This window comes from Metapseudomonas cellulosilytica (assembly GCF_049334135.1).
Lineage (GTDB): Bacteria > Pseudomonadota > Gammaproteobacteria > Pseudomonadales > Pseudomonadaceae > Metapseudomonas.
Genome location: NZ_JBHZGN010000028.1, coordinates 1 through 56,744, shown reverse-complemented (window position 1 = coordinate 56,744; position 56,744 = coordinate 1). Strand labels below are relative to the sequence as shown.

Annotated in this window: 51 protein-coding genes, 2 tRNA genes and 1 pseudogene (1 of these 54 running past the window's edge); 28 read left to right on the top strand and 26 right to left on the bottom strand. The window is 61.0% G+C overall.

The window, feature by feature from the left end; genetic code table 11:
* The 4 genes in view from dctP to nhaA are tightly spaced (at most 60 nt apart) and all read left to right on the top strand, a layout consistent with a single transcriptional unit that may run on beyond the window.
* Positions 1-974 carry the 3' portion of a C4-dicarboxylate TRAP substrate-binding protein DctP gene (dctP, locus tag ACFW0H_RS26005; RefSeq protein WP_422916727.1) on the top strand. 22 nt of this gene lie to the left of the window's left edge, so the window shows 974 of its 996 coding nt (coding positions 23-996); its start codon lies beyond the left edge, outside the window; the stop codon is at positions 972-974.
* A 60-nt stretch (positions 975-1,034) separates the two neighbouring features.
* On the top strand, positions 1,035-1,682 hold the full coding sequence (locus tag ACFW0H_RS26000) for a TRAP transporter small permease (protein ID WP_422916726.1): 648 nt from the start codon (positions 1,035-1,037) through the stop codon (positions 1,680-1,682).
* Complete coding sequence (gene dctM / locus ACFW0H_RS25995) at positions 1,679-2,962, top strand: C4-dicarboxylate TRAP transporter large permease protein DctM (RefSeq protein ID WP_422916725.1); 1,284 nt, start codon at positions 1,679-1,681, stop codon at positions 2,960-2,962. The genes ACFW0H_RS26000 and dctM overlap by 4 nt, the downstream gene beginning before the upstream one ends.
* Positions 2,963-3,011: 49 nt before the next feature.
* Positions 3,012-4,391, top strand: a complete 1,380-nt coding sequence (gene nhaA, locus ACFW0H_RS25990; RefSeq protein ID WP_422916724.1) for a Na+/H+ antiporter NhaA — start codon at positions 3,012-3,014, stop codon at positions 4,389-4,391.
* Positions 4,392-4,427: 36 nt separating this feature from the next.
* Here the strand turns inward: nhaA and ACFW0H_RS25985 are convergent, their stop codons facing one another.
* From ACFW0H_RS25985 to ACFW0H_RS25965, 5 genes are all read right to left on the bottom strand, one after another.
* Entirely contained in the window at positions 4,428-4,862 is a 435-nt protein-coding gene (locus tag ACFW0H_RS25985) for an FCD domain-containing protein (protein WP_422916723.1), read from the bottom strand.
* Between the two features lie 77 nt (positions 4,863-4,939).
* Complete coding sequence (locus ACFW0H_RS25980; RefSeq protein WP_422916722.1) at positions 4,940-5,692, bottom strand: 5-oxoprolinase subunit PxpA; 753 nt, start codon at positions 5,690-5,692, stop codon at positions 4,940-4,942.
* Positions 5,693-5,758: 66 nt separating this feature from the next.
* Positions 5,759-6,610, bottom strand: a complete 852-nt coding sequence (locus ACFW0H_RS25975) for an urea carboxylase-associated family protein (RefSeq protein ID WP_422916721.1) — start codon at positions 6,608-6,610, stop codon at positions 5,759-5,761.
* A 112-nt stretch (positions 6,611-6,722) separates the two neighbouring features.
* Positions 6,723-8,231 carry an amino acid ABC transporter permease/ATP-binding protein gene (locus ACFW0H_RS25970; protein ID WP_422916720.1) on the bottom strand — a complete coding sequence of 503 codons (1,509 nt, stop codon included), beginning with the start codon at positions 8,229-8,231 and terminating at the stop codon, positions 6,723-6,725.
* A gap of 48 nt (positions 8,232-8,279) precedes the next feature.
* Positions 8,280-9,131, bottom strand: a complete 852-nt coding sequence (locus ACFW0H_RS25965; protein WP_422916719.1) for a transporter substrate-binding domain-containing protein — start codon at positions 9,129-9,131, stop codon at positions 8,280-8,282.
* 1,642 nt (positions 9,132-10,773) lie between these two features.
* On the opposite strand from ACFW0H_RS25965, the gene ACFW0H_RS25960 reads away from it, so the two are divergent.
* The 4 genes and pseudogenes from ACFW0H_RS25960 (at position 10,774) to ACFW0H_RS25945 (ending at position 13,122) form a co-directional block, all read left to right on the top strand.
* Positions 10,774-11,196: a hypothetical protein gene (locus ACFW0H_RS25960; protein WP_422916718.1), complete on the top strand. Its 423-nt coding sequence runs from the start codon at positions 10,774-10,776 to the stop codon at positions 11,194-11,196.
* 557 nt (positions 11,197-11,753) lie between these two features.
* Entirely contained in the window at positions 11,754-12,050 is a 297-nt protein-coding gene (locus tag ACFW0H_RS25955; RefSeq protein ID WP_422916717.1) for an IS1096 element passenger TnpR family protein, read from the top strand.
* A 48-nt stretch (positions 12,051-12,098) separates the two neighbouring features.
* Positions 12,099-12,389, top strand: a complete 291-nt coding sequence (locus ACFW0H_RS25950; RefSeq protein ID WP_422916716.1) for a hypothetical protein — start codon at positions 12,099-12,101, stop codon at positions 12,387-12,389.
* A pseudogene (locus ACFW0H_RS25945) lies at positions 12,386-13,122 on the top strand (Fic family protein). The gene ACFW0H_RS25950 and the pseudogene ACFW0H_RS25945 overlap by 4 nt, the downstream one beginning before the upstream one ends.
* A 135-nt stretch (positions 13,123-13,257) precedes the next feature.
* Here the strand turns inward: ACFW0H_RS25945 and ACFW0H_RS25940 are convergent.
* Entirely contained in the window at positions 13,258-13,563 is a 306-nt protein-coding gene (locus ACFW0H_RS25940) for a hypothetical protein (protein ID WP_422916715.1), read from the bottom strand.
* Between the two features lie 93 nt (positions 13,564-13,656).
* Positions 13,657-14,472 carry a helix-turn-helix transcriptional regulator gene (locus tag ACFW0H_RS25935; protein ID WP_422916714.1) on the bottom strand — a complete coding sequence of 272 codons (816 nt, stop codon included), beginning with the start codon at positions 14,470-14,472 and terminating at the stop codon, positions 13,657-13,659.
* A 100-nt stretch (positions 14,473-14,572) separates the two neighbouring features.
* Here ACFW0H_RS25935 and ACFW0H_RS25930 point away from each other — a divergent pair, with 100 nt between their 5' ends.
* The 7 genes from ACFW0H_RS25930 (at position 14,573) to ACFW0H_RS25900 (ending at position 20,901) form a co-directional block, all read left to right on the top strand.
* Positions 14,573-15,256 (top strand): S24 family peptidase, encoded by a 684-nt coding sequence (locus ACFW0H_RS25930; protein WP_422916713.1) that lies wholly within the window; start codon positions 14,573-14,575, stop codon positions 15,254-15,256.
* Positions 15,257-15,465: 209 nt separating this feature from the next.
* Entirely contained in the window at positions 15,466-15,771 is a 306-nt protein-coding gene (hxsD, locus tag ACFW0H_RS25925) for a His-Xaa-Ser system protein HxsD (protein ID WP_422916712.1), read from the top strand.
* 2 nt (positions 15,772-15,773) lie between these two features.
* A complete protein-coding gene (gene hxsB, locus ACFW0H_RS25920; protein ID WP_422916758.1) occupies positions 15,774-17,264 on the top strand; it encodes a His-Xaa-Ser system radical SAM maturase HxsB in 1,491 nt (496 codons plus the stop codon).
* 2 nt (positions 17,265-17,266) lie between these two features.
* Complete coding sequence (hxsC, locus tag ACFW0H_RS25915; protein ID WP_422916711.1) at positions 17,267-18,496, top strand: His-Xaa-Ser system radical SAM maturase HxsC; 1,230 nt, start codon at positions 17,267-17,269, stop codon at positions 18,494-18,496.
* The gene (hxsA, locus tag ACFW0H_RS25910) at positions 18,493-19,140 is read left to right on the top strand and encodes a His-Xaa-Ser repeat protein HxsA (RefSeq protein WP_422916710.1); all 648 of its coding nucleotides are present in this window, start codon (positions 18,493-18,495) and stop codon (positions 19,138-19,140) included. Before hxsC ends, hxsA begins: the two co-directional genes overlap by 4 nt.
* 72 nt (positions 19,141-19,212) lie before the next feature.
* The gene (locus ACFW0H_RS25905; RefSeq protein ID WP_422916709.1) at positions 19,213-20,058 is read left to right on the top strand and encodes a TIGR02391 family protein; all 846 of its coding nucleotides are present in this window, start codon (positions 19,213-19,215) and stop codon (positions 20,056-20,058) included.
* A 498-nt stretch (positions 20,059-20,556) separates the two neighbouring features.
* The gene (locus ACFW0H_RS25900; protein ID WP_422916708.1) at positions 20,557-20,901 is read left to right on the top strand and encodes a hypothetical protein; all 345 of its coding nucleotides are present in this window, start codon (positions 20,557-20,559) and stop codon (positions 20,899-20,901) included.
* 252 nt (positions 20,902-21,153) lie between these two features.
* Here the strand turns inward: ACFW0H_RS25900 and ACFW0H_RS25895 are convergent, their stop codons facing one another.
* The 3 genes from ACFW0H_RS25895 to ACFW0H_RS25885 all read right to left on the bottom strand — a co-directional run bounded on the left by ACFW0H_RS25895 (position 21,154) and on the right by ACFW0H_RS25885 (position 26,009).
* Positions 21,154-22,476, bottom strand: coding sequence for a DUF6602 domain-containing protein (locus ACFW0H_RS25895; protein WP_422916707.1), 1,323 nt, complete (start codon positions 22,474-22,476; stop codon positions 21,154-21,156).
* A 345-nt stretch (positions 22,477-22,821) separates the two neighbouring features.
* Positions 22,822-24,543 (bottom strand): hypothetical protein, encoded by a 1,722-nt coding sequence (locus tag ACFW0H_RS25890; RefSeq protein ID WP_422916706.1) that lies wholly within the window; start codon positions 24,541-24,543, stop codon positions 22,822-22,824.
* A gap of 323 nt (positions 24,544-24,866) precedes the next feature.
* A complete protein-coding gene (locus ACFW0H_RS25885) occupies positions 24,867-26,009 on the bottom strand; it encodes a protein NO VEIN domain-containing protein (protein ID WP_422916705.1) in 1,143 nt (380 codons plus the stop codon).
* 309 nt (positions 26,010-26,318) lie between these two features.
* Here ACFW0H_RS25885 and ACFW0H_RS25880 point away from each other — a divergent pair, with 309 nt between their 5' ends.
* Together ACFW0H_RS25880 and ACFW0H_RS25875 are read left to right on the top strand one after the other, a co-directional pair.
* Entirely contained in the window at positions 26,319-26,702 is a 384-nt protein-coding gene (locus tag ACFW0H_RS25880) for a nucleotide pyrophosphohydrolase (RefSeq protein ID WP_459077333.1), read from the top strand.
* Between the two features lie 28 nt (positions 26,703-26,730).
* Positions 26,731-28,587 (top strand): DNA/RNA helicase domain-containing protein, encoded by a 1,857-nt coding sequence (locus tag ACFW0H_RS25875; RefSeq protein ID WP_422916704.1) that lies wholly within the window; start codon positions 26,731-26,733, stop codon positions 28,585-28,587.
* Positions 28,588-28,631: 44 nt separating this feature from the next.
* Here ACFW0H_RS25875 and ACFW0H_RS25870 read toward each other — a convergent pair whose 3' ends face one another.
* The 11 genes from ACFW0H_RS25870 to ACFW0H_RS25820 form a co-directional block, all read right to left on the bottom strand.
* On the bottom strand, positions 28,632-29,408 hold the full coding sequence (locus tag ACFW0H_RS25870; RefSeq protein WP_422916703.1) for a hypothetical protein: 777 nt from the start codon (positions 29,406-29,408) through the stop codon (positions 28,632-28,634).
* 182 nt (positions 29,409-29,590) lie between these two features.
* Positions 29,591-29,667, bottom strand: a tRNA-Pro gene (locus tag ACFW0H_RS25865).
* An 87-nt stretch (positions 29,668-29,754) separates the two neighbouring features.
* Positions 29,755-30,111, bottom strand: a complete 357-nt coding sequence (locus ACFW0H_RS25860) for a MerR family transcriptional regulator (protein WP_422916702.1) — start codon at positions 30,109-30,111, stop codon at positions 29,755-29,757.
* Positions 30,092-30,394, bottom strand: a complete 303-nt coding sequence (ihfA, locus tag ACFW0H_RS25855; RefSeq protein ID WP_044874623.1) for an integration host factor subunit alpha — start codon at positions 30,392-30,394, stop codon at positions 30,092-30,094. Before ihfA ends, ACFW0H_RS25860 begins: the two co-directional genes overlap by 20 nt.
* A 3-nt stretch (positions 30,395-30,397) precedes the next feature.
* On the bottom strand, positions 30,398-32,776 hold the full coding sequence (gene pheT / locus ACFW0H_RS25850; protein WP_422916701.1) for a phenylalanine--tRNA ligase subunit beta: 2,379 nt from the start codon (positions 32,774-32,776) through the stop codon (positions 30,398-30,400).
* Positions 32,777-32,812: 36 nt separating this feature from the next.
* Positions 32,813-33,829, bottom strand: a complete 1,017-nt coding sequence (gene pheS, locus ACFW0H_RS25845; protein ID WP_422916700.1) for a phenylalanine--tRNA ligase subunit alpha — start codon at positions 33,827-33,829, stop codon at positions 32,813-32,815.
* A gap of 94 nt (positions 33,830-33,923) precedes the next feature.
* Positions 33,924-34,280 carry a 50S ribosomal protein L20 gene (rplT, locus tag ACFW0H_RS25840; RefSeq protein WP_280326531.1) on the bottom strand — a complete coding sequence of 119 codons (357 nt, stop codon included), beginning with the start codon at positions 34,278-34,280 and terminating at the stop codon, positions 33,924-33,926.
* A gap of 28 nt (positions 34,281-34,308) precedes the next feature.
* Entirely contained in the window at positions 34,309-34,503 is a 195-nt protein-coding gene (gene rpmI / locus ACFW0H_RS25835; protein WP_021701550.1) for a 50S ribosomal protein L35, read from the bottom strand.
* Between the two features lie 60 nt (positions 34,504-34,563).
* Positions 34,564-35,115 (bottom strand): translation initiation factor IF-3, encoded by a 552-nt coding sequence (gene infC, locus ACFW0H_RS25830; RefSeq protein WP_422916756.1) that lies wholly within the window; start codon positions 35,113-35,115, stop codon positions 34,564-34,566.
* Entirely contained in the window at positions 35,115-37,037 is a 1,923-nt protein-coding gene (gene thrS, locus ACFW0H_RS25825; protein ID WP_422916699.1) for a threonine--tRNA ligase, read from the bottom strand. Before thrS ends, infC begins: the two co-directional genes overlap by 1 nt.
* Positions 37,038-37,265: 228 nt before the next feature.
* Positions 37,266-37,342: transfer RNA gene (locus ACFW0H_RS25820), tRNA-Val, on the bottom strand.
* A 184-nt stretch (positions 37,343-37,526) separates the two neighbouring features.
* Here ACFW0H_RS25820 and ACFW0H_RS25815 point away from each other — a divergent pair.
* Entirely contained in the window at positions 37,527-38,810 is a 1,284-nt protein-coding gene (locus ACFW0H_RS25815) for an NAD(P)/FAD-dependent oxidoreductase (protein ID WP_422916698.1), read from the top strand.
* 289 nt (positions 38,811-39,099) lie between these two features.
* Here ACFW0H_RS25815 and ACFW0H_RS25810 read toward each other — a convergent pair whose 3' ends face one another.
* Positions 39,100-39,768: a PA2778 family cysteine peptidase gene (locus tag ACFW0H_RS25810; RefSeq protein ID WP_422916697.1), complete on the bottom strand. Its 669-nt coding sequence runs from the start codon at positions 39,766-39,768 to the stop codon at positions 39,100-39,102.
* Positions 39,769-40,082: 314 nt separating this feature from the next.
* Between ACFW0H_RS25810 and ACFW0H_RS25805 the strand changes: the two genes are divergently transcribed.
* From ACFW0H_RS25805 to ACFW0H_RS25790, 4 genes are all read left to right on the top strand, one after another.
* Positions 40,083-40,352 (top strand): hypothetical protein, encoded by a 270-nt coding sequence (locus tag ACFW0H_RS25805; protein ID WP_016493514.1) that lies wholly within the window; start codon positions 40,083-40,085, stop codon positions 40,350-40,352.
* 216 nt (positions 40,353-40,568) lie between these two features.
* A complete protein-coding gene (locus tag ACFW0H_RS25800; RefSeq protein ID WP_422916696.1) occupies positions 40,569-41,582 on the top strand; it encodes a GlxA family transcriptional regulator in 1,014 nt (337 codons plus the stop codon).
* A 4-nt stretch (positions 41,583-41,586) separates the two neighbouring features.
* Entirely contained in the window at positions 41,587-41,829 is a 243-nt protein-coding gene (locus tag ACFW0H_RS25795; protein ID WP_422916695.1) for a DUF1272 domain-containing protein, read from the top strand.
* Between the two features lie 22 nt (positions 41,830-41,851).
* Positions 41,852-43,018: an MFS transporter gene (locus ACFW0H_RS25790; protein ID WP_422916694.1), complete on the top strand. Its 1,167-nt coding sequence runs from the start codon at positions 41,852-41,854 to the stop codon at positions 43,016-43,018.
* Positions 43,019-43,177: 159 nt separating this feature from the next.
* Here the strand turns inward: ACFW0H_RS25790 and nfuA are convergent, their stop codons facing one another.
* A complete protein-coding gene (gene nfuA / locus ACFW0H_RS25785) occupies positions 43,178-43,762 on the bottom strand; it encodes a Fe-S biogenesis protein NfuA (RefSeq protein ID WP_422916693.1) in 585 nt (194 codons plus the stop codon).
* Between the two features lie 135 nt (positions 43,763-43,897).
* A complete protein-coding gene (locus tag ACFW0H_RS25780; RefSeq protein WP_422916692.1) occupies positions 43,898-46,183 on the bottom strand; it encodes a fatty acid cis/trans isomerase in 2,286 nt (761 codons plus the stop codon).
* Between the two features lie 173 nt (positions 46,184-46,356).
* Here ACFW0H_RS25780 and metH point away from each other — a divergent pair, with 173 nt between their 5' ends.
* Entirely contained in the window at positions 46,357-50,049 is a 3,693-nt protein-coding gene (gene metH / locus ACFW0H_RS25775) for a methionine synthase (protein ID WP_422916691.1), read from the top strand.
* Between the two features lie 393 nt (positions 50,050-50,442).
* Here the strand turns inward: metH and ACFW0H_RS25770 are convergent, their stop codons facing one another.
* A complete protein-coding gene (locus ACFW0H_RS25770) occupies positions 50,443-50,736 on the bottom strand; it encodes a DUF1883 domain-containing protein (RefSeq protein ID WP_377695540.1) in 294 nt (97 codons plus the stop codon).
* A gap of 178 nt (positions 50,737-50,914) precedes the next feature.
* On the opposite strand from ACFW0H_RS25770, the gene ACFW0H_RS25765 reads away from it, so the two are divergent.
* The 3 genes from ACFW0H_RS25765 to ACFW0H_RS25755 all read left to right on the top strand — a co-directional run bounded on the left by ACFW0H_RS25765 (position 50,915) and on the right by ACFW0H_RS25755 (position 52,908).
* The gene (locus tag ACFW0H_RS25765; RefSeq protein ID WP_422916690.1) at positions 50,915-51,523 is read left to right on the top strand and encodes a hypothetical protein; all 609 of its coding nucleotides are present in this window, start codon (positions 50,915-50,917) and stop codon (positions 51,521-51,523) included.
* Between the two features lie 70 nt (positions 51,524-51,593).
* On the top strand, positions 51,594-52,634 hold the full coding sequence (locus tag ACFW0H_RS25760; RefSeq protein ID WP_422916689.1) for an RNA methyltransferase: 1,041 nt from the start codon (positions 51,594-51,596) through the stop codon (positions 52,632-52,634).
* A gap of 55 nt (positions 52,635-52,689) precedes the next feature.
* Positions 52,690-52,908 (top strand): DUF2970 domain-containing protein, encoded by a 219-nt coding sequence (locus ACFW0H_RS25755; protein WP_422916688.1) that lies wholly within the window; start codon positions 52,690-52,692, stop codon positions 52,906-52,908.
* 3 nt (positions 52,909-52,911) lie between these two features.
* Here the strand turns inward: ACFW0H_RS25755 and ACFW0H_RS25750 are convergent, their stop codons facing one another.
* Entirely contained in the window at positions 52,912-53,997 is a 1,086-nt protein-coding gene (locus ACFW0H_RS25750; protein WP_422916687.1) for an ABC transporter substrate-binding protein, read from the bottom strand.
* A gap of 449 nt (positions 53,998-54,446) precedes the next feature.
* Between ACFW0H_RS25750 and ACFW0H_RS25745 the strand changes: the two genes are divergently transcribed.
* Together ACFW0H_RS25745 and ACFW0H_RS25740 are read left to right on the top strand one after the other, a co-directional pair.
* On the top strand, positions 54,447-56,105 hold the full coding sequence (locus tag ACFW0H_RS25745) for a nitrite/sulfite reductase (RefSeq protein ID WP_422916686.1): 1,659 nt from the start codon (positions 54,447-54,449) through the stop codon (positions 56,103-56,105).
* The gene (locus tag ACFW0H_RS25740; protein ID WP_422916685.1) at positions 56,089-56,589 is read left to right on the top strand and encodes a DUF934 domain-containing protein; all 501 of its coding nucleotides are present in this window, start codon (positions 56,089-56,091) and stop codon (positions 56,587-56,589) included. Before ACFW0H_RS25745 ends, ACFW0H_RS25740 begins: the two co-directional genes overlap by 17 nt.
* Positions 56,590-56,744 lie beyond the last annotated feature (155 nt).

Below are 56,744 nucleotides of genomic sequence, written 5' to 3'. Positions count from 1 at the left end.
CACTCGCTTTTGCGTTCGCCCTGGGCGTCGCCGGACTGGTCCAGGCCGCCGATCCCATCGTGATCAAGTTTTCCCACGTGGTGGCCGAGCACACGCCCAAGGGACAAGGTGCATTGCTGTTCAAGAAGCTCGTGGAAGAGCGACTGCCCGGCAAGGTGAAGGTCGAGGTCTACCCCAACTCCTCACTCTTCGGTGACGGCAAGGAAATGGAGGCCCTGTTGCTGGGCGATGTTCAGCTCATCGCACCGTCCCTGGCCAAGTTCGAGCAATACACCAAGCAGCTTCAATTGTTCGACCTGCCCTTCCTGTTCAACGACATCCAGGCCGTTGACCGCTTCCAGCGCAGCCCCGAGGGCCAGTCCCTGCTCAAGTCGATGGAAAGCAAGAACATCACGGGCCTGGGTTACTGGCACAACGGCATGAAGCAGCTCTCGGCCAACAAACCCCTGCGTGACCCCAAGGATGCCCGCGGCCTGAAGTTCCGCGTGCAGGCCTCGGCCGTACTCGAGGAGCAGTTCAAGGCGGTCCGCGCCAACCCGCGCAAGATGAGCTTCGCCGAGGTTTACCAGGGCCTGCAGACCGGCGTGGTCAACGGTGCGGAGAATCCCTGGTCAAACATCTACTCGCAGAAGATGCATGAGGTGCAGAAGTACATCACCGAGTCCAACCACGGCGTGCTGGACTACATGCTGATCACCAACACCAAATTCTGGAACGGCCTGCCGCCGGATGTCCGCAGCGAACTGGACAAGATCATCCAGGAGGTCACGGCCGAGGTGAACAAGCAGGCCGATAGCCTGAACCAGCAGGACAAGCAGCGCATCATCGCGGCCAAGACCAGCGAAATCATCGAGTTGACACCCGAGCAACGCAACGAATGGCGCGACGCCATGAAACCGGTGTGGAAGAAGTTCGAAGCCGAGATCGGTCCGGACCTGATCAAGGCCGCTGAAGCCGCCAACCAGGCCCAGTAGACCGCCCGCTCCGGAATGGGCCGGTTTACCGGGCACCTCCGCCATCGGGAGATGCCATCCATGAACGCCCTGCGGCGCGTCTGGGACCATTTCGAGGAGATGTTCATCGCCCTGCTGCTAGCCGCCATGACGCTGGTGACCTTCGGCTACGTGATCCTCAACAACCTCTACACCCTGTTCTACAACCTCGCCGACCATTGGCAAGCGGCCGCCGGCATCCTGTTCGCCATTGGCGACGCCATCCTCGCCATGGCCCAGGCCATGACCTGGAGCATCGCGATGACCAAGGCCCTGTTCGCCTGGCTGATCTTTTTCGGGCTCTCCTACGGCGTGCGCATCGCCGGGCACATCGGGGTCGACACCCTGGTCAAGCTGACCACCCGCCCGGTGCAGCGGGCATTGGGCATCGTCGCCTGCCTGAGCTGCCTGCTCTATGTCGGCCTGATGGCCGTGGCCAGCCTCGAATGGACGCAGACCCTGTTCGTCGCCGCCATCGGCGCCGAGGACCTCGGGCACTATGGCATCCAGCAATGGCATATCGGCCTGATCGTCCCGCTTGGCTTCGCCCTGGCGTTCATTCGTTACACGGAAATCTTCGTGCGGATCCTGCAAAACCGCCAGACCGGCCTGGGTCTCGCGGACGAGGCCGCCGAAGCGCTCAAACTCACCGAACAGGAGGAACACCCGCGCAAGGACGACCAGCCATGACCATCCTGTTCCTCTTCGTCCTGCTCTTCCTGCTGCTGTTCATCGGCGTGCCCATCGCGATATCCCTGGGTCTGGCCGGGTCGCTGACCATCCTGCTGTTCAGCCCGGACTCGGTTCGCTCCCTGGCGATCAAGTTGTTCGAGACCTCCGAGCACTACACCCTGCTGGCAATCCCGTTCTTCCTTTTGGCCGGCGCCTTCATGACCACTGGAGGCGTGGCCCGGCGCCTGATCGACTTCGCCAATGCCTGTGTCGGCCATATTCGGGGCGGGCTGGCGATCGCCGCCGTGCTGGCCTGCATGCTGTTCGCCGCACTCTCCGGCTCCAGCCCCGCCACCGTCGCCGCCGTGGGCCCCATCGCCATCGCCGGCATGGTGCGCTCGGGTTACCCGCAAGCCTTCGGCGCCGGGATCATCTGCAATGCAGGCACCCTCGGCATCCTCATCCCGCCTTCGATCGTGATGGTGGTCTATGCCGCCGCCACCGAAACCTCGGTGGGCAAGCTGTTCATGGCCGGCGTGGTGCCAGGGATCATGCTCGGCCTGTCGTTGATGGTGGTGATCTACATCGTTGCCGTGAAGAAGAACCTGCCAGCCATGCCCCGCGCCACCTTCCGCGAATGGTTGAACGCCGGGCGCAAGGCCCTCTGGGGACTGCTGCTGATGCTGATCATCCTCGGCGGCATCTACAGCGGCATGTTCACCCCCACCGAAGCGGCGGCGGTGTCGGCGGTCTACGCGGCCTTCATCGCCCTGTTCGTCTACAAGGACATGAAGTTGAGCGACGCCCCCCGCGTGCTGCTGGAGTCCGGCAAGCTCTCCATCATGCTGATGTTCATCATCGCCAACGCCATGCTCTTCGCCCACGTGCTGACCACCGAGCAATTGCCGCAGCAGATCACCGCCTGGGCGATAAACGCGGGCCTGACACCGGTGATGTTCCTGCTGGTGGTGAACCTGGTGCTGCTGGTAGCGGGAGCCTTCATGGAACCGTCGGCGATCATCCTGATCCTGGCCCCCATCCTCTTCCCCATCGCAATGAAACTGGGCATCGACCCCATACACCTCGGCATCATCATGGTGGTGAACATGGAGATCGGCCTGGTGACCCCCCCGGTGGGCCTGAACCTGTTCGTCACCGCGGCCGTGACCGGCATGCCGCTGACCTCCACCATCCGCGCGGCCATGCCCTGGCTGATGATCCTGCTGCTCTTCCTGGTCCTGGTCACCTACGTGCCCTGGATCTCCCTGGTCCTGCCAAACTGGCTGGGCATGAGCTGATCCCCATGTTGGTCGGGCCGCCACACACGTTGCTTGAGCATGAGCAACCATGAACCGGGCCCCTTCTCCCAAGGTACCGCCGGCTGCGCAACGCATCGCCGCCAAGGCGTTTTCCGCCCTCGAAAGAATTCTCCACATCGAAGCGGTCAGCGGCATCGCTCTGCTGATTGTGGCTGCCGCGGCGATGGTCTGGGCCAATTCCCCCTACGCCGACAGCTACGCGCATTTCTGGCACTTGCCGCTGTCGTTCGGGGTTGGCGATCTGGTCATTTCGAATTCGCTGCACTTCTGGATCAACGACGCCCTGATGACGGTGTTCTTCCTGGCGGTTGGTATGGAAATCCGCCGGGAGACCCATGACGGCACACTGTCCAACCTCAAACTGGCCGCCTTGCCGGTAGTCGCCGCGTTCGGCGGCGTCCTGGTCCCGGCATTGCTGTATCTCGCGCTCAACAATACCGAGGGACTGCGTCAAGGATGGGCAGTACCGACCCCCACCGATATTGCCTTCGCAGTCGGAGTCCTGGCCTTGCTGGGCCGTTCGGTACCGCCCTCCGTGCGGGTGTTCCTGCTGACCCTGGCCATCACCGACGACATAATCGCGGTCCTGATCATTGCGCTGTTCTATTCCAGCGGGCTGGACGCGGTGGGCTTCCTGATTGCAGGCGTTGGCATCCTGCTGGTGCTCGGCCTGCAATGGATCGGCATAGGCTCGGCCCTGGCCTACCTGCTGCCTGGAGCGCTGCTCTGGTTCGGCTTCCTGAAGACCGGCGCACATCCGGCCTTGGCGGGCGTGGTACTCGGCCTGATGACGCCGGTTCGCCCGGTGCAGGTCACGGAGCCCCCGTTGCAACTGGCAACCCAGGCAATCGATGAGTTTGCCGCACGCGACCAGGCCACCAACGGCCAGGGCGCGGAACTGATCGAACCCGTCAAGCAACTCCGCCAGGCCCAGCGCGAATTGCTCCCACCAGTGCTGCGCGTGCAGATGGCGTTGCACCCCTGGGTGGCCTTCCTGGTGATGCCACTGTTTGCCTTGGCCAACGCGGGCGTCACCCTCGATGGCGTGAGCCTGGACGGTGGCGCTTCCTTGGCGGTGCTGTCAGGGGTGGCGCTGGCCCTGGTTCTGGGTAAGCCCGTGGGCGTGCTGTGCAGCAGTTGGCTGATGGTGCGCCTGGGGTGGTGCAGCCTGCCACCTCGTACGTCCTGGCCCTGGATGGCATTGATCGGCTGTCTGGCTGGCATCGGCTTCACCATGGCCATCTTCATTGCCAATCTCGCGTTTACTCAGGAGGACCTGTTGAGTGCCGCCAAGCTTGGCGTGCTGTCCGCCTCGGTTGTCGCGGGGTTGATCGGCCTGAGCTATGGACGCTATCTGGTTTGGCGGGCGAAAAATCGCGGAGACCTCCCCGGGCAAAGTCCAAAGTAGCCTGAGCTACCAGGCACATCCGCGGCCAGCGCCAACCTACCTACGGCCAAAGAGGATCTTCAGCGAGCCGTCCGGGTGCAGCAGGAGGTTGAGGCTGTCGCTCAGCAGCAGGCGAACACCTCGGAGCTCGCGGCCGTGGGACAGGTCGCGGGCCTGGAGGGCATCGACGAGGGCAGCCTGCGCTTCGGGGGCCAGTTGTGGGCGTGCGCCGCCGCCCATGGCATCGAGCAGCGCATACACCGACCAGAGTGCCTCGTGCAGACGAGCATTGCCGGAGATCCGCGCCAGCTCCAACTGGAAAACCTCCTCTGCTTCCGAGGTCCAGTCCGATGGTTTGCAGGTGGCCCAGCTCGCCGTGAGTTCGGCGATGTCTTCATCCGAGGCGTTGCGGCAAGCCTGACGCAGCGCCGCACTTTCCAGCGCGGCGCGCAGGTCGAACAGCCCCTGCAGGACGACATCGCATGCGCTCATCGCCAGCTTCCATCACCGCCGTGGCAGCACCAGGCGGAGGGTCAGGCGGTCGACGGAAGCGACCTCGATACGCGCAGTCATGAAGGAAACGCCTCGTCCAGGGCCTGACGGATACGCTCCACGGCGGCGATGGAGCCATCGTTATCGCCATGCACGCACAGCGTGTCCACCCGCAGCGCCAGGTAACCACCGTCGTAGGTGGCCAGGCCCTGCTCGCGAGCGAGCGTCATGGCCTGTGCCACGATGCGGTCGACCTCGCTATGCACGGCCCCCGCCTCGCGGCGCGAGCGCAGGTTGCCCGCGTGGTCATAGGCGCGGTCGGTGAAGGCTTCGAACCAGAGGGGCACGTCATATTCGGCGGCCAGCGCCAGCGCGGGGCCGTCGTCGCGGCGCGCCATCAGCATCAGACGCAGCCCCGGGCGGTAGCTCGCCACCGCCTTGAACACCGCCCGGAGCAGCGCGGGGTCGCCCATCATGTCGTTGTACAGCGCGCCGTGGGGTTTGATGTACTCGACGGTCGCCCCCTGGGCGCGGCAGATGCCGTCCAGCGCGCCGATCTGATACAGCAGCATGTCGACCACTTCCTCCGGCGCGCAGGCCATTGAGCGGCGGCCGAAACCCACCAGGTCGGGATAGGACGGATGCGCCCCCACGCAAACATCGTGGGCCAGCGCCAATGCCACGGTGCGGCTCATGGTCACTGGGTCGGAGGCATGGAAACCGCAGGCGATGTTGGCGCAGTCGATATAGGGCATGACGTCTTCGTCCCGCCCCATCTTCCAGGCGCCGAAGCTTTCGCCGATATCGCAGTTCAATAGAGGCTTGTTCATTCGCTTGCTCTCCCGACACTGGAACATGGCCCGGCAAGCACAGTGTTTCGCCGGGGCCCTTGGCTGTCACTTTTCCCAGGCAGCCTTGTCGATCCGCAGGCCATGCAGGCCCTTGTAGGCGGCACGCTCCGGCTGCTTCCAGCCCTTCAGCAGGTGCTTCCCGAGGGAATAGATTTCCACGCCCAGCGGCCGGCAGACGCTCAATGGGTCCTGGGCCTCCGGCCCCCACATGGGCAGGGACAGGTCGCCACCCGGGCAGGTCGAGAGTGCACAGAGCAGGTCGATCTCCGCGAAGAACTCCAGGTAGTCGCCGGCCTTCGCCGGGCAGGCCTTCATGAAGTACATGTCGTCATGGTTGAGGCCGGTGCACTGGAAGATGTTCAGCACATCGTGCACGTCGAACTCGGTCAGGCCGTACGGCAACACCGCGCGGACCAGATTGGAGTGGCAGTGGTGATGGAAGTCTTCGCCGGTGAGCATCTTGTTCACGTAGGGATCGCAGCGCGTGCCCAGCAGGTCGTGCAGGCGACCGCCATGCTCGTCGATGCCGTAGCCGGCCAGGCTGTCGTCGGTGATGGTGACCATGGGCCGCAGGAACGGCACGTTCGACCAGAGGCGGTCGTACGTGCTCACGTGGGCACCCTGCAGCTGACGGGTGCGTGCGGCCCACATACGCTCGCGGGGATCGTTCGCATTCCACAGGTTGAAGTCACCCACCTGCGGGCCCATAGGCGTGGTGACGCGGAAGACGTGACCGGCCGGCACCTTCCAGGCCCGCCCGGTGCGGATCGGCACCTCGAACTGCTCCACCAGCGTGCGCGCGGCCTTGTCTTCGCGGATGCGGTCGTAGAACGCCTGGTCCACCTGCAGGGCGGAGCCCTTGCTGGCCTGGTAGGCGGCTGGGTAGTCCTTGTACATGATCAGACTCCTCGTTGGGCTTCCTCACGCGATCAATGGGTGCCCCGGGGCGGCCAGCGACAGGCCGCCTCCGTTGCCTCTGTTTGCATCACTCCTACAAAAGCAGACTTCGTCAGGCCAGCTGCACATCCTTGAGGAAGCGGCCCATACGCTCGCTACGCTGCTCCAGCAACTCGCGTGGCGCGCCGATCTGGGCAATCCGGCCGCCCTCCATGAACACCACCCGGTCGGACACCCTGAAGGCGAAGTTCATCTCGTGGGTGACGATGACCATGGTCATGCCCTCCCGGGCCAGCTCCTCGATCACCGCCAGCACATCGCCCACCAGCTCAGGGTCCAGGGCCGAGGTGGGCTCGTCGAAGAGCATCACCGAGGGCCGCATGGCCAGCGCCCGGGCGATGGCAACGCGCTGTTGCTGGCCACCGGAAAGCTGGTGCGGGTACTTGCCAGCGTGCTCCAGCATGCCCACCTTGGCCAGCAGCGCCAGGCTCAGCTGGCGCAGCGCTTCGCCGTCGTCATGGGCGTGGTACCGGGGCGCCAGCATCACGTTCTCCAGCGCCGTCTTGTGGGGGAACAGGTTGAAGCCCTGGAACACCATGCCCACCTGCACGATGCCCTGCATATGCACCTTGCCGCCCAGCGCCCCGCCACGCTCCTCCGTGCCGCGCAGGAAGGGCTGGCCACGCAGTAGCACCTCACCCCAGTCAAGGCTTTCCAGGCCGTTCATGGTGCGGATCAGGGTGGTCTTGCCGCAGCCGGACGGGCCGATGATGGACACCACCTCGCCCCAGCGGATGTCGAGGTCGATACCCTTGAGCACCTCCAGCTCGCCATAGCGCTTGCGCACGCCACGCAGCTGCAGCGCGAACTCGCCTTCTTCCGGCTCGCCATCGGCACGCCGTGCCGATACCAGCGGCAGTTCGCCAACGGCAACGGGCCTGGGCTTGCGCCGGGTAACGTCCAGGTGCTGCTCCAGCTTGCGCAGCAGAAAGCTGAACACCGTGACTATCAACACGTAATAGAAGGCCACCGCCAGCATCGTCTCCATCACCAGGAAGTTCTGGGTGTAGAGCTGCTGCCCCACCAGGAGGATTTCCGACAGCGAGATCACCGACACCAGGGAGGTGAGCTTGACGATGGTGATGTACTCGTTGGCCAGCGTCGGCAGCGCCACCCGTAGGGCCTGGGGAATCACGATCAGCCACTGCACGCCGCGATAGCCGATGCCCAGCGCCTTGCCCGCTTCCAGTTGGCCCCTGGCCACCGCCAGCAGGCCGCCGCGATGGATCTCGGCGATGTAGGCGGCCTCGCTCAGCACCATGGCGATCAGGCCGGCGCTGAAGGGGTTGGCCAGCAGCACGCTGGTGGCGGGAAATGCCTGCGGCAGGTTGTAGACGAAGATCAGCAGCACCAGCAGCGGCAGGCTGCGAAAGAACCAGATATACAGGCCGGCCGCCTCACGCAGCACGCGCCGCTGCGACAGCCGGGCCAATGCCAGGAAAAAGCCGAGCACGATGCCCAGCAGCCAGGTCTCCAGGCTCAACTCCACCACAGTGCCCAGCGCCCGCCAGAAGTCGACGTTCCACAGCTGCCCCAGGGCGTAGTGCCAATCGAAATGCATGTGTCCAACTCCGCGTTGCTCGGCCCCGCCCTACAGCGGGGCCATGGGTCACAGGGTGGGGCCGGCGCCGAGGGCGTGGGCGACATCCGCTTCGGTCGGTTCGTCATGGTTGTAGCGCGCCAGCAAGGCCTGGTACTCGCCGTCCCGCTTCATCCGCTCGAGGCCCGTGCGCAGCTGCTGCAGCAAGGCCTCGTTGCCCTTGCGCACCGCCAACCCGACCACCACCGGGAAGATCAGCTCCTTCGAACTGATCACCACCCTGCCCTGCAACTTGTCGGCGGTGATCCTGGCCACCGCGGCATTCTCGAACAGCACATCCGCCGCCTTGGCCAGCAACGCCTGAGCCGCTTCGGGCGAAGTAGGAAACTCCAGCGACTGGATCGCCGGCTTGCCGGATGCCACGCAGTGTTCGGTAGACAACGCAAGCAGCCGGGGAATCCAGGAACCGCCCTTGAGCGAGGCCACCTTCTTGCCGCAGAGCTCCTCCGGCCGCAGCGGGCGGAAGGCGTCGTCGGCGCGCACCATCAGCGAGGACCCGCTCTTCAGGTACGGCAGGAAATCCACCTGGGTGGTCCGCTCCGGCGTCAGATAGACCACCGAAGCCACCACATCGAAACGCCGTGCATTCACCCCCATCACCAGGTTGGCGAAGCGCGTATCGATGAAGCGAGCTTCCAGCCCCAACTGCCGGGTCAGCAGCGCCATGAATTCAGGGTCGAAACCAGCCGGCTTGCCCCGCTCCAGGTAGGTGTAGGGCGGATAGGTCATGTCCGAGCCGATGCTCAACACCCCCGGTTGCAGCGTCACGCCCCGCTCCGCCGCCTGCAGCGGCAGCCCACCTGCCAGGGCCACCGCCAACGTGGCAACGGCCACCCTCCTGCCCAACTGCAAAACACCCATCACGCCACCTCCCGATTGTTGTTCTTCTCAGCAGTGCTGAATGGCTTGGAAAGATCGGGAGCAACGCTAACAACGGCCGGGCAGCGAGCGCATATGGCACTGGGGGAAGGGCCAACTCACAAGGATGTGGGGCATTTCGTAGGACGAGGCGGTCGGCGTTCCGCGAGCGAAGCGATACCCATGGAAGGGGCAATCCGAGCCTCAAACCACCTACTCGCGCATAGCCCCCGTAGGAGCGAGCTCTGCTCGCGAATGGCACACATGGCGATTGGGCCAGCCCGGATGCAATCCGGGGAAAGCCCGCCACCGTTCCCGGATTGCATCCGGGTTACAGGCCCCCGAACAACTGGCGGTGGATGCGCGGGAGCGCGGGCAGATCGTAAGGAGGTGGGGAGAATTCGAATTCGCTAACGACGATTTCAGAGGCGTGGGTCCCCCCTCTCCTCTTCAGGGGTGAAGCGGCACGCTGCTGGATGACCACTTGGAGCTTGTGTCGTTCATGGATGCGACACCTGGTCGCAATGGACACGTCGCAGAACCATGACATGCTCCCTAGGCACGAAGGCGATTTCGACGGTTCGGAAACGATCGGTTTCGACTTCATGTTCGCGACGTCGGCTATTCGCAGCTATCAGAATTGTTCGGTTCATCCCCTCAAATCAGGAGGTCCGCCATGAGTGCACGCTTTTCGGTGAAACGGGTCCCACGAGTGGGCGTCAGAGGGATCAAGAAGGATGAGGTTCACGGAGCAAACGTACTGGACGTCTGCTGGTACCGGATCATCGACAGAGCAACTGGCGACTTCGTCGGTGGACGGCATGCAGAACAAGCCGTGGCGAATGATGAGTGCGAAAGGCTGAACAACAGGACGAGATGTGCGTGATTGCGCTACCTGATAAAGCCCCGTTCCGTACGGGGCTTTTGCCGGTTGCCAATCCATCTACCTATTTACGACTCAGGTTGTCTGGCTCGTGCGATGGAGCTGACCGGGTAGGGTGCGCCGCGCGCACCAGGGGTTGAGCGAGGCGCAGAGGCCGATCCCGCAGCAGGAGCCCGTAGGGTGGGCTTCAGCCCACCATCGGAGGTCAGCGTGGGCTAAAGCGGAGCGCCGCCCGGCCCATCCTACAAGGCTGGAGCGATGGAGCTGACCGGGTAGGGTGCGCCGCGCGCACCAGGGGTTGAGCGAGGCGCAGAGGCCGATCCCGCGGTCGGTGCACATAGCGCACCCTACGGTGAGCCAAGTGCAGGAGTCACACCAAGCACCGCATCAAGGCGCTGCGGCACCAGTAGCCGACCCCGTCCCCCCTTCCCCCAAATCTATTACCCGTTTCCGGAAACGCCTTTCCGCCTATCTGGCGAGGGCATTACGCACTCCCCTGAATGGCCCGACTGCCAGAGGTTTGGGGAGCGTTGCCGCACCTCAAGACAGCAAAACGCCATCGGTCCGTTATCTGAGCCGAACTCGTCACGATAGCTAGCCTTAATTAAGATGGCGAAGACAAAAAAACTGCTTGATAAGCGAGGATGTGGTTCGCGAGGAACACTTCGATCAGTTCCGAATAGCCATGGCCGCCAGGGACTCCACGGGATTCCGCGGAGAGGCTCGGTCTATCTGTCCCGCAAGGGGACCAGGAATCTGGCCATGCGCAAAGACCTGAAATCGTTTCAACCACCACCGCTGCCACGCTACCACGTGATGATGGACTTCCCGCACGTCCAGGGCCGGCGATGGGTGATATTGGAAGAGGAGTACCTGGCCGTAGTGCGGCAAAGGGATCGCCTTCTAGACGAGATCGAGATACTGCAAAGAGATGGCGTGCGGCTGGATGCCCTCCAGCTGAACTGCTGGGATGTGCGGTTCATGAACCGTGGTGAAGTTGATGACACCGCCACCGGCATCGAGATCGTCAGCCACTTCGCGAACTTTCCTGTAGAGCGTGTCGTTGGCGAGAACTACAGCGAGGACCTGCGCGCGGCCATCGACCAAGCGCGGACTGCGGATGCCGATCCGCCCGTAAGACCCAAGTACGGCAAACATGGCAGGCGCACTGCCAGACATTTCTGAGCCCGGCCTACCGCTTGGCATTGGCGAATTCTCCCAAACGGCTGCGACGCGCGTCCTGGCGACCAATTTGTACGGCTCGGCTCGCTGACTGGACTCCTAGCTCCAGACCCGATCGACAAACCTGTCGTTCGTCCAGAGCAACGTCGAGCCGCACGCCCGGCATTTGTAATAGCTGTCGGTATGGCTGCCGTGTGCTGCACTGTTTGGCCAGTCCTTTGAGCTCTGGAGCTCCAGGTCGCAATGCGGCTTCTCTCGAAAGCTCTTCCCAATCTGGTCCAGGCATGCCGGGCACTGCTTCATGATGTCCCTCATGTAGCCGATCGAATTCGGTGTGATCAACACATAACCCACTTCAACCGATAACGCCAATCAGAAGGAAAAAGAGGACCACCCATTTCATTACTGCGCCAACACCTGCAGCAGCTCGCCCCAGATGTTCCTGACCCGGGAATCCTTGAGCAGCTCGCCCCTGGCCTGGAGAACATGGCCATTCACGTGTTCACGATAGACCGAGCCGCCATCGCCACATAACGCTCCCTGTACACCCTGCAACCTAGTTGGATCAGCTGCATTTCAACCCGCCGATCTGGCGGCGAATCCGGGTCAAGGGTGACTGCACCCTACGCAAGCTACGCCGATTCATTCAGGCCGCCCTCGGCTGGAACAGCTGCCACCTGCATGAGTTCGAGAAAGGCCGGAACCGCTTTATACCTCTGGATGCGGAGTTTAACGGCATGCTTGGTAACGCCCTGGATGATCACCACTTCAAGCTACGCCGCATCCTGCCTCGGCGTGCGCCCCTACATTTCTGCCCTACTGAAGGACGGAAACTGAACAGTAGGTATTGGGGCTGATCAGAAACGCCTGCATGCTATAATTTTTGCGGATTTCGGAGGTTTTCGATGAGTACCGTAGCAAGCCGCATCAGGAAGTTGGCCAGGGATAACAAGATCTCTGCCGAGCCTGACCGTATGGGCTTGATGGCCATGACCATCACCAGCCTCGCTGGTGACTCAGTAAAGCTCGATGGGGTCGAGCGCCTTCTAGTCTCGCTCAAAAAGAGCGGAGTGCTTAGCACGTCCGAGATCCTCCGGCTCCAGAGCAGCTATCTCGTCGAGAAAGCCAAAGCCAAGGCGAAGTCGAACGCCAAACATGCCAATTCAAGCAGATCAGGGCGCAGCGCCACTGCATGATCTTCAACCCCTTCGGCGATTTCGACACTGCTGGTTATTTACGAAACCGACTCCAGCTAAAAGACCTCGATCAGGTAAAACACCTTGAGCACATGGCTTTCGAGGCAAACCTGGAAGAAGCACTGGCGTACCTCGCCGGCATAGTCGAGATCGACTATGGGGCCATCCTTCGCGTCCACTGCACGCTGTTGGCGACTTTTACCCGTGGGCCGGCCAAGATCGATCGACGCTCGTTCCGCACCTTGCTGTGTTCAAGGGTAGTGAGGAAGATCCTCACCGGACAGCCTTTGAGCACCCTGCCGCTATTGAGAGAGCTGTCAATTACGCCCTCCAGCTAGCGTCCGATCGAAATCAATTTAGAGCTAAGCCCGGCGGCGTAATGGGTAATTTGGCCTTCGCTCACCCATTCCTGGACGGCAACGGTCGCACTCTGCTCCTGGTGTACATGGAGCTTTGCTACCGCTCGGGCTTCGCCATTGAGTGGGCAAAAACTCGAAAGCTCGACTACCTGAAGGCCTTGAGCCTGGAGATCGAGCATCCAGCCAAGGGGCACTTGGATAGCTACCTAGCTCCATTCGTTACCGAGATTTCTGATAGGGATGAGTGGCCTGAGCTGATCGGCGGAATTAATGGACTGGACGGGCTGGATCTTGAGGTTTCCTACGAGAGCTTGGACGATCCTGTTGTACAACAGATCTATCAGGCCAGGGAGCAGGAAAAGCCTGATAGTTAATGCACCTCGCCACCCAATCCCGATGCGGGTGGCGTTCCGGATTTTCAGCAATTTTTGCAAATCATCCAGTCCCCACCAGCGATGAAGGCCGCAGTGCACTCACTGTGCAGGCGACAGTTTCGATCCAGAGCTGTTTTATCGCCGTGCGACATCCTCGATCAACCGCTTGCGCTTGGCCCTGCCAACGACCGAGCCGATGGCACCACAGACAAAGGCGAAGGGAATGAAGTACTGGCCGACCATAGCCAAGCCCCGGAAAGCCGCGCCTGACATGGCGGACGCCATCTGGCTGGGATTCACCGCAGTCGGAGGCGGACTGGATGCATAGCCGTGAAGCAGAAACCAGGAGACCGCGGCGATCAACAGGCTTAGCCACCAGGGCAGCAGGCTGGCCAGAGAAATAAGGTCTTCAAGGGGGGAAGATCTGGAGCGTCGCGCCATTCGTGGTTCCTCGGTGCATCCATGCGTGGCACAAAGCCACGACGGAAGCTAACGCGGACAACTGGGCGACGTAAATAGCCCTAAGCAACAACCTCAGACCGGCCGGACCTCCCCGGCAATGCCAGGCCCCCTCAACTCCCGAATGAACACCGCCAGCAACTCCGCCTGACTGCCTATCTCCAGCTTGTCGTAGAGGTTCTTGCGGTGGACCTTCACCGTCCCTCGCTGGACGCCCAGCAACTCCGCAATCGAGCTATTGGTGTACCCCTGCAATACCAGACGTGCGACCTGACGTTCACGAGGGCTCAATACACCCTGCCCAAACTGATCGAACACATGGCGCACCCGCTCATCCAGCTCATAGGCAACCCGCTGCTCCTTCGGCCGATGCGCCTGCCAAGCCGAACGCACCACCTCATCCACCACCGGTACCGCACTGCGAAATAGCCGCAGCTCCTTTTCGCTGAACGACCGCTTTCCCCGCCGCCGCATCAGCGACAGCACCGCCCTGCCCTGGCCTTCCAGGCAGGTGAAAAAGCCCAGCTCCTCGCACAGGCCCAAGCGACGGTAATAGCTGCGGAAGTACTCGCTGGCATAAAAGCGCCGGGGCGCCAGGCTCCGCATGCTGTGCAATCCATCCGCCTGGCCGCCCTGGCTGGCTAGGTAGAACGGGTCCAGCCGATAGGGCCCAGCCTGGTACTCGTGCACGAAGAAATGCCGAAGGTGCGCCGGGAAGGTGTCGAACAGCGACAGCGGCAGATAGCGCCCCTCGTAGATGAACAGCACGAAGTGATCGACGAAGCCGAGGCGCTGTAGCCAGCTGGTCAACGCCTGCAGTTGGGGCTGGCCGGGAGGTTGGGTCAGGACGTCGGCAACGTCTCGGGTCCATTCGGTGAGCTGTCCGTGCATCGGTCGATCTCTCCCTGCCAGCAAATTAAGCCACCAATACAACCATAATTGCATATACAACACAATTATGATTGTCAAGCGCTCTTGTAGATTGCTGGCCATGAAAACTACTGACCGCATCACCAAGCTTGTGCTGGCAAGGAAGCCAAACCTCGGTGCCCGTAACGTCAAACGAGATATCGCCGATACCTGCAAGGTGAGCTACGAAGCGGTGCGTCGGTGGTATGTGGGTGATACCGAGAACATCAGGAACGAGAATCTGATCGCTCTCGCCGAAGGCTACGACACAACTGTCGACTGGCTGCTGTCGGGCAAGGGTGAACCGCCAAGGCGGAATGGCAATCCCCACGAAACGGTCTTTCCCGTCGATCTCCTGATCTCCCCATACGACCTGAATACCGAAGGTCACGGTCAAGCGCCGGTCGATTACTCCCAGTTCGTCCGCACTATCACGGTCAGCGAGCAGCAACTGGAAAAGCTGGGAATCGACTACAGCTCACCTGCCAACCTCTCCGTCATCACCGCCTGGGGGCAGTCGATGGAAAGGACCATCAACGACAAAGACCTAGTGTTGCTAGATCGCGGCATCAGTAAATACGCGGGTGATGGGGTCTACCTCGTCACTTGGGCAGGTCACCTGTTCATCAAGCGCCTGCAACTTGCCGGCACCAATCAGCTGGAGCTGATTTCGGATAACCCGACTCACAAGACTCGAGTTGTGGCTATGGACGAGGTGAACGTTCACGCCAAAGCGGTGCTGATCTGGAGCGCTAACAAACCGTAGGCATCAATGCTTTCAGCGACCCAATTGGATGGGTCCACAGCCAATAGCCGACGCTCGTACTGAAAACAGCCCTGCCCCTCAGCCCCGCAGTAGAAGCGCGAAGCTAATCGCCACTGCAGGCCGTCGGAATATCCCTACAGATGTGATGGCAATATGCCGGTCTATTCAGGCATCATCCACCCATTCAGTTTCTCGGAATGGATTCCTACATGTCTTGGCAGTTTTCTATCGAACTGGATGAAAGCATCTACTCGATAAGCGCGGTTCAACGAACCATCTATGCGCTGGCGGGTCCGCTCTCGGTTCTTCTTTCCCGCCGGGAACAGCTCCTGGTTTTGGACATATCCCCTTCCCGCTCGAACGCAGATAAGACCGAATGCAACTCCTCAGATGAAGCCCGTACCTTGGTGATTCGGACTCTAAATGATTTTGCCTTGAGAGATTTGATCCAGAAGGAAACACAAGGCTTTCGCGAGCTGCTCGCCAAAGCAGCTCTAAAAGAGTGCGGGGTTTGAACGTGGGCGCTGCGCTCATCGCCAGGGATACCCCCTATCGCCTTTTGCCCTTTCGATTCATCCGATTGGGGCGCGGCCATGAGAAGTACGTTCTCATAAGCTCAGATACAGGCGAGTACCTGTTCATCACCGAAGACCAGCTTCCCAAGATCGTTCACCGACAGCTTGATCCGGCCTCTTCGCTGTACAAGGACCTGCTAGCTCGCCACTTCATCTACGAGCCGACGAGGCATGACCCCTTGCCAGAAATGGCCGCTCAGTTCAGGAGCCGCAAGTCGTTCTTATTCGGCGGGCCGGCATTGCACTTGTTTGTCGTCACGCTGCGGTGCAATCACACCTGCCAGTACTGCCAGGTTTCCAGAGCGCCCTTGGCTGGGAACGGACACGATATGAGCGCAGAGCACGCCCGTCATGCCGTGGACCGCTTATTCGAATCCCCCTCGCAAGTGCTCACAGTCGAGTTTCAGGGAGGAGAGCCTCTACTCGCCTTTGACAGAATTCAACAAGTGGTGGAAGAAGTCAGTGCACGGAACGAACACGAAAAGCGCGACATAAAATTCGTCATCAGCAGCACACTGCATCACTTGAGCGATTCAATCATCGAATTCGCTCGACAGCACGACATTCAATTTTCCACCTCCTTGGACGGCCCGGCCTTTCTGCATAACGCCAACCGCCCCATACCGAGTAGGGACTCCTATGAAAGGACGCTGCACGGAATCGAATGGATCCGCTCGACACTGGGTCACGATGCAGTTTCCGCGCTGACCACTCTTACCGAGAAAAGCCTGCATCACCCCCAGGAGATCATCGACGAGTACGTACTGAGAGGGTTCAACAGCATTTCACTTCGGCCACTGAGTCCATATGGATTCGCCAAGAAGTCGAGCGCTAGGCTCGACTATCCGATGAGCCGTTATGTCCAGTTCTTTAAGGAAGCTTTGGACTACCTGATCAAAGTGAACATCCAGGGAAGCTATCTCTCCGAAAGCTATACGTCGCTGCTACTGACTAACATCCTGACGCCTTTCGCCTCTGGCTATGTGGACCTGCGATCGCCGCTCGGGGCTGGCGTGGGAACCCTAATTTACAACTACGACGGCAATGTTTATCCCTCGGATGAGTCCCGAATGCTGCTCGAAATGGGCGAGGACGGCCTAAAGCTTGGAAGTGTTGAACAGCCGCTTACGAGTCTTCTTCGCTCCCCCGTAATTGACCTGTTGTTATCCGCAGGCGTTGCCGAAAGTCTCCCGGGCTGCTCGGATTGTGCGTTCGTTCCCTATTGCGGCGCCGACCCCATCGAGCACTTCGCGCGCCAGGGCGACCCAATCGGCAACCGCACATTCAGTTCTTTTTGTGAAAAGAACATGGCGCTACTCACGTATCTCTTTGAGATGTTGCGTGACGGCGATGGCCAGACCCTACGAGTGCTTTTGTCATGGCTGACAAGGCGTTCACTCCGCGACCTCTCCTCGCCGGGTTACAGAGGCTGATCATGTTGCGCCTGGACACTCAGTTTGAAATCCATAACTTGGACAAGCCCAGACTATTCAAGGTCATATCCCTTTCCGAACTAATCGAGAAGGGTCCAGCAGTCTGTGCAGGCTATTCGACGCTCAATGATCTTATGCTGTGGCTGGATACATCGCCAACGGCTAGCCGGAAGGAGTTGCTCAGCTCCCCACTCGGGGGACTTTTGACTTGTGAAGGAAAGCTCCCGGAGCCACCCAAGGACAAGGTGATTCTGTCAAGCCCAAGGGACTCTCGGGTTGTACAGCCCGGCGATGTAATTGCCGTCACGCCCGGCACCAATGTAGTCCGAGTGTTATACCGGCGCGGGGCCGACAGTAATCTGCTGTTCATGACCGACCGTTGCAACAGCCTTTGCCTCATGTGTTCGCAGCCGCCAAAAGATGTCCAGGATGAATGGCACGTTCAGGAAAATCTTCACCTCATCGATCTGATCGACCCGGTCGAAGAACAGCTAGGGATCAGCGGTGGGGAGCCGACGATATACAAGGAAGGTCTCCTCGCGGTTCTGGCTAAAGCGAAAGCAATCCTTCCCGAGAAATCGATACATATCCTGAGCAACGGCAGACTGCTCAGCGCTCCCGATTGGATTGCCGACCTCAAGCACATTGGCCATCCCAATGTGACTTGGGGCATTCCGCTTTATGCCGATACGGCGCACGAACATGACTACGTCGTACAGGCAAAGGGAGCCTTCAGTGAGACGATGCAAGGCATTTACAACCTTGCCCGAGCAAGTCAGAGAATCGAGATCCGAGTGGTGTTGAGTCGTCTAACGATTCCACGTCTCCCCGAACTAGCGCACTTCATCTTCAGAAACCTGCCCTTCGTGGAGCATGTTGCCCTGATGGGCATCGAGAATACCGGACTTGCCAAAAAGCACCATGACGAACTCTGGATCGACCCACTCGACTACCAGGATGCGCTGATCAATGCTTGCCACTTTCTCGATATCAGGGGCATTCCGGTTTCGTTATACAACCTGCCCTTGTGCGTACTTGATCCCTCGCTAATGCCTTTCTACCGGAAGAGCATCTCGGATTGGAAAAATCTCTTCATTGATGAGTGCTCCGAATGCTCGGCAACCGAACTTTGCGCAGGCTTCTTCAAATCCCATTCGCAGCGCTGGCAAAGCCGCGGAATTCGCGCACTACAACAAGAAGACCTCATCGCGTACACAAGGAGTGTCCCATGAAACTACTTGATCGCTGGAAGCTGTTTATCGGCCAAACCATGGCCCTAATTCCGGTAGTCAGCGCCCCGCTTGCACAGGCGAACCAGCACAGCTTGGTCTTGGACAACCTTACCCAGCGGGCCAGTGACGAGCCACCGGTTTTCAAGAACACCTTGAATGCCGAGAATGCCGAGAACATCTACGCCGCGCACCGCTCTCACAGTTCCCACCGCTCACACAGCTCACACCGCTCCCACAGCTCGCACTACAGCGGGTCAAGTGGCTATAGCGCACCGCGCGTTTACACGTCGCCAGCAGCTACAAGCACAACCCCAAGCAGGGTCTACAGCAGCCCAAGCTCAAGCAGCGGGACAAGTGATGGGGCCGGTTCCGGCTACAGCTCTGGATTCTCATCTCCTTCAACCAGCCAAAGCACCACACCTAGCGCCCAACGTACAAGACCCGCTGCTGACGATTTATCTCAGTTAGTAATGCGCGTGCAGATGGCTTTGATGGTCAAACAGTACTACACAGGTCCCCTTGACGGGGTAATGGGGAAAGGAACAAGAGGGGCGTTGATGGCATTCCAAATGGACTCAGGCCTGCAAATCAATGGAAGGATGGATACGCCTACGCTCAATGCCCTTGGCATAGCGATACCCTGAGGCACAATGCGGTAGAAAGAGCATTTTCTACAAGAAATACTCTGGCGCATTCCATGGAATAGGAGTCCACAAATGCTTTCTAGGTTTATATTTAGAGAGTCAGGCAAGGCGATACAGTATCTCGGAACGGAATACACCCAGCCCTGCCTAGAGGCCTTGCGGGTACTAATTCAGCAGAGGCCCCAAATTAATCTCGTGAGGGTACTGACCGAGAAGAGCGGATCACCTGTCCGACACGCCTTTCTCATTACAACAGAAACACAAGAGCTAATTTTTATCAGGCCAGGATTCACTTCCGGCTATCAAGGCGAAGGGCCGAGAGGATTTGCATCGGCATTACTTCTTATGAAATCTTTCGATCTTCATATCGAAGAGCACATAGTGCCATCCAGAGTATTAGACAGAATCTTAACCGCCACCGTGACACCGCAAGATTTGATGGATTTACAAAAATCCATTGCAGTTCTTCCGACGCGACTCTACGAGTACATCTACAATGTAGGAGCGCATGAAGCTCTCCCAACCAACACACTACGCTCGTTCAGTCCAGTTATTCCATTTGGAATTATTGATGATCGTATTGCAGACCTTGCCATTCACTTCTTCAAGGATGCGAATGCTCAATTACTAACGGGCTATTCTCGTCTTGAATCCCTCATCAGGAATCGAACAGGACTATCTGGCGCAGGTTCCAAACTCTTTTCTGCTGCGTTTCGAGGATCGCCGCCGCTTTTGGGTTGGCCTGACATCGACCCAAACGAACAAGCTGGACGGGCGAACCTGTTCGTAAGCGTCTATCAAGCTTACCGAAATCGTAGAGCTCATAACGAAATTATTGAAGATCAGAAAAAGGAGTTGGCGGAGCTTCTATTATTGAACAGTCTCTACCTATTAGAGCGCACGGCTATCAGAGTATGAACCCCGCGAAATCCACATTAAACCAGAAGCAATCCACAAGCCCTCCTGCAACAGAATACCGAACGAAAAATATCAAAAGCAACATACCAACAGATCAACTTAAATCAAGCTGAATTACATTCTGCACGCATTGAAATGAAAGGCGGACAGATTTATTTTTCCACTCTAATCAGCAGCTTCTGGTCGGCCACTTCGTGCCGACGTCTGCCGGTCACAACTGGCAGAGATCGGCCAGGGACTGCCGGTGGATGGAGTGGTGGCTTATTAGTGGCCATGCTTGGTCTGATGCCGGGATTGGCCGGGAAGAATTGGCTTCCGTTCCATGGTGCGCCCCCTTCAGCGACTCACCTGGCTGTCGAAAAGCCCGATCTAGATAGCAGGATGCGAGAGGCGAAGAGAATTCTGTCCACCAGGCTGCAGAAAATTATTATCACACCAAATGGTGTCTATTTATTGTGAGCGGCGCGCTAGCTCCATCACTGAAATCAAGAACAACCGATGCAAAACACTCTGAAAATCTTGGCTTGCTTACCGATGCTTTGGGTCACAGTAGCCACTGCAACTTTACTATGTACCGATGACGGGTGCATTGACGAAGCATCGGCCTCACTTATTGCGCCATATGACTTTTTCGAAGCCAGGTGTTCGTCGGTGAATCCTGACATGCGCGCGCAATACTCTGCGTTGCGCGCCCACTTCCTACGAGAGGCGGATGCAGATTTCCTTAAAAAGCTGCGGGCTTCGAAACCTTATGCTCGCGTGTTCGCCGAGACTGAATCCAAGACGAACTCCTTAAGCACTGACGAACTTGGCAAAGCTTGCGACGCGTTTTCTGCTGAATGACCCACCGGCAGCTTCGGGTCGACCTCTGCCGGTCACGACGGGCAGAGACCGGCCGATTCTGTTGAAAAAGGCGGTGTTGGCCAGAGTCGCCTGCCCATAGGCCCAAAAGCGGCTGATTCGCGCGTTGCTACGTGAAATCCAAGGCAGTTCTGCCCCGGAAGTGGCTCAGATTTGAGCGTAAGCAATGCATTTTTGTGGGCAGAAATCTCGAAGGGAGTTTTTCAACAGAATCGGCCAATAGCAGTCGCTCGCCTATTCGCCCATAAAATAAATTGACATATAGTGAGGCTCAATTTCATTTTCTGCGCACCACAAATCAAAACGCTCAATCTCCGACGCGACAAACCCTGTCTCATCGTCATTGGTGATCACATACGTTTTTGGATGTATTGGCCTGATGTATTCCCCATCACGCATAAACTGTCGAGTCAAGATTAAAGCCTCAGCAACTTGCTCAATAGTTACACCGTGATTTCGAGTTAAATACTCACTCACGCCGCCGTCCAGGGGAAGATATCCTCCTTGCATCGCCATTATATTTATTGCAGATATTTCAGCTTTGCCTATACCCGAAGGCGACCACAAATTATCATCGCCTCGCACCATGTATTTTTCCTTAAATTCTTCTGTTCTATAAGCCCAACCCGCCGCACCATCGATCTCCTTGGCTTCCGCAATCAATAGAGGCTGAACACTATCCATGTGTAGCCCATCATCCCAAGGCATTTTGGCGTTAAAATATTCGCTAATTTTTGACCAAATCAATTCTAAAATCAATTTTGCTGAATTGTGTCTGGTAGAAAATACCGAGACCCACTCATTTTTATTCTGCACAACTAAAAATGGAATACCGCTACCTTTAACGAGACAAAAATTATTAGATGTGACAAGTGTGGGGATGCCTGGGATCCCCCAACCACCTCCATTCTTCCAAGCCTCTTCAAGAATATCTGAAAATGCAGTTCTAAGACCGCTCTCGGTTTTATATCCTTCGTAACCATGAATTATCGTAATCGGCGACAACGACTCTTGAACAAGCGCATAAAACAATATGCCATCGACTTTCGATAAGTGGTGTATATCAAGGTATTCCTCAGGCCCAACTTTACCAGTCAGCTGAGAGAAACGTCGGCGCGCATTGGTAATGTCTGGCCTATACCCTTCATTAATCAATCGCTCTTCGAAATTATCAGCAAATTTTCTTCTAATTTTGGCCAAATGCTGCATGGCATCAACGTAATCAGCCTTTCTTAAATTCTTCTTAACTTCAAAAATACAAAGCACATTATTTATATCATACTTATGCTGCTGCGTAAGTCCATATCTCTCTCCCTCACCATGGACCAACATGCAATCTATTTGCTCAGCCAGCATTTCACCTCCAATAGAGATAAAACCCGAAACAACCCGCAAATCTAAGTGCTTGGGAATAGCAAAGTCTTGATATATACCTTGCTTCGTAATCTCTTCATAGGCAGTGCCAAGAGTCGGCATATGAGGCATATCAAATCCATCGAGCTTTCTTTTTTCGACTTCAATAAACTCCCCAAGAAGTTCCGATGCTTTGCGAATCATATAGCCTCCATTGGCAACGCTTAATTCAATACGCCGTGAAACAGCTTTATCATTGCCGTGCACAATGACTGCGTGTGACTTGGCTTATCCTCCATTTTACCCATGAATTAATAACTGCCCAAATCGCACAATGCTCTATGACAAGGACCGCTATTGGCCGGTTAGTGACGGCCTTACGTCGACCGTCGCTATGCACGGTTACCCACCCCACCCCACCTCGCTGGTTGGAATGCGCTGTTTAACGCTTCCAAGCGGGCAAGTTATTTAGGCAGGTGCGAAATTTCTTGGCTGATCGGCTAGTTCCGGCCCGATATGGTCGGTATCAAACTACCCCAGCTTGACGACTCAAGTCCGTGGTTTCCGGTTCCAGTAAGCGTCCCGTAGCGCCGTGAAAAGCGCGATGTCGCCATCGAAGAACCGCTTGGCGCTATCGGTATCCGACAAGCGTGGCACCTGCACATCTTGTGCAATCCCCAAAACTTCACGAGCTGCCCATGAGCCGCAAGCCGCGATCTGCTGGACGTCATCGCGGTGATTGGAGAGTGCGTATTCGCGCCATTCAGGGATGTCCTTCAACACGCACAGCACGATGTGGCCCAAAGAATCGTAGTCGACCCAGTTGTGCTCCGTAGGTTGAATCTCGTCCCCAAGTCCCCGGCCATCTAGGCCCCTCCAATATTCAGCGCCGTCACCAAGGAGCAGACGTTCAGTATTCCATGAGTCTTTCAGCAGCGTATGCGCCCGATTGAAATTGAAGCGGCCACGCTGCTTGTCGGCGCACCCATGCACGAACCGCTCGGTGAGCAGATATGCGTGCACGTCAAGCTGCCGGAGGTTATGCCCCTCAGGGCTTGACATGAACTGTGCATAGTCGAACTCATCAAAAAAGTGGCGCACTTGCTGGTGGCGGATATGGCCCAACTGCGCAAATGTCGGGATGAGCGCCATCGAAATCTTCGACAGCCTTCGCGCACACGCTGCAAACTGAAGCACGGCTCTGAACTCCGGCGCAGCCTCAAAGGCCGTGAGCGAAAGTGAAATAAGCTTCTTGATCGGCGCTTCCAAATTTGTACCGCGCTGATGTGCGCCCAGCCAGGCAGGCATCCAACCGACCTCACGTCCTGACTTCTCGAACTCGATGAGGGTTCGTAGAGCTTGCGCCACGTATTGGTCGTTCAAGTTCTCGGGATGGTCCGGAAACATCGCGTACATCAACTCGAATGCGCCCGGCTTCGACTTTTTCACCAGAGACTTGGCGACAACCCCCAGGCCGGCCGCTGTCTGGCCCGAAAAGAACTCGGTCGCGACAATGTCTCTAATAGATGCTTTTTCAAGCTCGCTGCGCCATTGCGCGTTCTCGTCAGTGGAGGGCTTCACCTTGCGCCAGTTGTCGTACACCTTTGCACGCGCGTCCTGCACCCGCCGCTGCATGGCATCCGAAAACTCATCAATTCTGCCAGGCGTCATCTCCAGCTGTAGGACGCGGCTGGCCACTCTAAGAGCGCGCCGTTTCTGGAAGAACCAGGCCTGCCACGGACCGAGTAGGGCCTGAAGCACGTGGAACTGCTCCGGCAGGTTCTTGACCTCCACACGCGCAGCTGGCTGAGTGACACTCTCATCGCGGTCATACACCTCAAATACTCGCCCGTCACATAGCACAACCAGAGCAGCGTCGATTTCCGGATGCACAGAATATAGCAGCGCCTGTTGCAGTTCCGCAGAGGTGAACTTCAGCGACTTGCGCTTGACCTTCTTAGCCTCAATGACCCAAAAAGCCTGCGACCACAAAGTCATTCGGTAGTCGATGAACAGGTCGCCGTCGGCTACCTTTAGGTGCTTTTCACGCTGCGTGGAGAAATAGGTCTCTTTGGCATAGCCCAAGACTCGGATAACGGGGTCAATGATCTCCGCCCGGACATCTTCCTCCGAATAGGTCGAGACGTCGTACTTCGAAATGCGTGTCAGCTCCGCCGTCTGCTCGGGGGTTAGCGGCCGTAATGCCTTCGAGTGAAGCAGCAGCTCGCCGATGTCAGCAGCGATTTCGATTTGAGGGCGTTTAGTGGGCATTTAGATTCTACGAGAGTGGTTAGTATCGAATAGGTGCGGTCGACGGGCTAGGGGTTACTGAAACAGGTATCTAATCCCTAGGGCAACTCGCATTCTGCCCCTCCCCTCAATGAGGAATGGCCCGCCGACATATACTGTGAAATGCAGGACAGATGCACCTGTAATGAGGGAAATGACTGAATCGCGCCTAGTTGTGCGAGCACCTCTGAACCTCATATCGGGCAGCAGTGCCTAGTGCCAATACGTCCGCTTTTGGCTGGTTTCTGCCTACCATCACCGACCTATAATGGGTCGAAAGCTGGCTGTCTAATTCGCCCCCTCGCTTACCCAAAGTGCTCGCGAAAGCTAGCCCTGAAGTCCAGCGGTTTCAGATAGAGCTGCTTCGACAAATCCCCTCGCAAGATGAATAGCCTCGGGTCGATGCTGAGCTGAAACACTCGATAGAGATAGAACTGCTCGTCTACCTCCCGGGAGAACTCCAGCTCGTTGTGGCTTAGGACGAAAGAGGCTGCAATGCCGCCATTCGTGGTCTTGACCTCTATATAGCGATGCAGGTCCTGACTCTCGAACGAAAGGATGTCGTAGCCGGCGCCATCGCCCCGGTTTTCGGAAACCCAGTCCAGACGCTGGAAAAGTTCCGGATGGCCCATCTCGGTCAATCGGTGTTGTTCGTACCCGAGCACCCAATGCTCACCGGACCGGCCTAACTTGCGGTTGGCTTCGTCCCGCGCGGCGTAGTCGAGCTTGCGTGGCAGGCGCTGGCGAGGAGATGTCGGTACAACGATCTTCTGTCGCGCCTCCCTGATGGGCGCATCGACCACGACGGCGGAATAGGTTTTCTCAGCCGGGGACTTCACCTCCTCCAGCGCATCGACGATCTTGCCGACAACAGCCGGATGCTGCAGAACATAGTCCTGCACAGCCTTACGTAGCAGCAGCTGGCTGTTTCCACGTGGCTTGTAACCTTGAATGAAGGGCAGCCCAAGCCCAGCGAGCACGGCGCTAATGTTCGAATGCTTAAGCTCTACGGATGCCTTGCTGCGCCCATTGAGCCGATTGCGCAAAGCTTCGTTGTGCTGGGACTTGTTGTAGGCCAGACCATCAGCTTCTAGCCGCAGCATTTCGAAGTAGTCCGCGACCGTCGACTGGACTTCGTCTTCCGTCCAGTCCTCTCCGATGCGAATCACCTCGAAGCCCAGCGACTGGAGAAGAGGCACCACGGTCGCCTCGCCGCCGGAGAACTCCTCCGGACCCAGTACACCTTGATTGGGGAATTGCTTGCCGAAGGCGACACCGACGATCGCCTTGGAGTCGCAGTGCTCCCCTGTCCGGGGATTGCGAACCAGGTAGTCCCTGGATTTACCGAAGCCGTACTGCTTGAGGAAGGCCGCCCGCCCCAATTGCGAAAACTCGTCCATTGCGGCCTGTACGGCGGCCGGGCTCTTCAGGAGGGAAAGCTGGGGCACTGGCTGCGCATCCTTGCAATAGAAATCCCCATCAACTTTCGGCCTTGTCCTACATGAAATCAAGCTCTGTAAGCACCTCGCCAACGTCCTGTAGACCTCGTCCCCACCTAGCGCGAGAGCTCTAAGTCCATGATTTCCAGCCAGATAATGGCCATCTGATATGCAAATTCACTTCTGAGGACGACTGAAAAGGGCCTACATACTTTTTCACTTCGTCTGAAGGACGTATGGTGTCGAGCTCAAGCAATCCAGGCACAACGCAGACCCGTTACCCCCTGCTGCCTGATCAGGACATCACAGGACACCCAAGTGACGAACGCATCCACTCCGCCCTCCCCTCTGGTCGACGTATCCCAGCTCGCCGAAAAGCTTGAGCAATTCGCCAATGACCGCAACTGGGCCCAGTTTCACTCCCCGAAGAATCTGGCCATGGCCCTGAGCGGAGAGGTGGGCGAACTCACCGAAATCTTCCAGTGGATGACTGAAGACGCTTCAAAAGAGGCCGCACGAAATCCGGAAACGGCCCAAGCCGTGAAGGATGAATTGGCCGACGTGCTGATGTACGTGGTGCGGCTGGCCTCGGTACTGGGCGTCGACCTCAATGCGGCGGCTGCTCAGAAGCTGCGGCTGAACGGCGAGAAGTACCCGGTCGAAAAGGCCTGGAACACGAGCAAGAAGTACGACCAGATCTAATCCGGACGTTTGCCAAGGAAGACACAAGTTGATCGTTTACGAAGCCACCAAGAAGCAGTTCCTCCGCGATCACGATAATGACGACATTGAGGAAGTGATCCTCCATAGCTTCAAGGCTGCGACCGGAAAAAAAGTCGCTAAAGCTGAGGTCAATTCCTGGAAAGGCTCCCTTGGCTATATGGCCAAGGTGCTGCGTGATGAGGGAGTCCCCGATGACGCCGGATTGGCCATCGAGCTGCACATCCCGCAAACCTCGAAACGTATCGACGTTACCCTTACCGGACACGATGAGTCAGGTGCCAAGCATGCCGTGCTCGTCGAACTGAAGCAGTGGGACAAAATCACCGCCACCAGCAAAGACGCTATCGTGAAGACCGCTCTGGGCCATGGGCAGCACGAGGTAGTGCACCCCTCTTATCAGGCCTGGTCCTATGCGTCTTTGCTGGAAGGGTTCAATGAGGCCGTCTACGAGAAGGGCATCGCCGTACGACCCTGCGCCTATCTGCACAACTATGTGCAGGACGGCGTGATCGACTCTCCCCATTACAAGGCCTACATCGATAAAGCACCGCTCTTCCTCAAAGGAAAAGACGAACTGGAACGCCTGCGTGCCTTCATCAAGAAGCACATCAAATGTGGCGACTCCAAAGAAGTCCTGTACGAGTTGGCGAACGGGAAGATCCGCCCATCCAAGGCCCTGGCGGACTCGCTGAAGGGACTGCTCAAGGCTCAACCGGAGTTCGTGCTGATCGATGATCAAAAGGAGGTCTACGAGTCTGCAGTTGCAGCCGCCAAGTCAGCATCCGCAGAGAAGCCTAAGGTGTTGATCATTGAAGGCGGCCCAGGAACGGGAAAGACAGTGCTCGCGATCAACCTACTCGTTCACCTCACCTCACTCGGCCTGGTGGGCAAGTACGTTTCCAAGAACGCGGCGCCCCGGAAGGTGTATGAATCGAAGCTGGTCGGTTCGATCACACGTAGCAAGTTCTCGTACCTGTTCACTGGCTCGGGCGCCTTCATCGATACAGAATCGAATAGCTTCGACATGCTGATAGTCGACGAGGCCCACCGCCTAAATGAAAAGAGTGGCCTCTATGGCAACCTGGGAGAAAACCAGATCAAGGAGCTGATCGATACATCCAAGTGCACGATCTTCTTCATTGATGAGGATCAGCGCGTCACACTCAGCGACATTGGCAGCAAGCAATCCATCCGAAAATTCGCAATGGCCAAAGGCGCGGCGGTGGAGGAGTACAACCTCGCTTCGCAGTTCCGCTGCAGCGGCTCGGACGGCTACCTAGCCTGGCTGGATGACGTTCTCGATATCCGCTCTACCGCCAACAAGCAGCTCAACGGCAACGAGTACGAATTCAAGGTGTTCGATACCCCTGAAGCTCTCCATGCCGCTGTGGAAGCGAAGAACAACGGCAACAAGGCGCGCGTGGTCGCGGGCTACTGCTGGCCCTGGCGCAGCAAGAAAGATCCTACGGAGCACGACATCGTCATCGGTGACAACTACAAGCGCCAATGGAATCTCGACCAAGATGGAAGCCTCTGGATCATCGCCGAGAACTCGATTGAGCAAGTGGGCTGTATCCATACCTGCCAGGGGCTGGAGGTCGATTACATTGGCGTAATCATTGGCCCCGACCTGTTCGTGAGGAACGGCCAAGTCTTCACCGCACCGGACCAGCGGGACAAGCACGACAAGTCTATTCGTGGGTACAAAAAACTGATGAAGGAGCATCCGGACCTGGCCAAGCAGGAGACGGACCTGATCATCAAGAACACGTACCGGACGCTTATGACGCGTGGGATGAAGGGGTGCTACGTGTACTGCACGGATGCAGAGACGGCTGAGTATCTGAGGGCGCGACTGGAGTAATTCTTCCGCATCGAGAAATGCGGCCGGTATTAGCCGGCACGCGACTACTTTTCGGACTGAGCGGTGAGCCCATCGGCAGGAACAAAGATCCAGCCCTCTCTTTCGGGCGCATCTGCACAAGGCTGCGCGAGTAGCTCCGGCTTGAAGTGGAATACCCAGGCGATCAGAGCACAGGCCAACGCATCCCACTGATCGACATGCCCCAGCTGCGGCGGACGACCATAGCACTGCAGCAAATCACGCATCACCGTGGAGCGCTTGCCAGAGGCTGGGTAGGCCTCGATGACGCGTAGGTGCTGGTTGTCCGTCCACACGCCACAGCGCTCTATATAGGGAGCGAAGCGAGCGAGCACATGCATGCCCTTGGTCGCCTGGCTACCGATCATGTCCTTGACTGCCGAGAGCGGGCTAAGCCCCCGCTCGAAGAGGAAGCGCTCGGTGTGCCGGAACAGATAAGGGTTGCTCGAAGAGTTCTCGATCGGGCCGGTCGCCCTACCCTGCATGATCAGATCAATGAAGGCGCTGGAGAATCCAAGGGGCGTATCGATGGCCAACACCGCTGGCGCCGCGACGAAGCCAGTGGAATCCAGCTCACACAGCTCAAGAAGCTTGCCAATGAACTCTGATGTATTGCCTGACTGATTGATGCATCTGCGCAGATTGCCGCGCCACGGCTTTCCCGTGATTTGACGTTGGGAATCTATGACCACCAGAGCATCGCGGCTGGCGGGGTTCTTGTCGCAGTTCCAGCCACCAACATCCCAGCCGATGAAGATCGGGGATACATCAGTGGTAAGAGGCATGTCTTCGCTTTCGAGCATTTTCGACTTCCCATCAAGCGCTCGCCCATTGCCCGCAGAAAGACTCGAAGCGCTGACTTCACCAATGAATGATGGACACGCAGTAAACCGGCATTACTCAGCGTTGCGTCTAAGTCCTTGCGTGGCCAAATTACGCATACGAAAAAGGCCGGTTCATTTCTGAACCGGCCTTTCTCTGAATATGGTCGGGACGGAGTGATTCGAACACTCGACCCCTTGCACCCCATGCAAGTGCGCTACCAGGCTGCGCTACGCCCCGACGTTTTGTTGCTTGCTCCGGATCACCGGAAGCGGAGCGAACTATACATTAAGCTTTTGAATTGTGGAAGGTTTTTTTCAAGAATCTTCACTTCCGCAAAACCTGGAGGACGTCCTCGAGCTCGGAGATCATCTGGCGGATGAGCTGCTTGTACTGAGTGGTGTCTTCCTTGGCTTCGTCTCCGGAGAGGCGCTGGCGCGCCCCGCCGATGGTGAAGCCCTGATCGTATAACAGCGCCCGGATCTGCCGAATCATCAGCACATCCTGGCGCTGGTAGTAGCGCCGGTTGCCGCGCCGCTTTACCGGGTTGAGCTGGGGAAATTCCTGCTCCCAGTAACGCAGCACGTGGGGCTTGACTGCGCAGAGTTCGCTCACCTCACCAATGGTGAAGTAACGCTTGCCTGGAATGGGCGGTAACTCGTCGTTATGACTCGGTTCCAGCATAAGCTTCGACCCTGGCTTTGAGTTTCTGCCCTGGACGGAAAGTGACTACACGGCGGGCCGTGATCGGGATTTCCTCTCCTGTCTTCGGGTTTCTGCCAGGCCGCTGACGCTTGTCGCGCAGATCGAAGTTGCCGAAGCCCGACAACTTCACCTGTTCGTTATGCTCCAGCGCCTGACGGATTTCCTCGAAGAACAGCTCTACCAGTTCCTTGGCTTCCCGTTTATTCAGGCCAAGCTCTTCGTAAAGACGTTCAGCCATCTCAGCTTTCGTCAGAGCCCCCATACGCTACTTCCTTAACGTGGCATTGAACCTGTCTTCTAGCGAGGTGACGATGTTTTGCGTCGTGCTATTCACCTCATCGTCAGTAAGAGTGCGCGATGGATGCTGCCAGGTCAAGCCGACCGCCAAGCTTTTTCTAAGCGGATCAATACCTTTTCCCTGATACACGTCAAAGAGCCTGAGGTCGGTCAGCCACTCGCCAGCGGCCTCGCGGATGGTGGCGAGCACGGCTTCTGCGGCCACGTCGCGATCCACCAGCAACGCCAGGTCGCGGCGTACTTCGGGGAAGCGCGACAGTTCGCTGAACTTCGGCAGCTTGCCTTGCATCACTTCGGCCAGTACCAGCTCGAACAGGTAGACCGGCTGATCCAGGTCCAGGGTCTTGGCCAGTTCCGGGTGCAGTGCACCGAGGAAGCCAACCAGGCGCCCTTCCCTTTCGATGCGGGCGGTCTGGCCCGGATGCAGGGCAGGATGCTCGCCGGGCACGAAGCTGAAGGCGCCCAGGTCGCCAGCGGCGCCGAGGATGGCTTCGACGTCGGCCTTGGCGTCGTAGAAGTCCACGCCGTCACGACCGTGGGCCCAGCCTTCCGGCAGACGGGAGCCACAGAGCACGCCAGAGAGCATGGGCTCCTGCTTCAGGCCTTCGAGCTGGCCAACGAAGCGCAGGCCGCTTTCGAACAGGCGCACGCGGGACTGCTGGCGGTTGAGGTTGTGCTGCAGCGCGCTGACCAGGCCCGGCCACAGGGACGAGCGCATGGCCGCCATGTCGGCGGAGATGGGGTTGGCCAGCATCAGCGGCTTCACGCCCGGGGTGAACAGTTCGAACAGCTTGGGATCGATGAAGCTGTAGGTGATGGCCTCATGGTAACCACGAGCCACCAGCAGGCGACGCAGGGCCGGCAGTTCGACGGCGCCTTCGGCGCGCGCGCGCGGCGCCAGGCGGGCTTGCGGGTAGCGAACCGGCAGGCGGTTGTAGCCGTACAGGCGGCCCAGCTCTTCGATCAGGTCCACTTCCAGGCTGATGTCGAAGCGGTGGCTGGGCACTTCAACGCGCCATTGGCCAGCGCCGTCGGCGGTGACCTTGAGGTCCAGCGCGGTGAGCAGGCGCTCGACTTCGGCGGCATCCATTTCCATGCCCAGCATCTGGGCGATGCGCTCGGAACGCAGGGTCACCGGGGCGACCGTGGGCAGGTGGGTTTCGCTGACGGCTTCGATGATGGGGCCGGCTTCGCCGCCGACGATTTCCAGCAGCAGGCCAGTGGCGCGCTCCATGGCTTCGCGGGCGAGCTGGAAGTCCACGCCACGCTCGAAGCGGTGCGACGAGTCGGTGTGCAGGCCATAGGAACGGGCCTTGCCAGCGACGGCGATGGTGTCGAAGAAGGCGGCTTCGAGGAACAGGTCGCGGGTCTTGTCGCTGACGCCGCTGTGCTCGCCACCCATGACGCCGGCAATGGCCAGGGCGCGGGTGTGGTCGGCGATCACCAGGGTATCGGGACGCAGGGTGACTTCCTGGCCGTCCAGCAGGACGAGCTTCTCGCCCTCTTCCGCCATGCGCACGCGGATGCCGCCGTTGATTTCGGCGAGGTCGAAGGCGTGCATGGGCTGGCCGAGTTCGAGCATCACGTAGTTGGTGATGTCGACGGCGGCATCGATGCTGCGCACGTCGGCGCGACGCAGGCGCTCGACCATCCACAGCGGGGTCGGCTTGGACAGGTCGACGTTGCGGATCACGCGGCCGAGATAGCGCGGGCAAGCGGCCGGGGCGGAGACTTCCACCGGGCGCACTTCGTCATGGGCCGGCGCGACGGCAGCAACCTGCGGGCGGGTGACCGGAGCGGCATAGAGCGCGCCCACTTCGCGGGCGAGGCCGGAGAGGCTCAGGCAGTCGCCGCGGTTGGGGGTCAGGCCCAGCTCGATGATCACGTCATCCAGGCCGAGGTACTGGCGGATGTCCTGGCCCACGGGGGCGTCGGCAGCCAGTTCCATCAGGCCGTCGTGGTCATCGCTGATCTGCAGTTCGGAAGCCGAGCAGAGCATGCCGTTGGACTCGACGCCACGCAGCTTGGCCTTCTTGATCTTGAAGTCGTCCGACAGTTCGGCGCCGATCATGGCGAAGGGGATCTTCAGGCCGGGGCGCACGTTGGGCGCACCGCACACCACCTGGAAGGTCTCGCTGCCGTTGCTCACCTGGCAGACGCGCAGCTTGTCGGCGTCCGGGTGTTGTTCGGTGCTCAGCACCTCGCCCACGACCACGCCGCTGAAGGAACCCGCCACCGGGGTGACGCTGTCGACTTCGAGGCCGGCCATGGACAGACGAGCCACCAGCTCGTCGCGGGATACTTGCGGGCTTACCCAGCTCCGCAGCCAGTCTTCACTGAATTTCATCTTCTTACTCCTGGGATTCGTTTCGGACGCTGCGACCTAGCGGAATTGCGCGAGGAAGCGCAGGTCGTTGTCGAAGAACAGGCGCAAGTCGTTGACGCCATAACGCAGCATGGCCAGGCGCTCAACGCCCATGCCGAAGGCGAAGCCCTGGTATTTCTCAGGGTCGATGCCGGACATGCGCAGCACGTTCGGGTGCACCATGCCGCAGCCCATCACTTCCAGCCAGCCGGTCTGCTTGCACACGCGGCAGCCTTTGCCGGAGCACATCACGCAGGACATGTCGACTTCGGCCGACGGCTCGGTGAAGGGGAAGAAGGAGGGACGGAAACGCACGCCGAGGGGCTTCTCGAAGAACACTCGCAGGAATTCTTCGATGGTGCCTTTGAGGTCGGCGAAGCTGATGCCTTCGTCGACCAGCAGGCCTTCGACCTGGTGGAACATCGGCGAGTGGGTGATATCCGAGTCGCAGCGGTAGACGCGGCCGGGGCAGACGATGCGGATCGGCGGCTGCTGGGACTCCATGGTGCGCACCTGCACCGGCGAGGTGTGGGTACGCAGCAGCATGTTCGCGTTGAAGTAGAAGGTGTCGTGCATTGCCCGGGCCGGGTGGTGGCCGGGAATGTTGAGCGCTTCGAAGTTGTGGTAGTCGTCTTCCACCTCGGGGCCTTCGGCGATGCCGTAGCCGATGCGGGTGAAGAACTGCTCGACGCGCTCCAGGGTGCGGGTTACCGGGTGCAGGCCACCGGAGGCCTGGCCGCGGCCCGGCAGGGTCACGTCGATACGCTCGGCCGCGAGCTTGGCGGTCAGTGCTGCCTGCTCAAGCGAGTCCTTGCGGGTGTTCAAGGCTTCCTGAACGCGCTCCTTGGCGGCGTTGATCAGGGCGCCGACCTTGGGGCGCTCCTCTGCCGGCAGGTCGCCCAGGGTCTTCATCACCTGGGTCAGCTCGCCTTTCTTGCCAAGGTAGTGAACGCGAATCTGCTCCAGGGCATTCACGTCTTCGGTTTGTTGCACGGCCTCAAGCGCTTGCGAGACCAGCGCATCCAGATTTTCCATGTACAGACTCCAGATACGAAATAGGGGAAGAGCGCAAGGCCCTTCCCCTATCGGTGACGTTCAGCACCGGGCGAACCCGGTGATTGTCGGGGACTTAAGCCAGGATGGCCTTAGCTTTCTCGACAATCGCAGCAAACGCCGCTTTTTCGTTCACTGCCAGGTCGGCCAGAACCTTACGGTCGATCTCGATGGCAGCTTTTTTCAGGCCAGCGATCAGGCGGCTGTAGGACAGACCGTTCTGACGAGCACCAGCGTTGATACGAGCGATCCACAGAGCGCGGAACTGACGCTTGCGCTGACGGCGGTCACGGTAGGCGTATTGGCCAGCCTTGATTACCGCCTGCTTGGCAACGCGGAACACGCGCGAGCGTGCGCCGTAGTAGCCTTTGGCGAGTTTCAGAATTTTTTTGTGACGAGCACGAGCGATAACGCCACGCTTAACACGAGCCATGAGTAATTTCCTCTAGAATCTTGACCGATTAACGAACGCGCAGCATGCGCTCGACTTTTGCTTTGTCCGACGGATGCATCAGCTCGCTACCGCGGAGTTGACGCTTACGCTTGGTGGACATTTTGGTCAGGATGTGGCTCTTGAAAGCGTGCTTGTGCTTGTAGCCAGCAGCGGTCTTGAGGAAACGCTTGGCTGCACCACTCTTGGTTTTCATCTTTGGCATGTTTAGTACTCCGCATTCATTAACAACTGATAACCATCAGGCCTGCCAGTGCCCGGGAGGTTACTTACGCTTCTTGGGAGCGATGACCATCATCAGCTGGCGTCCTTCCAGCTTGGGATGCTGTTCGACGGTGCCGATTTCAGCGAGGTCGGCTTCGACCCGCTTCAACAGCTCCATGCCCAGCTCCTGGTGGGCCATCTCACGGCCGCGGAATCGCAAGGATACCTTGGCCTTGTCCCCTTCATTAAGGAAACGTACCAGGTTGCGTAGCTTTACCTGGTAATCCCCTTCTTCCGTCCCTGGACGAAACTTGATTTCTTTAATCTGCTGCTGATGCTGATTCTTCTTCGCTTGAGCAGCCTGCTTCTTCTTCTCGAAGAGGTGCTTGCCGTAATCCATGATGCGGCAGACAGGAGGCACCGCATCGGCGGAAATTTCCACCAGATCCAGCTTGGCTTCTTCAGCAACGCGAAGCGCTTCTTCGATCGAGACGACGCCAATCTGCTGGCCGTCAGCACCAATCAACCGGACCTCACGAGCCGAGATATTCTCGTTGATCGGGGCCTTCGGTTGAGTCCGCTTATCCTGTCTCATTTCACGCTTAATAATGATTACTCCAATTCTTGGCGACCACGCCGGGAAACCGCTTGTGCGAGCATCTCAGAGAAGCTTTCGAGGGGTACGGAACCCAGGTCGACACCCTCGCGGGTGCGCACAGCAACGGATCGAGTCTCAACCTCCCGGTCTCCAATAACCAAGAGATAGGGAACCTTGAGCAAAGTATGCTCGCGGATTTTAAAGCCGATCTTTTCGTTTCTCAAGTCGGACTTGGCACGGAACCCGCTTTCGTTGAGAACCCGCTCGACCTCGACCGCGAAATCGGCCTGCTTGTCGGTGATGTTCATGATCACCGCCTGGGTCGGCGCCAGCCAGGCCGGGAACGCACCGGCGTAGTGCTCGATCAGCATGCCGATGAAGCGCTCGAAGGAACCGAGGATGGCGCGGTGCAGCATCACCGGGCGAGTACGGCTGTTATCTTCGGCGATATAGCTGGCATCCAGGCGCTCGGGCAGGTTCGGGTCGTACTGCAGGGTGCCGCACTGCCAGTTACGGCCGAGGCAGTCCTTCAGGGTGAATTCGATCTTCGGACCGTAGAATGCACCCTCGCCCGGCTGGTATTCCCACTCCAGGCCGGATTCGTTCAGAGCGTCGGCCAGGGCGCCTTCGGCGCGATCCCACAGCTCGTCGGAACCCACGCGCTTGACCGGACGAGTGGACAGCTTCATGGAGATGTCGCTGAAGCCGAAGTCCTTGTAGACCTGCAGGGTCAGCTTGATGAAGTCGGCCGCTTCCTTCTTCACCTGCTCTTCGGTGCAGAAGATGTGGGCGTCGTCCTGGGTGAAGCCGCGCACGCGCATGATGCCGTGCAGGGCGCCGGAAGGCTCGTTGCGGTGGCAGGCACCGAACTCGGCCAGGCGCAGCGGCAGATCGCGGTAGGACTTCAGGCCCTGGTTGAAGATCTGCACGTGGCACGGGCAGTTCATCGGCTTGACCGCGTAGTCGCGGCTTTCCGACGAAGTGGTGAACATGTTCTCGGCGTAGTTGGACCAGTGACCCGAGCGCTCCCAGAGGATGCGGTCGACCACCTGCGGGGTGCGCACTTCCACGTAGCCATGGTCACGCTGGACCTTGCGCATGTACTGCTCGAGCACCTGGTAGACGGTCCAGCCGGCCGGATGCCAGAAGACCATGCCCGGCGCTTCTTCCTGGAGGTGGAACAGGTCGAGCTGCTTGCCGATGCGACGGTGATCGCGCTTCTCGGCCTCTTCGATGCGCTGGACATAGGCAGCCAGCTGCTTCTTGTCGCCCCAGGCGGTGCCATAGATACGCTGCAACTGCTCGTTCTTCGAGTCGCCGCGCCAGTAGGCACCGGAAATCTTGGTCAGCTTGAAGGCCTTGAGGAAGCGGGTGTTCGGCACGTGCGGGCCGCGGCACATGTCCACGTACTCTTCATGGAAGTACAGGCCCATGGCCTTCTCGTCCGGCATGTCGTCGATCAGGCGCAGCTTGTATTCCTCGCCACGGGACTTGAACAGATCGATGACTTCGGCACGCGGGGTCATCTTCTTGATGACGTCGTAGTCCTTGTCGATCAGCTCGGCCATGCGCTTCTCGATCGCCGCCATGTCTTCAGGCGTGAAGGGGCGCTCGAAGGCGATGTCGTAATAGAAACCTTCTTCGATGACCGGACCGATCACCATCTTCGCAGTCGGATAGAGCTGCTTGACGGCATGGCCGACCAGGTGCGCGCAGGAGTGGCGAATGATCTCCAGCCCCTCTTCGTCTTTAGGCGTGATGATTTGCAGCGTGGCATCCGTTTCGATCAGGTCACAGGCATCCACCTGCTTACCGTCCACCTTGCCGGCGAGGGTCGCCTTGGCCAGGCCCGCGCCGATGGACTGGGCCACCTCGAGCACGGATACGGGTTTATCGAAAGTACGCTGACTGCCGTCAGGAAGAGTGATGATGGGCATGGCGCCTCCTCTCCTAGTGGTGACCTCTACCAAAGGCCACATGGGTTGGGATGAGCCAGTACGCGATCCGGCGGTATGCCCGCCATACGGTGGCAGGAGCCTTCAGGCCAACCAGAGCCGAACCAGAGTCACTGGAGGTAATGAAGAGCGGGATGCTTGCAGAAAGCCGAGCCCCCTGACAAGCGCCCAATAAAAAAGGGTCACCTGGGTGACCCTTTTTATCGAATTTGGTAGGCACAATTGGACTCGAACCAACGACCCCCACCATGTCAAGGTGGTGCTCTAACCAACTGAGCTATGTGCCTTCGATGGGTGCGCATTCTACGGACTATCTTTTTTGTGTCAACACCTTTTTTCGCTAACTCTCTGAAAAAGTGGATTTTTTACTGTAAAGCGCCACGTTGAATATTTTGCACAGAGGCTAGCGGGCCCGACTCAACTCAGGTAGCATCGGCTCATCTGTAAAAAATAAAAAACAGAGATTCCATTATGACGCACACTCCCTACCCCCAATCCTATTACGCGTTCTCGGCCAACCCGGTACCGGCCCGCCCCGAACTGCAAGGTGAGACCGAAACCGATATCTGCGTCGTCGGCGCAGGCTATACCGGCCTCTCCACCGCCCTCTTCCTGCTGGAGAACGGTTTCAAGGTCACCGTCCTCGAAGCCGCCAAGGTGGGCTTCGGCGCATCCGGCCGTAACGGTGGCCAGATCGTCAACAGCTACAGCCGCGACATCGACGTGATCGAGCGCACCTCCAACGCCAAGCACGCCAAGCTGATGGGCGAGATGGCGTTCGAAGGCGGCCGCATCATCCGCGACCGCATCAAGAAGTACGACATCAAGTGCGACCTGAAGGACGGCGGCGTGTTCGCGGCCTTCACCGACAAGCAGATGGCCCACCTGGAGTCGCAGAAGAAGCTGTGGGAGCGCTACGGCCATACCCAGCTGGAAATGCTGGACGCCAAGCGCATCCGCGAGGTCGCGGCGACCGACAACTATATCGGCGGCATGCTGGACATGAGCGGTGGCCACATCCACCCGCTGAACCTGGCCCTGGGCGAAGCCGCGGCTGTCGAATCCCTGGGTGGCGTGATCCACGAGCAGAGCCCGGCCACACGCATCGAGCGCGGTGCCAACCCGGTGGTGTACACCCCGAAGGGCCGTGTGAAGGCCAAGTTCGTGGTCGTGGCCGGCAACGCCTACATGGGCAACCTGATTCCCGAGCTGGCGAGCAAGTCCATGCCCTGCGGCACCCAGGTGATCACCACCGAGCCGCTGTCGGACGAGCTCGCCAAGTCCCTGCTGCCGCAGGATTTCTGCGTCGAGGACTGCAACTACCTGCTGGACTACTACCGCCTTTCCGGCGACAAGCGCCTGATCTACGGCGGCGGCGTGGTCTACGGTGCCCGCGACCCGGCGAACATCGAGGCGATCATCCGTCCGAAGATGCTCAAGACCTTCCCGCAGCTGAAGGATGTGAAGATCGACTTCGCCTGGACCGGCAACTTCCTGCTGACCCTGTCGCGCCTGCCCCAGGTCGGCCGGATCGGCGACAATATCTACTACTCCCAGGGCTGCAGCGGCCACGGCGTGACCTACACCCACGTCGCCGGCAAGGTGATCGCCGAGACCCTGCGCGGCCAGGCCGAGCGCTTCGACGCATTCGCCAGCCTGCCGCACTACCCCTTCCCGGGTGGCCAGGTGTTCCGCGTGCCCTTCACCGCGATGGGCGCCTGGTACTACAGCCTGCGTGACAAGCTGGGCGTCTGATCGCCCTGCTGACGAAAACGGCGCCCTAGGGCGCCGTTTTTATTTGAACGGGGCTGGTAGGTTGGGCTGAGGTACGAAGCCCAACGCGGCGGAGCCCGGCGATAGCGTTGGGCCTCGCTGCGCTCGGCGCCAACCTACGGGGAGCATGCGGCGTCAGTCCGTAGCTGCGTAGCCTGGATGAAATCCGGGGAAAGCCCCACCGCCTTGGCCAGAGCGAAGGGGCTGCGGGCAGGGTGCGCTGTGCGCACCGGCTTCTGGGCATGACGCAGGGCATGAGACCGCAGGTGGTTCAGGGCATCTGCAAACGGGCCATCTTGGCCGCGTTCATCTGACCGGCCGCGGCCAGCTCGTCGGCGGCCTTCAACCAGCGTGCGCGCTCCACCGAGGCTGGCAGTTGGTTCGGGGCCTGCACCAGCACAGCCCAGCTTCCCGCCTCGGCCCAGCTCGATTCGAATGCACTGAAGCTCATCAGGGCACGGCGCTGGTGGCCCTGACGCAGCAGTACCTGCCGGTTCGCGCGGTCATAGCCGATCAGCAGCGCATAGCGCTCGGTTGGCATCCAGCCAAAGCCTTCGCGCAGATGCACCAGAACGGGGTTGCCGGCGGCCACCTGCTCCAGCAGCTCGTCCAGCTGACTGCCCAAGGGATAGACCAGCAGGCCGTGGTTTCGCGCCGTCGCCGTCAGTCCGTCGCGCAGGGCGGCCTCCTTCTGCGGCAGCCGCAACTCGTGCTCGATCATGCCCGGCGTGACCACCTCGCCCTGCTGGGTCAGCAAGGCCGCCATGGCAGCCGGTGCACTCTGATAGGCACTCTGGGCGAAGAACGGTACGCCGCTCAGCTCGACCCGCTCCGGTACCGCGCGCAATTTCGGCGACAGCGGCTGGGCGGCGCATCCGGCCAGCAGGGCGACACAGGTGGCAACCAGGACCGGGCGGAGCAGGCGTTTAAGAACGGGCACGGCAACACTCGCTATGGGCAATCTCGAACGGGGGACGATGATACTGGCAGGAGCCCGGAGGGTACATCGCAGGCCGGGGCGGCGGTGATTCGCAACAATGCCAGTGGGGCCCTGTATACCCCGGACCCAGGCAAAAACGCACAACTCCCAATACAAAATTCCCTTACCCGTTCATTTCGGCGACAAAAACTTAGTTTTTCACGACGTGCTGTGACTTATCGGTCAGGTCTCGCCATCCACATTCACGACGGTGCAACAATGATCTGAAGCGCGCCGTCACCTTCATTGGGCACAATATGGAGAGACCCCCTCCCATGAACACTCCGCTGCGTTTCAACGAAGCACTGATCATCGCCGGCCGTGCATTCAAACCCTTCCAGTGCGTCGCCTGGGCGCTCCAGGACGGTACTGGCGAGCTCAGCATCAGCGTGATCGACCGTACCAGCACCCGCTTGCTGGGTCGCTCGAAAATCCCGAGCAGCACCTATTCCGACCCCGAACAACTGGCCAGTATCCTCAAGCAATCCCGCGAGGAACTGAGCCGCAAGGGTTACGACCTCGAACCCTGGACCATGCCGGAGTAAAGACTCCCGCACCAGTGCCCAATGCGCGGCGGGCAGGCCTCCCCTGCTCGCCCCGGCCGTTGTTTTCCCCCCGCAATTCCCCTCGCCTCTCCCACTCCTGAATAAAGCGCACGCCGGCATCGTTCGAGCCGAGTTGGCCATATCTGTGGGGTTGTTGTCATTGTTGCCACTGCTGATTCGCTGCAGACTGACGTCATCTCCCCCAGCGAGATCGTCATGGAACAGCTTCGCCATATCGCCTGCCTCTGTTTCGCCGAGGTCATGAGCCTGGACGTTACCGGGCCGCTGCAGGTGTTCGCCTCCGCCAATGTCGAGCGCCAGCGCCACGGGCTGCCGCCCTGTTACTCCCTGCACCTGCTCGGCCCGGAAGCCGGTCCGGTGAAGACGTCCGCCGGTTTCGCCCTGGTAGCCGAGCAGGCCTGGCAGGACGCGGACCCGGCGAGCCTGGACACCTTGCTGGTGCCAGGCGGTATGGGGATGAAAGCGCTGTGCGAGGACGCAGCACTGCTCGACTGGCTTCGCCAGGCGGAACCCCGGGTGCGCCGCCTGGGCTCGATCTGCTCCGGTGCGCTGGTGTTGGCCGCCGCTGGCTTGCTGGACGGCCGCCAGGCCACCACTCACTGGTCCGACATGGCGGAGCTGAGCTGCCATGAGGCAATTGCGGTACAGGGCGATCGCCTGCATACCTACGATCCTGACGGTCGCGACGGTGACGCCCATGTGTTCACCTCGGCCGGAGTCACCGCCGGCATCGACCTGGCGCTAGCCCTGGTGGAAGCGGACCTTGGCCGCCCCACGGCGCTGGCGGTGGCGCGGCGCCTGGTGCTGTTCCTGCGTCGCCCCGGTGGCCAGACGCAGTTCAGCGCGCTGCTCAGCCCGGAGCCCAGCCGCATACCGAGGCTGGCCGCCCTGCTGGAGTGGATCCCGGCCAACCTGGGCGCCGACCTGTCCCTGGAAGCCCTGGCTGCCCAGGCGAAAATGGCGCCGCGCAGCCTGTCGCGGGCCTTCGTCCGGGAACTGGGCGTCGGGCCCGGCAAGTACGTGGAGAAGGTCCGCCTGGAAGCCGCCCGCACCCTGCTGCAGGACGCCCAGGCGTCTATCGCCACGGTGGCGCGCCTTACCGGCTTCGGCCATCCGGAAAACCTGCGCCGCACCTTTCACAAGCACCTGTCCGTCAGCCCGCAGGAGTACGCGGAGCGTTTCGGGCGCCCGACCTTCGACCGAGGATGACGCCATGCTGGAACTCCGCCCCAACTGCGAATGCTGCGACAATGACCTGCCGCCCGACTCCGCCGACGCCCTGATCTGTTCCTTCGAATGCACCTTCTGCCGAAGCTGTGCCGATCAGCGCCTGCACGGCCGCTGCCCCAACTGTGGCGGTGAACTGGTACGCCGGCCGATCCGCCCTGCGAAAAGGCTGGCCAGCCACCCCGCATCCAGCCAGCGGGTGGTCAAGCCCGCCGGCTGCGCCCACTGATCCCGAGCTTCAAGGACGAACCATGCTGCTGAACAACCCCGCCATTCGCGTGCTCTTTGCCGGTCAGGCGCTCTACTGGAGCTGCTCGATGATCGGCATCACCCTTACCTCCCTGGTGGGCCTGCAATTGGCGCCGCTCAATTCCCTGGCGACCCTGCCGCTGGCGCTGCTGGTGCTCGGTAACCTGCTGGCGGTGCAACCGCTTTCGTTGTTCATGCAGCGACATGGCCGCAGGCCGGGACTGATGCTCGGCGCAGGCTGCGGCGTGCTGGGTGGGCTGTTGAGCGCGCTGGGTGTCTGGCTCGGGGATTTCGTCCTGTTCTGTGTTGGCGCGCTTCCCATCGGGGCCTACCAGGCGTCGGCCATGTATTACCGCTTCGCCGCCCTGGAGGCGGTGGGTGATGCCCAAAAGGGCCGGGCCACCGCCTATGTGTTGGGGGGTGGCGTCTGCGCGGCCCTGCTGGCACCGAGCCTTTCCCTCTGGTCACGCAATGCGCTGGAGGCTCCCTTCGTCGGCGCCTACCTGCTGATTGCGGTTCTGGCCCTGTTCGCCCTGCTGCTGATGGCCCGCCTGCGCGAAGGCGCAGCCCCACGCCCGGCCCGGGCCGGCTGGGCCGAGGCCCGCGCGCTGCTGGCGCGGCCGCTGGTACGCACCGCGCTGGTCACTACGGCTGTCGGCCACGGGCTGATGATCCTGGTGATGAGCGCCACGCCCCTGGCGATGAACTTCTGCGGCCTGCCGCTGGAGTCCGGCGCTGAGGTGATCCGCTGGCACATGCTCGGCATGTTCCTGCCCGCCTTCGCTGCCGGTCCGTTGGTGGACCGCCTGGGCAGCCGCCGCGTCGTCCTGCTCGGCGGCCTGATCCTGCTGGCCAGCGCCGCCACGGCCCTCGTTGGCATGCGGGAGGCGCATTTCCTGGCCAGTTCCTTCCTGCTCGGGATCGGCTGGAACCTCATGCTGGTGGCCGGCACCACCCTGCTGGGCGAGGGCCACAGCGCCGAAGAGCGCGGCCAGGCCCAGGGCCTGATGGAGCTGGGCAACAGCCTGGTGGCGGCCTGCGCTTCATTCGCCTCCGGGGCGCTGATCACCGGGATCGGCTGGGTCGCGGTGAACCTGGGCATGTTGCCGTTGCTGGCATTGGCCCTGTTGATGCTGCTGCCAGCGCGGCGCAGGTTGGCCGCCGGCTGACGGATCGACTGCCGCGCCACGCCTGGCAACTGGTACGCGCAGCGCACCCTACCGTCAGCCTCGGCGCTCGACTGTAGGGTGTGCCATGCGCACCGCTTGCGGAACTGCCGGGCATGAAAAAGGCGACCCGAAGGTCGCCTTTCTCGATTCGATCCCGCCTTAGTAGTAGGCGTTCTCGCGGTTGCTGTGGTCGGTGACGTCGCGCACGCCCTTCAGTTCCGGGATGCGCTCCATCAGGGTCTTCTCGACGCCATCCTTGAGGGTCATGTCGACCATGCCGCAGCCCTGGCAGCCGCCGCCGAACTTCAGCACGGCGATGCCTTCCTCGACCACGTCCACCAGGCTCACCTGGCCGCCGTGGCTGGCGAGGCCGGGGTTGATCTCGGTCTGCAGGTAGTAGTTGATGCGCTCGGTGAGCGGGCTGTCCTCATTGACCATGGGCACCTTGGCGTTGGGGGCCTTGATGGTCAGTTGGCCGCCCATGCGGTCGGTGGCGTAGTCGACGAGTGCATCTTCGAGGAAGGGCTCGCTGACGCCGTCGATCCAGGCGGTGAAGGCGGCCAGGGCCACAGCGCTGTCCTCGGGCTTCTGCTCACCCGGTTTGCAATAGGCGATGCAGGTCTCGGCGTACTGGGTACCCGGCTGGGTGATGAAGATACGAATGCCGATGCCCGGGGTGTTCTGCTTTTCCAGCAGGTCAGCCAGATAATCCTGGGCAGCTTGGGTAATGGTGATGGCGCTCATGGCAACTCCTCGCAAACATGGGCGCAGTGTACGCCAAAGGGGAACGGGGGTTAAAGCCCTACCAATTTAGTAGGAATAATTCGCGTCCAGACCCGGACCCTACGACAAACCCCGTGCTGCTTCGAACCTACACCGCTACAGGTTCTGGTAACGATTCATATCCAGCTCCCCCGCCTCGATCGGTTCGGTTTCGCGGATATAGGCGGCCAGGTCGTGGAAGTAGAACCAGAACTCGGGATGGCTGCGGCGAATGCCCCAGCGTTCCACCACCTTGTCGAACGCCGCGCCGTCCTTGGCCTGCTCCAGGGCCTGTACGAAGGCCTCCACCTCCGAGGCCTTGAGGCTGAAAATGAAGTTCGGATAGCTGGAGAGCACACCCGGATACAGGGTCAGGGTGTCCAGGCCGGGCTGGTAGCGCAGTTCCTCGCCGAGCATGAAGGCCACGTTGCTGTGGGCGCGGTTGCGCAGCAGGCTGTAGACCTCGCGCCGGCCATCGGCCAGTTCCACCCGCAACAGGGTGGCTTCCGGCAGTTGCTCGATCACCTTGAGCCCCGCCGCCGGCCGGCTCACCAGCCGGCTGAGGGTCTGCTCCGCGCCCTGCAGGCCGGGAGCGATGCCGGGGCGGAAGCACTCGGCGCCGCTGCAGCGGTTTATCGGGTCAGGTCGTGCATTGATGCCGGCATAGCGCGCCAGCAGCTCCTGGGCGAAGGCGCGCTTGGGGTCCTTCGCGGGCAGGGACAGGGCCGTGGGCGTGTTCTTGTCGATGCTCTGGTAGTCCAGCCACATCTTCACCTTGCCGCTCTTCTGGTACCAGTCGCCGAGCAGCGCGGCGCGGGACTCGGATGGCATCAGGCGGAGGAAGTTGACCTCGGCACCATTGCGGATCAGGTCGAAGTAGAGCCGCGTCTGCGCCTGGTGGGAGACGTTGCCGAACACATCGAAATTCACCACCAACTGGTAGTAGGTGCGTTCGAGCAGCGGGTAGTCCATCCACCAGATGGTCTGCGGGATCTCGCCGATCAGGCCTTTGCGCACCGAGGCGCTGTCATGCTGGCGGAAGATCGACAGCAGCGCGTTGTCGTTGCCGGTCCAGATATGCGCCCAGCTCGGCGATGGCGCGTCCGCATAGGCGTCCATGCGCAGCGCCTCGTATTCGTTGCGCTTGTTGCGATAGGCGCGCCAGAGGCCCGGCAAGTCGCCGATGTCGTCGAACTGGCCGGGCATGGCCAGCAGCGGCGTGGCCTGCTCGCGGTAGTCGGCATCGGTGATGTAGAGGTCGTGGGCCGGGTCCTGGAACAGCGCCCAGAAGTTGTCGCGGATCACGTCGGTGGCGATCTGCCCACGACACACGGGGCCGCGAATGAAGGTGCGCACGAAGTATTCGGCGTTATCCAGCATGAACTGGTAGCGCGCCCGCGCCGGGATGGCCTGGAAGGTCTCGAAGGGGTTGGCGCGACGCTGGGCGCCATAGCCGGGCACGGCGTCCACGCGCCAGTCGCCGGTGAAGAAGAGTTCCCTGACCCGCGCCATCTTCGCCGCGCTGAGCGGATAGGTGATGTGGGTCTTGTGCACGATCACGCCCTGGATCGGCCAGAGGCGGTAATAGAAATTGTTGCCCGGGTCCTCGTTGGGCCGCCGCGTGGCGATGGGGTCGATGGGCTGGCCGCTGGGCGTGCGCGAACGCACCAGCTGGAAGAAATGGCCGGGCGCGCCGCCCTCGAAGTACAGGTGCGCCAGGAACAGGTGCTCGAACAGCCAACGCCCCACCAGGGCCTCGCGGGCGCCCGGGGCATTCAACAGCGCTTCCCACTGGGCTACCTGGCGCACCTCGGCGGCGTTGGGCTGCACCGCCTGCTCTTCCACCTTGGCGCCTTCGGCCAGCCAGCGCTGCAGGGTCTGGTACTCCGCCGCGCTGAGGCCGGTCACCGCGAAGGGCATGCCGGCCTGGGCGTGCTTGCGCGCATAGGCATCGAACTCACCCGGCAATGGGCACTGGTTCTGCCGGTTGATGCTGATATCGAGGTCCTGCGGCAGCTTGGCATTCGGCTCCGGCGGATTGGCCTTGCCCAGCTCCAGCATCCGCGCCATCAGCGCGGCCTGGGCGCCGTTGGCGTCGAGCACGGAATGGAAGCCCTTGCGCCGCCAGGCCTCGGCCCCCTGGGCATCGAAATACAAGCGGGTGGTGCCCTGGGCCTTGGTGCGGCCGCCGTCATAGACCGGCAGCTTGCTGGCGCCCCGCGCCGCGCCCTCGGCGCTGCCCAGGTTCAGTTGGCAGGGCGAGTCGTAGCAGGCGTGGCAGGCCACGCACTTCTGGGTGAAGATCGGCTGGACGTCGCGGCTGTAGGAGAGCTCCTCCGACACCGTCGGGCGAATCCACAGCATGAGCAGGACAAACAAGGCGGCAAGGGTACGCGGCGACATGACTCGATCCCTGAGGAGCAGATGGGCGGATTCTACTGGCTTGCGCGGCGGGACGGCGATCCCGCGCCTTCGTCAACATGAATAGAATTCATGGAAATGGCGGGCAAGCTAAAAATTACTAAGGTTTTGCTATCATTCTCGCCTTTGTTCACGCCAGCCCTCAGGTAGTTCCCATGTCCGACCGCATCGCCCGCCAGCAAGCCCTGCAACAGGCGCTCAAAGAGCGCATCCTGATCCTCGACGGCGGCATGGGCACCATGATCCAGAGCTACAAGCTGCAGGAAGAGGACTACCGCGGCACCCGCTTCGCCGACTGGCCGAGCGACGTGAAGGGCAACAACGACCTGCTGCTGCTGACCCGCCCTGACGTGATCCAGGCCATCGAGAAGGCGTACCTGGACGCTGGCGCGGACATCCTCGAGACCAACACCTTCAACGCCACCCGCGTTTCCCAGGCCGACTACGGCATGGAAGAGCTGGTCTACGAGCTGAACGTGGAAGGCGCGCGCCTGGCCCGTGAAGTGGCCGACGCCAAGACCGCCGAGAACCCGGCCAAGCCGCGCTTCGTCGCCGGCGTGCTCGGCCCGACCAGCCGTACCTGCTCCATCTCCCCGGACGTGAACAACCCCGGCTACCGCAACGTCACCTTCGACGAGCTGGTGGAGAACTACACCGAGGCCACCCGCGGCCTGATCGAGGGCGGTTCCGACCTGATCCTGATCGAGACCATCTTCGACACCCTCAACGCCAAGGCGGCCATCTTCGCCGTGCAAGGCGTGTTCGAGGAGCTGGGTTACGAGTTGCCGATCATGATTTCCGGCACCATCACCGATGCCTCCGGCCGTACCCTGTCGGGGCAGACCACCGAGGCCTTCTGGAACTCGGTGCGCCACGCCAAGCCGATTTCCGTGGGCCTGAACTGCGCCCTCGGCGCCAAGGAGCTGCGCCCCTACCTGGCGGAACTGGCGGCCAAGGCCGAAACCCAGGTCTCGGCCCACCCCAACGCCGGCCTGCCGAACGCCTTCGGCGAATACGACGAAACCCCGGCGCAGATGGCCGAAGTGGTGGAAGAGTTCGCCGCCAGCGGCCTGCTCAACATCGTCGGCGGTTGCTGCGGCACCACCCCGCCGCACATCCAGGCCATCGCCGAAGCGGTGGCCAAGTACCCGCCGCGCGTCGTCCCGGAAATCCCCAAGGCCTGCCGCCTGTCGGGCCTGGAACCCTTCACCATCGACCGCAGCTCGCTGTTCGTGAACGTCGGCGAGCGCACCAACATCACCGGCAGCGCCAAGTTCGCCCGGCTGATCCGTGAAGAGAACTACACCGAGGCCCTGGAAGTCGCCCTGCAGCAGGTGGAAGCCGGCGCCCAGGTGATCGACATCAACATGGACGAAGGGATGCTCGACTCCCAGGCAGCCATGGTCACCTTCCTCAACCTGATCGCCGGCGAGCCGGACATTTCCCGCGTGCCGATCATGATCGACTCCTCCAAGTGGGAAGTGATCGAAGCGGGCCTCAAATGCATCCAGGGCAAGGGCATCGTCAACTCCATTTCCATGAAGGAAGGCGTGGACGCCTTCAAGCACCACGCCCGCCTGTGCAAGCGCTACGGCGCCGCGGTGGTGGTAATGGCCTTCGACGAGGTCGGCCAGGCCGACACCGCCGCGCGCAAGAAGGAAATCTGCCAGCGCAGCTACGACATCCTGGTCAACGAAGTGGGCTTCCCGCCGGAAGACATCATCTTCGACCCGAACATCTTCGCCGTGGCCACCGGCATCGAGGAACACAACAACTACGCGGTGGACTTCATCGAGGCCTGCGCCTTCATCCACGACCAGCTGCCCTACGCGCTGTCCTCGGGCGGCGTGTCCAACGTGTCCTTCTCCTTCCGTGGCAACAACCCGGTGCGCGAGGCGATCCACTCGGTCTTCCTCTACCACGCGATCAAGAACGGCCTGACCATGGGCATCGTCAACGCCGGCCAGCTGGAGATCTACGACGAGATCCCGGCCGAGCTGCGCGAGAAGGTCGAGGATGTGGTGCTCAACCGCCATGAAGGCAGCACCGAGGCCCTGCTGGCCATCGCCGACAACTACCGTGGCGGCGGCGCGGTGAAGGAAGCCGAGAACGAGGAATGGCGCAGCTACCCGGTGCAGAAGCGCCTGGAGCACGCCCTGGTCAAGGGCATCACCACCCACATCGTCGAAGACACCGAGGAATGCCGTCAGCAGTGCGCGCGCCCCATCGAGGTGATCGAAGGCCCGCTGATGGCCGGCATGAACGTGGTCGGCGACCTGTTCGGCGCCGGCAAGATGTTCCTGCCCCAGGTGGTGAAATCCGCCCGCGTGATGAAGCAGGCGGTGGCCCACCTGATCCCCTTCATCGAGGCGGAGAAAGGCGACAAGCCGCAAGCCAAGGGCAAGATCCTCATGGCCACGGTGAAAGGCGACGTGCATGACATCGGCAAGAACATCGTCGGCGTGGTGCTGGGCTGCAACGGCTACGACATCGTCGACCTGGGCGTGATGGTGCCGGCGGAGAAGATCCTGCAGACCGCCCGCGAGCAGAAGTGCGACATCATCGGCCTCTCCGGCCTGATCACGCCGTCGCTCGACGAGATGGTCCACGTCGCCAAGGAAATGCAGCGCCAGGGCTTCAACCTGCCGCTGATGATCGGCGGCGCCACCACCTCCAAGGCCCACACCGCGGTGAAGATCGACCCGCAGTACAGCAACGACGCCGTGGTCTACGTCACCGACGCCTCACGCGCCGTGGGCGTGGCCACCCAGCTGCTGTCGAAGGAGCTGAAGGCCGGCTTCGTCGAGAAGACCCGCACCGAGTACGCCGAAGTCCGCGAGCGCACCGCCAACCGCGCCGCCCGCACCGAACGCCTGGCCTACGCCGACGCCCTGGCCAACAAGCCGCAGTTCGACTGGGCCAACTACCGCGCAGCCAAGCCGAGCTTTACCGGCGCGCAAGTGCTGGAGGACATCGACCTGGCCGTGCTGGCCAAGTACATCGACTGGACGCCCTTCTTCATCTCCTGGGACCTGGCCGGCAAATACCCGCGCATCCTCACCGACGAAGTGGTGGGCGAAGCGGCCACCTCGCTGTTCAACGACGCCCAGGCAATGCTCAAGCAGCTGATCGACGGCAAGCTGATCAAGGCCCGCGCGGTGTTCGGCTTCTGGCCGGCGAACCAGGTGGACCACGATGACATCGAGGTCTACGACGCCCATGGCAAGGCCCTGGCCCGCCTGCACCACCTGCGCCAGCAGACCATCAAGCCCGACAGCAAGCCGAACTTCTGCCTGGCCGACTACGTGGCGCCCAAGGAAAGCGGCATCACCGATTATGTCGGCGGTTTCATCACCACCGCCGGCATCGGCGCCGAGGAGCTGGCCAAGCAGTTCGAAGCCAAGGGCGACGACTACAGCGCGATCATGGTCAAGGCCCTCGCCGACCGCCTGGCCGAGGCCTGCGCCGAGTGGCTGCACGAGCGCGTGCGCAAGGAGCACTGGGGTTACGCGGCGGACGAGCAGCTGGACAACGAGGCGCTGATCAAGGAGCAGTACAAGGGCATCCGCCCCGCTCCCGGCTACCCGGCCTGCCCGGACCACACCGAGAAAGGCACCCTGTTCCGCCTGCTCGACCCGCACAGCAACTCGGGCGTGACCCTTACCGAGCACTATGCGATGTTCCCGGCGGCCGCCGTCAGCGGCTGGTACTTCGCCCACCCCGAGGCGCAGTACTTCGCCGTCGGCAAGATCGAGCGCGACCAGGTGGAAAGCTACAGCAAGCGCAAAGGCCAGGACCAGGCCGTGAGCGAGCGCTGGCTGGCGCCGAACCTGGGTTACGAGAACTGAAATAGCGTCTTGTAGGGGCGAATTCATTCGCCAAGGGGTGCGCAGCGCCCCCAATCGGACTCGCAGGCCGAACCTACGGTCCGGTTGGCGAATGAATTCGCCCCTACAGCAAAGACGCGCGGGATTGGCGGTGCGAGTGGCGCACCCTGCGGTCAGCCCTGCAGGGTGGACAGCGCTTTTCTGTCCACCAGACGGAGTCCAGCGTGGCGACGATGGTGGATAAAAGAGCGTTATCCACCCTACGAACTCGCTTAGGGTGCGCCATGCGCACCAAGTGAGGTCCCAGGCCGAACCTGCGGTCCGGTTAGCGAATGAATTCGCCCCCACGAAGAGCTGCCATCACCGAGAACGAAAAAGGCCCGCGATTGCGGGCCTTTTTCATGCCGGGCTGACTCAGCTACCCGAACGGCGCACGAACTTGATCGACCACTCGAAATTGGGCTTGCGCGTCACGCTGATGGCGCGGCGAGTGACGGTGTCGAGGGTGACGTTCCAGAAACCGGTGCTGGGCACCACGATCTTCGCCGGGAAACGGTCGAAGGCGCCGCCGTGGTAGCTGTGCCGGCCACCGTTCTTGAAGCTGCGGAAGTTCGCATCGTTCATCAGGCGGATATTGCAGGTCTGCGAGCACTGGATGACGACCAGGTCGCCCTCGTTGAGGTGCTCGCGTTGATGGATGAACTTCATGAACAGCTCCCGAATCGCTGGATCGAACAGCGCGGCAGGATACCACGGGGGCAAATGTCGCCGCCTCGCCTACGCTGAAGAAGCCGACCAGGAGGGATGCGCCAGGGCAAATGGAAGCTCAATGCCGGCCATCCACCCGGTCATTCCCCGCAATCCGTTCGAACAAGGTGGATATCCCATGCCGAATGCCAAGCCCATTCATGCTCTCCTGCTCAGCGTCGCACTGCTCGGTGCCTGCAGCAGCCAGGCGGAAAACGATGGATTGACCGCCACCGCCAGCGGCGGAGAGGCCTACGCGACCGGTGCTCCCGGTGGCGTGACCACCGAGACCGAGCAGATTTCCGCCGTGGTGAAGTACGTCGACCAGGCCAAGCGCACCTTCACCCTGGAAGATGAGCAGGGCAATCGCCAGACCTTCCATGCCGTGCCGGAAATGCGCAATTTCCCGCAGCTGAAGGTCGGCGACCGGGTCAAGGCCATCGTCGCCCAGGAGCGGGTGGTCTATCTGCGCAAGCCGGGCGAAGCCCAGGAAGATGGCGCCGCCGGCGTCGTGGCCACCACGCCGGAGGGCGCGAAGCCCGGCATGCTGGTGGCGGACACGGTCGAAGTGACCGCCGTGGTCAAGGTCATAGACAAGGCCAACCACACCGCCACCCTGGAGTTCGCCGATGGCAGCCGCCGGACGGTGAAGGTGCGTCCTGACGTGGAACTGAAAGACGCCTACCTGAACCAGGAAGTGGTGATTCGCCTGACCTCCGCACTGGCCATCAGCGTCGAAGCCCCCTGAACCCTACTGGTCGGCAGGCCCGCCAATGGGCCTGCCACCGCCCCATGGACGGTGGTAGGATGCGCGCCCCATGCGTATCAGCGATATCCACCAGCACCTGGCCGACCTCGGCGCCCTCCCCGTCCACAGCGGGCGGGTAGTGCGTGCCTGGCTGCAGGGCAAGCCCCTGGACGCCGGCACCCGCCGCCAGCACACCGAGCACTTCCTGCCCCTGAGCGTACGCGAAGGCCTGCCGGCCCTGGCCGAACGCCTGGATGGCCTGGTCCGCCTGCGCTCGGAGCATCCGGGGGCGGACGGCTCCGCGCGCCTGCTGGTGGCATTGAATGACGGCCAGATGGTGGAAAGCGTGCTGCTGCCCCGCGACGGCCTCTGCGTGTCCACCCAGGTGGGCTGCGCGGTGGGCTGCGTGTTCTGCATGACCGGCAAGAGCGGCCTGCTGCGCCAGGTGGGCAGCGCCGAGATCGTCGCCCAGGTGGCCCTCGCCCGCCGCTTCCGGCCGGTGAAGAAGGTGGTGTTCATGGGCATGGGCGAGCCGGCGCATAACCTCGACAACGTGCTGGAAGCCATCGATCTGCTTGGCACCGACGGCGGCATCGGCCACAAGAACCTGGTGTTTTCCACCGTCGGCGACATGCGCGTCTTCGAGCGCCTGCCGCAGGAACGGGTCAAGCCGGCCCTGGCGCTGTCGCTGCACACCACCCGCGCCGACCTGCGCGAGCGGCTGCTGCCCAAGGCACCGCGCATCGCCCCCGATGAACTGGTGGAACTGGGCGAGCGTTATGCACGCAGCATCGGCTATCCCATCCAGTACCAGTGGACCCTGCTGCGCGGCATCAACGACAGCCAGGACGAAATGGACGGCATCCTGCGCCTGCTCAAGGGCAAGTACGCGGTGATGAACCTGATTCCCTACAACAGCCTGGACGACGACGAGTACCAGCGTCCGGATGGCGAGCGCATCGTACAGATGGTCCGCTACCTGCACAGCCGCGGCATCCTCACCAAGGTGCGCAACTCCGCGGGGCAGGACGTCGAGGGCGGTTGCGGCCAGTTGCGTGCCCGCGCCGTGGAGCCGGTCAACACCCGGCGCCTGCATCGCCCGGCTTCCTGAGCGAATGGACGGCATTCCCGCGCCGACGAGCTAAGCTCAGGCCAGGAGGTGTCCCATGGACGACAAGAACCACGACCAACCCCTGAGCTTCCGCGAGATGCTGCAGAGCGTGCTGGCCGCCGCATTCGGCGTACAGAGCGGGAAGAACCGCGCCCGCGATTTCAGCCGCGGCAAACCCAGCCACTTCATCATCCTCGGCCTGCTCTTCACCGCCATCTTCGTGGTGGTGCTCTATGGCCTGGTAAGACTGGTGCTGCACCTGGCCGGGGTCTGAGCCTCAGTCGATCAGCGGCTGCAGGGAAAAGCGATAGTCACGCGCGCCTTTCCTGCCCAGCAGGCTGAAGGTGCGGAAGTCCAGGTCGTAGCCGCGCTGCTCGATATGCCGCAGCAGGCTTGCCGCTTCGTTGCGGTCCAGGGCCTGGAACAACCGGACTTCGCGATCCTTGCCGCCATGCTGGGCGAAATCCAGGCCGGCGTCGTAGTCGTGGAGCAACACCATGGCCCAGCCACCCAGGGTGAAGTGACCGCTGACCAGGCTACCGACTGACCCGTCGAGATAAGCGCGCAGCACTTCGGGGGAATTGTTCAGCGCGGAGAAGCGCAGGTCCTGCCCGGGCTTGCGTCCCAGCTCGGCCGCCGCACGCATGGCGCCGAACGCCATTTCATCATTGGCCGACCACACCAGCTTCACCGCCGGATAGCGCGGGAACAGCTGCTGGGCCTGGACATAGGCGCGATCGCGGTTCCACTCGCTGTAGACCAGCTGTCGCAGGCGAACCTGGGGAAATTCGGCCAGGGCACGCATCAGCCCTTGTTCACGGTGTTTCGCGGCCGGGGTCTGCTTGACCCCGGAGAACGCCAGCATCTCGACGGGCCGGCCCGGCGCCAGGCGTTGCTGCTGCTCCAGCAGATCCCGCGCCATGAGGTAGCCGGCCTCTTCCTCGTTGGCGACCATGCTGCCGATCCAGTCGGGATAGCGCTCCCGGGTTCCGCCCACGAGTGCCTGCTGATCTGCCGTCAGGGTGCTGTTGACGGTGAACAGCTTGACTCCGCTGCCCCGGGACAGGCGCAGGATCTCCGGGCCGGAGTACTGCTCATTGACGAACACCAGGTAGTCGGGCCTGTGGGGCCCCTGCAGCACTTCGCGGGCCTGGTCGAGCATGCGCTGCATGTCGCGTTCGGCGAACTTCACCTCGAGCGCGATGCCGAGGTCGCTCGCCGCCGCCTGCATGAACTGCGCGTAGCTCACCCAGAAGGGTTCGTTGGTGCGACCGGGATTGAGGAACACCACCGACGCGGCACTCAGCGCCTGACTGAAGGCCAGGCAGAGGACAAGCAGCAGGGAGGCACAGCGACCTTTCATACCATCACGCGGGAAAAACGGCGGCGCAGTATAACCGCTTAATGGCGGGTGATCGGTGGCAACGGGCCCGGCCGGGACAACCGGCCGGGCCCGCTTGGTCTCACTGGTGGCTGACCCAGAAGATGGCGGTGGAAACAGCGATCAGGATCAGGAAGAAGATGGCCCAGGCGTCAACCTTGCTGTCGCGGTTGGAATCCTCGGAATGATCGGTCATGGCGTCCCCCATTGTTGTGGTTATAGGCGGCTTGCACTCCGAGTAAAGACCAGCCCCCGCGGCGCCTCAAGCCAGAGGTTATGCACCCTGCCCTATCAATAACTTCTGGTTCTTTACATATACTCAAACATCACTTTTGCGCATAACCCCGAACTGGTATCTTCCACCGGCTCCGCGGGGAGTGCGCGGCCGTGCGCGCAGAAAAGCTGTAAGCAGCCTGATAACAGGACATTTCATGTACGTATACGACGAGTACGATCAACGGATCGTCGAGGACCGCGTCAAGCAGTTCCGCGATCAGACCCGCCGCTATCTGGAAGGCACGCTCTCGGGTGAGGAATTCCGCCCGCTGCGCCTGCAGAACGGCCTGTACATCCAGCGCTACGCGCCCATGCTGCGCGTTGCCGTGCCCTATGGCCTGCTCTCTTCCGTGCAGGTGCGCAAGCTGGCGCAGATCGCTCGCGACTACGACAAGGGCTACGCCCACATCAGCACCCGCCAGAACGTGCAGTTCAATTGGCCGGAACTGGAAGACGTGCCGGAGATCCTCGCCGAGCTGGCCACCGTGCAGATGCACGCAATCCAGACCAGCGGCAACTGCATCCGCAACACCACCACCGACCAGTTCGCCGGCGTCGCCCGCGACGAGCTCGTCGATCCGCGCCCCTGGTGCGAGATCATCCGCCAGTGGTCCACCTTCCACCCGGAATTCTCCCACCTGCCGCGCAAGTTCAAGATCGCCGTGAATGGCGCCGTGAGCGACCGCGCCGCCATCGAAGTCCACGACATCGGCCTGGAAGCGGTGAAGAACGCTGCCGGCGAGCTGGGCTTCCGCGTTTCCGTCGGCGGCGGCCTGGGCCGTACCCCGGTGGTTGGCAGCTTCATCAATGAATTCCTGCCCTGGCAGCACCTGATCAGCTACCTGGACGCCATCCTGCGCGTGTACAACCGCTATGGCCGTCGTGACAACAAGTACAAGGCGCGCATCAAGATCCTGGTCAAGGCGCTGACTCCCGAGGTGTTCGCCGAGCGCGTCAACGCCGAGTGGGCCCACCTGAAGGACGGCCCCACCACCCTGACCGAAGAGGAAGTGGCGCGCGTCGCCAAGCACTTCGTCGACCCGGCCTACAAGGCCCTGGAAGACCAGGATGCCGCCATCGCCGCCCTGGACGCCGAACACCCCGGCTTCGCCCGTTGGCGCAGCCGCAACGTCGTGGCCCACAAGAAACCGGGCTACGCCGCCGTGACCCTGTCGCTCAAACCCACTGGCGTGGCGCCCGGCGATGTCACCGACAAGCAGCTGGACGCCATCGCCGACCTGGCCGACCGCTACTGCTTCGGCGAAGTGCGCAACAGCCATAACCAGAACATCATCCTGGCGGACGTCGAACAGTCCCAGCTCTTCACCCTCTGGGGCGAGTTGCGCGAACTCGGCTTCGCCACCCCGAACGTCGGCCTGCTGACCGACATCATCTGCTGCCCGGGCGGCGACTTCTGCTCCCTGGCCAACGCCAAGTCGATTCCGGTGGCCGAAGCCATCCAGCGTCGCTTCGACGACCTGGACTATCTGTTCGACATCGGCGACCTCGACCTGAACATCTCCGGTTGCATGAACGCCTGCGGCCATCACCACGTTGGCCACATCGGCATCCTCGGCGTGGACAAGAAGGGCCAGGAGTTCTACCAGGTGTCCCTCGGCGGTAGCGCCGGCCGTGACGCCAGCCTGGCGCAGATCCTCGGCCCGTCCTTCGCCCAGGAGGAAATGGCCGACGTGATCGAGAAGCTCATCAAGGTCTACGTGGAACAGCGCACCGAGGACGAGCAATTCCTCGACACCTTCCGCCGTATCGGTATCGATCCGTTCAAGGAGCGCGTATATGCAGCGAATCATTAAGAACGGCCAGGTGATCGACGAAACCTGGCACCTGCTGGACAAGGACGCCTCCCTGGACGGCATCCCCAACTGCGACGACATCATCGTTCCGCTGGCCCTCTGGTGCGACCACGCCCATGCCCTGAAAGCGCGCGACGGCGGTCTGGGCGTATGGCTGGATGCCGGTGAGGAGATCGAGGAAATCGCCGGTGACCTGGAGCACTTCCAGGTGATCGCGCTGAACTTCCCGGCCTTCACTGACGGCCGCCACTCCTCCACCGCCTACCTGCTGCGCCAGCGCTACGGCTACCAGGGCGAAGTACGCGCCATCGGCGACGTGCTGCGCGACCAGCTGTTCGCCCTCAAGCGTTGCGGTTTCGACGCCTTCGCCCTGCGCGCGGACAAGGACCCCTTCGACGCCCTCAAGGCGTTCGAGGACTTCTCCGAGGTCTACCAGGCTTCCAGCGACCAGACCCTGCCGCTGTTCCGCCGCCGCTCGGCCTGAGCCAGGCGCCATCAAAAAGCCCCGCAAACGCGGGGCTTTTTGTTGGGTCCGTGGGTGGCACCGTCTCTTGTAGGGGCGAATTCATTCGCCAAGGGCGGCGAAGCTGCCCCCGATACATCGAGGGCCGAACCTGCGGTTCGGTTGGCGAATGAATT

What these genes read in the sequence shown, in the direction of transcription:
- ACFW0H_RS25905 (WP_422916709.1), top strand. Translation starts at nt 19,213, where the DNA reads ATGCTTTCTAGGTTTATATTTAGAGAGTCAGGCAAGGCGATACAGTAT.
- nhaA (WP_422916724.1), top strand. Translation starts at nt 3,012, where the DNA reads ATGAACCGGGCCCCTTCTCCCAAGGTACCGCCGGCTGCGCAACGCATC.
- ACFW0H_RS25770 (WP_377695540.1), bottom strand. Translation starts at nt 50,736, where the DNA reads ATGAAGTTCATCCATCAACGCGAGCACCTCAACGAGGGCGACCTGGTC.
- ACFW0H_RS25930 (WP_422916713.1), top strand. Translation starts at nt 14,573, where the DNA reads ATGAAAACTACTGACCGCATCACCAAGCTTGTGCTGGCAAGGAAGCCA.
- hxsC (WP_422916711.1), top strand. Translation starts at nt 17,267, where the DNA reads ATGTTGCGCCTGGACACTCAGTTTGAAATCCATAACTTGGACAAGCCC.
- ACFW0H_RS25940 (WP_422916715.1), bottom strand. Translation starts at nt 13,563, where the DNA reads ATGGCGCGACGCTCCAGATCTTCCCCCCTTGAAGACCTTATTTCTCTG.
- rplT (WP_280326531.1), bottom strand. Translation starts at nt 34,280, where the DNA reads ATGGCTCGTGTTAAGCGTGGCGTTATCGCTCGTGCTCGTCACAAAAAA.
- dctM (WP_422916725.1), top strand. Translation starts at nt 1,679, where the DNA reads ATGACCATCCTGTTCCTCTTCGTCCTGCTCTTCCTGCTGCTGTTCATC.
- ACFW0H_RS25860 (WP_422916702.1), bottom strand. Translation starts at nt 30,111, where the DNA reads ATGCTGGAACCGAGTCATAACGACGAGTTACCGCCCATTCCAGGCAAG.
- ACFW0H_RS25970 (WP_422916720.1), bottom strand. Translation starts at nt 8,231, where the DNA reads ATGCATTTCGATTGGCACTACGCCCTGGGGCAGCTGTGGAACGTCGAC.
- ACFW0H_RS25765 (WP_422916690.1), top strand. Translation starts at nt 50,915, where the DNA reads ATGCCGAATGCCAAGCCCATTCATGCTCTCCTGCTCAGCGTCGCACTG.
- ACFW0H_RS25745 (WP_422916686.1), top strand. Translation starts at nt 54,447, where the DNA reads ATGTACGTATACGACGAGTACGATCAACGGATCGTCGAGGACCGCGTC.
- rpmI (WP_021701550.1), bottom strand. Translation starts at nt 34,503, where the DNA reads ATGCCAAAGATGAAAACCAAGAGTGGTGCAGCCAAGCGTTTCCTCAAG.
- ihfA (WP_044874623.1), bottom strand. Translation starts at nt 30,394, where the DNA reads ATGGGGGCTCTGACGAAAGCTGAGATGGCTGAACGTCTTTACGAAGAG.
- ACFW0H_RS25975 (WP_422916721.1), bottom strand. Translation starts at nt 6,610, where the DNA reads ATGTACAAGGACTACCCAGCCGCCTACCAGGCCAGCAAGGGCTCCGCC.
- ACFW0H_RS25890 (WP_422916706.1), bottom strand. Translation starts at nt 24,543, where the DNA reads ATGCCCACTAAACGCCCTCAAATCGAAATCGCTGCTGACATCGGCGAG.
- ACFW0H_RS26000 (WP_422916726.1), top strand. Translation starts at nt 1,035, where the DNA reads ATGAACGCCCTGCGGCGCGTCTGGGACCATTTCGAGGAGATGTTCATC.
- hxsA (WP_422916710.1), top strand. Translation starts at nt 18,493, where the DNA reads ATGAAACTACTTGATCGCTGGAAGCTGTTTATCGGCCAAACCATGGCC.
- hxsD (WP_422916712.1), top strand. Translation starts at nt 15,466, where the DNA reads ATGTCTTGGCAGTTTTCTATCGAACTGGATGAAAGCATCTACTCGATA.
- ACFW0H_RS25900 (WP_422916708.1), top strand. Translation starts at nt 20,557, where the DNA reads ATGCAAAACACTCTGAAAATCTTGGCTTGCTTACCGATGCTTTGGGTC.
- ACFW0H_RS25790 (WP_422916694.1), top strand. Translation starts at nt 41,852, where the DNA reads ATGCTGCTGAACAACCCCGCCATTCGCGTGCTCTTTGCCGGTCAGGCG.
- ACFW0H_RS25985 (WP_422916723.1), bottom strand. Translation starts at nt 4,862, where the DNA reads ATGAGCGCATGCGATGTCGTCCTGCAGGGGCTGTTCGACCTGCGCGCC.
- ACFW0H_RS25780 (WP_422916692.1), bottom strand. Translation starts at nt 46,183, where the DNA reads ATGTCGCCGCGTACCCTTGCCGCCTTGTTTGTCCTGCTCATGCTGTGG.
- ACFW0H_RS25870 (WP_422916703.1), bottom strand. Translation starts at nt 29,408, where the DNA reads ATGCTCGAAAGCGAAGACATGCCTCTTACCACTGATGTATCCCCGATC.
- ACFW0H_RS25895 (WP_422916707.1), bottom strand. Translation starts at nt 22,476, where the DNA reads ATGATTCGCAAAGCATCGGAACTTCTTGGGGAGTTTATTGAAGTCGAA.
- ACFW0H_RS25740 (WP_422916685.1), top strand. Translation starts at nt 56,089, where the DNA reads ATGCAGCGAATCATTAAGAACGGCCAGGTGATCGACGAAACCTGGCAC.
- metH (WP_422916691.1), top strand. Translation starts at nt 46,357, where the DNA reads ATGTCCGACCGCATCGCCCGCCAGCAAGCCCTGCAACAGGCGCTCAAA.
- ACFW0H_RS25750 (WP_422916687.1), bottom strand. Translation starts at nt 53,997, where the DNA reads ATGAAAGGTCGCTGTGCCTCCCTGCTGCTTGTCCTCTGCCTGGCCTTC.
- ACFW0H_RS25795 (WP_422916695.1), top strand. Translation starts at nt 41,587, where the DNA reads ATGCTGGAACTCCGCCCCAACTGCGAATGCTGCGACAATGACCTGCCG.
- ACFW0H_RS25805 (WP_016493514.1), top strand. Translation starts at nt 40,083, where the DNA reads ATGAACACTCCGCTGCGTTTCAACGAAGCACTGATCATCGCCGGCCGT.
- ACFW0H_RS25980 (WP_422916722.1), bottom strand. Translation starts at nt 5,692, where the DNA reads ATGAACAAGCCTCTATTGAACTGCGATATCGGCGAAAGCTTCGGCGCC.
- ACFW0H_RS25935 (WP_422916714.1), bottom strand. Translation starts at nt 14,472, where the DNA reads ATGCACGGACAGCTCACCGAATGGACCCGAGACGTTGCCGACGTCCTG.
- ACFW0H_RS25960 (WP_422916718.1), top strand. Translation starts at nt 10,774, where the DNA reads ATGCGCAAAGACCTGAAATCGTTTCAACCACCACCGCTGCCACGCTAC.
- nfuA (WP_422916693.1), bottom strand. Translation starts at nt 43,762, where the DNA reads ATGAGCGCCATCACCATTACCCAAGCTGCCCAGGATTATCTGGCTGAC.
- ACFW0H_RS25950 (WP_422916716.1), top strand. Translation starts at nt 12,099, where the DNA reads ATGAGTACCGTAGCAAGCCGCATCAGGAAGTTGGCCAGGGATAACAAG.
- ACFW0H_RS25755 (WP_422916688.1), top strand. Translation starts at nt 52,690, where the DNA reads ATGGACGACAAGAACCACGACCAACCCCTGAGCTTCCGCGAGATGCTG.
- pheT (WP_422916701.1), bottom strand. Translation starts at nt 32,776, where the DNA reads ATGAAATTCAGTGAAGACTGGCTGCGGAGCTGGGTAAGCCCGCAAGTA.
- ACFW0H_RS25760 (WP_422916689.1), top strand. Translation starts at nt 51,594, where the DNA reads ATGCGTATCAGCGATATCCACCAGCACCTGGCCGACCTCGGCGCCCTC.
- pheS (WP_422916700.1), bottom strand. Translation starts at nt 33,829, where the DNA reads ATGGAAAATCTGGATGCGCTGGTCTCGCAAGCGCTTGAGGCCGTGCAA.
- ACFW0H_RS25965 (WP_422916719.1), bottom strand. Translation starts at nt 9,131, where the DNA reads ATGGGTGTTTTGCAGTTGGGCAGGAGGGTGGCCGTTGCCACGTTGGCG.
- ACFW0H_RS25815 (WP_422916698.1), top strand. Translation starts at nt 37,527, where the DNA reads ATGACGCACACTCCCTACCCCCAATCCTATTACGCGTTCTCGGCCAAC.
- ACFW0H_RS25800 (WP_422916696.1), top strand. Translation starts at nt 40,569, where the DNA reads ATGGAACAGCTTCGCCATATCGCCTGCCTCTGTTTCGCCGAGGTCATG.
- thrS (WP_422916699.1), bottom strand. Translation starts at nt 37,037, where the DNA reads ATGCCCATCATCACTCTTCCTGACGGCAGTCAGCGTACTTTCGATAAA.